Source organism: Pseudomonas sp. 34 E 7 (assembly GCF_900005715.1).
GTDB classification, from domain to species: domain Bacteria; phylum Pseudomonadota; class Gammaproteobacteria; order Pseudomonadales; family Pseudomonadaceae; genus Aquipseudomonas; species Aquipseudomonas orientalis_A.
On sequence record NZ_CVTX01000189.1, the window covers coordinates 1 to 53,878 of the forward strand.

The following is a 53,878-nucleotide window of genomic DNA, read 5'->3' on the forward strand; positions in this document are numbered from 1 at the left end:
AGTGGCCGTTACCGCAGAAACGGATATGTACTCGATCTGATCCAACATCCTGGTCGGCCCAGAGGCCGCCATCGGGGGCAAGCCCCCTCCCACAGTTGATCTTCTTTGTTCACTGGATCAGTGTTCGACAGGCACTGACAGCGTTGGATTACCCAGTGGGTGGGTACGCGCGGCAAAGAATTTCAGTTCCATGCCAGTACCTTCGAACAACTGCGAATACCGCTGCTTCTGCTGGCGAATGAACCCATCGCTGCGCCCCGACACCGAAATGGCCAGGGTGGTGATGTTGGCCTGGCGGATCGCATCCACCAGGTGTTTATCCTGCGGCCCCAGGTCATGGCCGAAGATGCACAGCGTGCCCTGGTGAGTGAGCAACTGCTCATAACAGAACGACAGATAATCCGAACTGCGGATGGTCTTGAGCTTTTCCTCCACCTTGCCCTCACTGACGAACAGTGGCACATCGTCCAGCGTCTTGATCGTGTTGTTGATCGCGAAACTGCTGAGCAACGTGCTGTCGGTGGACGGCAGTTTGCGCGCGGTACCGTCGAGGTTGCGCACCAGGTGCAGGCCGCCGTGCAGGTACAGAATGCGCGTGGCGTCGGTGCGGGTGTCGCGCAGGTCGAAGCTTGAATCGGCGCTGCGGAACAGGTCGTCGATACCCGGCGTGTGCAGGATTGCCCAGTAATTGAGCAGGTCGTAATTGCTGGTAAACACCGTGGTGTAGCGGGCCAGTTCCGCGTTGATGGTCGCCAGGGTCGAAGGCTGCACCAGGCGCCAGGGAATATGCACGGTGTGGATCGTATTGATCAGTGCTTCCTTGATCGCGTAGTAGCGATTGCGTGGCGCCGCCGAGCTGACCGCCAGGGCCTTGTTGACGCGGCTGGTGGTTTTCAGCGCGCCCAGGGCCTGCTCGAAACTGCGGGTCTGCAGCGCATCGAATACGCTGAGTTCGGATTGGCCCAGGGGCTTTTCTTCCACTGTGCGAGCGTTTTCAAACAGCGAGTCGTAGGCAAAGTCTTCCCAAATCGTGCGGCTTGCGCCGTTGCCGATCAGAATCCCATTGAAGTCGATGGCGTCGCGCAGTGCGCTCCAGTCGTCAAGGTGGGCGTCAATATCCTGGAAATCCTTCATTGCGGCGGGTCTACTCGAAATCGGCTGGACGGTGACTTTATCACGAGCCGGCATTGATCCTGGTCAAGATACGGCAAGCGGTACCGGTGGATTCTGTGGGTATAAAACCCCTGAGGATCGACCATGAGCAGCACGTTTTTTATCCCCGCCGTCAATATCATGGGCATCGACTGCCTCGACGAAGCCATGATCGCCATCCGCAATTACGGTTTTCGCAAAGCGTTGATCGTCACGGACCAGGGCCTGTGCAAAGCCGGCGTGGCCAGCATGATCGCCGAGAAACTGGCGTTGCAGGACATCGACTCGGTGGTCTACGACGGCGCCAAGCCCAACCCCAATGTGGAAAACGTCGAGAAGGGCCTGGCGTTGCTGCAACAGAGTGCCTGCGATTTTGTCGTGTCCCTGGGCGGCGGCTCGCCCCATGACTGCGCCAAGGGCATCGCGTTGTGCGCCACCAACGGCGGGCGTATCGGCGACTATGAGGGCGTCGACCAATCGAGCCGGCCGCAACTGCCGCTGGTGGCGATCAACACCACCGCCGGCACGGCCAGTGAGATGACCCGTTTCTGCATCATCACCGACGAAACCCGCCACGTGAAAATGGCCATCGTCGACCGCAATGTCACGCCGTTGCTGTCGGTCAACGACCCGGCCTTGATGGTCGCCATGCCCAAGGGCCTCACCGCCGCCACCGGCATGGATGCGTTGACGCATGCCATTGAGGCCTACGTATCCACCGCCGCCACGCCGATCACCGACGCGTGCGCAATCAAGGCCATCGAATTGATCAGTGCCAACCTGCGCCTGGCGGTACGTGACGGCAGCGACTTGGCCGCGCGGGAGAACATGGCATATGCGCAGTTCCTCGCGGGCATGGCGTTCAACAATGCATCGCTGGGGTTCGTGCATGCCATGGCGCACCAGCTCGGTGGTCTGTACGACCTTCCTCACGGCGTGTGCAATGCGGTGCTGCTGCCCCACGTGCAGAGTTTCAATGCCAGTGTCAGTGCCAAGCGCTTGAGTGACGTGGCCCGCGCGTTGGGTGCCGATATCAAGGGGATTACGCCGGAAGAGGGCGCGCAGGCTGCTATCGTCGCGATTCGCGCCTTGTCCCAGGATGTGGAAATTCCCGCCGGCCTGCGTGAACTCGGCGCCAGGTTGCAGGATATTCCGCTGCTGGCGAGCAATGCGCTCAAGGATGCGTGTGGCCTGACCAACCCACGGCGCGCGGATCAGCGCCAGATCGAGGAGATCTTTCGCAGCGCGTTTTGATAGGGGCGGCTTCGAGCTGCAAGCGGTAAGCTACGGGTTGAACACGTTCAACATGAGCATGAAGCTTGCGGCTTGCCGCTGAGGTCCCCCATGAGAGTTCTGTTATTCGGCGCCACCGGCATGGTCGGCCAGGGCGTGCTGCGCGAGTGCCTGCTGGCGCCCGACGTGCAGGAAGTCGTCGCGGTCGGCCGTACCCCGTTGACCCAGGAGCACGGCAAACTGCATCAGGTGTTGCACGGCGACATGCTGGATTTCCAACCCCTGGAAAACCTGCTGCAGGGCTTTGATGCGTGCTTCTTTTGCCTGGGCGTTTCCTCGGCGGGCATGAATGAAGTCAAGTACACCCACCTCACTTACGACCTGACGTTAGTCGCCGCCAGCACCCTGGCGCGGCTCAATCCGCAGATGACGTTTATCTACGTGTCTGGTGCCGGCACCGACAGCTCCGAGCGGGGCAAGTCAATGTGGGCACGGGTCAAGGGCAAGACCGAGAACGCCTTGCTGCGCTTGCCGTTCAAGGCGGTCTATCTGTTCCGGCCGGGGATCATCCAACCGTTGCACGGCGTGCGTTCGAAGACGCCGTTGTACCAGGCGTTCTACAGCGTGCTCGGGCCGTTGCTCTCGTTTTTGCGTCGGATAAAACCGAGCTGGGTTGTCAGCACCGAGACCGTCGGTCGTGCGATGCTGCAGGCGGTGAGCCATGGCGCGCCGCAACCGGTGGTGGAGCAGCGCGACATCAATCATCTGGCCGCTGAGCGCGGCTGATCAACCCGCCGTCGCCGCTGCCCGCACCGGCGTGGCGCTGAACTGAATCAACACCACCGCGGCCACCAACAACAACGCTCCGAGCGCCCGCGGTGTTGTCATTGGACGCTGCGCCAGGCCGAACAGCCCGAAATGGTCGAGCAGCAACGACGCCAGGATCTGCCCGGCCATGGCCAGGGCGATAAACCCGGATGCGCCCAGCCTGGGCAGCAGCATCAATGCCAGCGAAATGAAGCACACCCCAAATGCGCCGCCTGCCCACATCCACAGCGGCGCCCGGGTGATAAAGGCCAGGCTCGGCAAGGGCAGCCGGAGTGCGATGATCACCGGCAGCAACACAATAATGCTTACCAGCAGGGATGCCAGCGTCGCCCACAACGGGTGGCCGAGCCCGCGCCCCAGGTTGGCGTTTATTGCACTCTGAAACGGCACCACGGCCCCGGCGATTACCGCCAGCAGCAACAAACCCAGCCAATGCAACGTTGTCATTTCCAATCTCCCAGAGGTTTTGCTGGACTCTAGGTTATTCGTCGCGCAAATTTAAATTCCAAATTCTTATGCCGAGCATGCAGCTGATGAATGACTTGCGACGTGTCGATCTCAACCTGTTGGTGATCCTCGACGCTCTGCTCAGCGAGCAACACGTCACCCGCGCCGCCGAACGCCTGCACCTGAGCCAACCGGCGGTCAGCCATGCGCTGGCGCGCCTGCGCGACCTGCTGGGCGACCCGTTGCTGGTGCGTCAGGGTGGCGCATTGATAGCGACCGCCCGTGCGCTGGAGCTGGCCACGCCGTTGGCAGAGGCCCTGGCCCAGGTGCAGGCGCTGCTGGCGCCGAACCGTTTTGACCCGGCGTCGGCCAAGCGCCGGTTTCGCGTGGCGATGTCGGACTACAGCGCGGCGATTTTCCTGCCCGGCTTGGTGCGTCTGTTACGCCATGAAGCGCCGGGCATCGACTTGCAAATCATCCAGACCAGCCGCGAAGGCATGGTCGACGGTGTACTCAATGGCGATCTGGACCTCGCCGCCGGGGTCTTCCCTGACGTGCCGGCCGAACTGCGCACGACGCCCTTGTTCGAGGAGCATTACACCTGCCTGGTCGACCGCGACAGCCTGCCGCAAGGCGGTGTGCTGGACCTGCCTGCCTACTTGTCACGCCCCCATGTCCTGCTGGAAATGCGCGGCAGCGGCACGCCGGAAATCGAGCGTGCGTTGAGCGCGATTCGTGAGCGGCGTCATGTGGCAATCAGCCTGCCGCACTGGGGCGTGGCACCGCAGCTGATTCAGGGCACGGACCTGATCCTGACCGTCTCATCCCGGGGCCTGCTCAATATCGATCACACGCACCTGATAAGCGTACCGCCGCCGTTTCATATTCCATCGTTTGCGTTCGAGCTGGCCTGGCACGCGCGACGAGGCGGGGATGCCGGGTTGCAGTGGCTGAGGGGGCGGGTGCAAGGTGTGCTGCAGGGCTGAGCAGTCGCTACCACGAGGTGGGTGGCTGACGGCGGGTATGAAAAATTCGCATGACCTGTAGTCGCCCGTCACGAATACGGTAAGGAACGATGTAGGGCCATCGCGGCGGCACCCATTCACGCGTCCCCGGGACCCGGCCCTTTTTTCCCAGCGCGGGAAATTGCGCAATGTGTTCGAGCCCGGTCAACATCGCCTGGACGAACTCGGAGGCGGCTTTGGGGTTTTCTTCAGCGATAAAGGCCGCTTCGTCATCAAGGTTTCTGAGGGCTGCCCTCAGCCACTCAACCTGCATTGTTGCGCCATTTATCAGCGACGGCTTTTACCTCGGCAGGTGTCGCGAAATCTCCCGCATCGGCTTCTTCCAGGGCTTTTTGAATCTCTTCGATTTGCCATGCTTCACGTGCCAGGTATTCGCGCAACGCATCAACAGCAAGGAACGATTTGCTGCGACCGGTCGCTTTGGCGAGACTGGCAAGCGTATCGGCGACGTCTTCCGGTATCCGCAGAGACATGACAGACATACAAACCTCGATGTAGTGATATGTAGTGCGCCATACTACAGCGTCATCCGATGGAGCGTTTGTCCCGTTCGTCAGGGCATTGCGGACGATTGCCGGCGTAGGGAATGGCGCAACAAATGAAGTTTTACCCGTAGCCCCGGAACCTGCACAATCGCTGTCTATTTCAACAATTTGCCAGAATTTGCCAGAGCCCCGCCCATGACCCCATCCTTGCTGTTAGCGGTCCTTGCTTCCGGGTTTATCTATGGTATTACGCCCGGCCCTGGCGTGTTGGCCGTGTTCGGCATCGGCGCCGCCCGTGGCCGTCGCGCCGGTGCCGGTTTCCTGGGTGGGCATTTGCTCGGCGACGTGGTGTGGTGCAGCACCGCCCTGGTGGCGATTGTGGGGGCGCGGGAAGTCGGCAGCAGTGCGTTTGATGTACTCGGCGTGCTCAGCGGCCTCTATCTGTTCTGGCTCGGCTGGCGCGCCATCCGCACCCAGCGCCGTAGCGGCGACGCCCCTCAGGGCGCGGCGCGGCATCCGTTCTGGCACGGCATTCTGTTCGGCCTGACCAACCCCAAGGCGTACCCGGTGGCGGTGGCGACCTTCACGGCACTGCTCTCCAGTCGTGCCGAGTTGCTGACGTGGTCGATGCTGCCGTCGCTGATTTTTCTGAGTTTTATCGGCGGCCTGCTGGCCTACGCGATCCTGATCGGTGTGGTCGGTGCCCAGCGTGTGCGTACGGTGTATCAACGTCACGAAATCCTCATCACGAAGCTGTGCGGCGTGATGTTTATCGGGTTCGCCGTCAACGCTCTGGCGCACGCATTGCCAGGCCTGTTTGCAAGCAAACCCGCCTGAATCAGCAACGACCGTTCGTCGCACTGCAAAGTTTTTTCTAAACCTTTGCCGCATGCAAAATTCGAATCCAGGGCAAGGAGCCGTTCCCTTGCCCCTATTTTTGCCCTGGAGGAACCCATCATGAGCCGCATGGCTATCCGGTTACGCACCGCCAGTTTCGCGATGCTGCTGGGCCTCGGCGCCAGCAATGCTTTCGCCCAGTCGCCTGCCCAATTCATCGAGCAGGCTTCAGCCAAAGGCATGGCCGATATCGAAACCAGTCGTATGGCGCACGCCAAGACCTCGTCCCAGGAAATCAAGGATTACACCATTGAGGTAATCAACGAGCGCACCCTGGCCAACCAGCATCTGGCGGCGATCGCCAAAAAGCTCGACCTGCCGGTGGCCCCGCGGGAGAAGATCGTCGACAAGGCTGAAACCCTGATGCCCGAACTCAAGGACGGCGACTCCTTCGACGCCGCCTATATCGCGCAGCAGGTCAAGGAAAACGAAGACGCCATCGCCCTGTTCAAGCAGGAAGGTGCGGCGTCGGATGTGCCTGAGATAAAAGCGTTGGTGGACGAGACGCTGCCCAAGTTGCAGGAGCGCCTGGAAAAAGCCCGGGCCCTGGCATCGACCTACGGCAAGGACCACCAAGGCGACGGTTGAAGTAGCCCCTTGAAATGAAAACGGCGGTTGGATCATCTCCAACCGCCGTTTTTTTATGCCTGGTTCAAATCGGTTTTCGGCGGCGCCGCGTCGTCGGCGGCGGGGCCACAACTGCTGTTGAGGCTCAAGCTGCCGGCTTTGCCGATATCGCGATATCCCTGGCGCAGCTTTTCAAGCTCTTTACGGTCCAGGCCGTCCAGGCTCAACACGGCGTTCTGGGCATCCTTGGACACACGCAACAGCTCGTCGATCTTGATATGCAGAATGTCGTTGTCGCGGTTCTGTGTGTTCTGGATCAGGAACACCATCAGGAACGTGATGATGGTGGTCGAGGTGTTGATGATCAATTGCCAGGTGTCGTTGTAATGAAAGTACGGCCCGCTCAGGCTCCACGCCAGGATCAACGCCACCGCCGCGTAGAACGTTCGGGGGCTGCCGGCCCAGCGCGATAGAGTTTGGGAGACAGCGGAGAATTTCATGACCGTTTTTCCTCAAAAGGGGGGTGATGAAAATACTGACCGCAACGAGTCGCTGAAATTTCTTTTTACAACTTGGCCTTCGGACCAAAGCAGGCATTTTTCTGCCCGGGTTTTAGGAGCGAGCCTACGGCGCTGCGAAGCCATGAGCGCAAGACTGGGTTTTTGACCTGGACAGTCCTTATGTACGTAGAGGCCGCTTGTGACATACCTGCGCTTTATTACTTGACCGAAGATCATTTTTTCGCGGCGACCTGCGCGGTGTACCGTCGACATGCCGCCGGTATCAATACCTATCTTGCCGAGGAAAATCCCACGCCGTGGAATACGTTGTTCATCCGCGTGGGCTGCGCGCCTCTGCGCGAAACGACGCCGGTGATTCTGCAGCTGATCCGCCGTACCGTAATGCCCATACGCATCGTGATGCCTGAGGTCCTGGTCGACGGGTTACGCGAAACGCTCACCGAGCTTGGCTTTGAGCCTGCCGAAAAGAGCTCCACCATGGACCTCCCATTGGCACGCTGTGGGCCATCGTTAAGCGGGGAGGCCGTGCAGATCCGCCTGACGCGTGACTTGAACGAGTGGGCGAGTCCGCTTGGCAGTGCGTTTTCGATATCGCCCGAGACGGTCGCCCATTATCAGGCGCGGCACCAGCGGGCGCTGGACGCCGGTGAAGCCCTTTATCACTTCATCCTGTCCGTCGAGGGGCAGGTGGGCTGTGCGTTGACCTTGTCAGTGTGTGAGGGCCAAGCGAGGCTCAGTGACGTCGGCACGCTTGTCGGCTTTCGTGCCAGAGGCTATGCCACGCGATTGATCCAGTCGGCCCTGCTTCACGCCTCGGGACTTGGGGCGCGCAGGTGTTTTCTCGAGGGGTCGATGATGGCTGTCCCGCTGTATCAAAAATTGGGTTTCCAACGATTATTCGACTGCGTGTCTTTTGTTCGCGGGCCTGTGCCAAGCCCGTGATCAGAACGCCAGTGCTGCCTGGCCGCGATCCTCCAGCGTCAACAGATACTGCTTGGCTTCAAGCCCGCCGGCAAACCCCGTCAGTGCCCCCGAAGCCCCCACGACACGGTGACAGGGCGCAATGATCGAGATGGGGTTACGCCCGTTCGCCGCGCCTACGGCGCGCACCGCGTTCGGGTTGCCGATCTGCCGGGCTATCTGGCTGTAGCTGCGGGTTTCTCCGAAGGGGATGGTCAGCAAAGCCTGCCAGACTTGCTTCTGAAAATCAGTGCCGTAGAAATCCAGTTCCAACTCGAAACGATTGCGCGTACCCGCGAAATACTCCGCCAGCTGCCGCTCTGTTTCCAGGAGTACCGGGCTATCGTTGGCTTCGTGCAGTTCACCCAGGCGCACCCGATTTTCCCTTTCCGTTTCCCAGAGCACGGCACCGAGCTTGCCATTGCGGGCTACCAGGGTGAGTTGGCCGACGGGGGAGGGCATGAATTTGCAGGCGTATGACATGGGACTGATCCTTGAGGCTGTCCGCTGCAACTATCCGCTCAGTGAATCTTGGGAGAAACCGGTTTCTTGCGGTCGGTAGGACGCTGCTTAAATCAATGTCGCTGATACTCGGAAAACGGGTCCGACAATAAATGTAGCTTAGAGCGCCGCGTTCAGTGAAAACGGAATGCGCAATCCACCAACCGGCCCTTCGCGTACCCCGCACATCTCGTCATGCACACTGTGTTGCACCAGCACGCAGGGAAACGCGGGCACCCCTTGCAGCAGGTCGCGCAAATGGGTAGTGGAGCGGATGCGCAGTGGCTGCCCGTCATCGCCCTGCAGCGTTTTTTCATCGCGATCCAGCCGAACCCGTGCCAGATACAAGCCACCTTCCAGCGACAGCAATTGCAGCTCGCGGATCTCGCCGTTCGCGGCCAGCTCGGTCAGCATGTGCACATTCATGAATTGCACCTCATTGGACGCCGACCTGGGCGTGATCGACCGGTTGATCAATGTGTATTGGTACCCAACGCACAATACTTGTACAGAATTTTATATTTGTACAGTTTTCTGGGGCGACGCGAACACAGGCGTTAACGGCCCTTGAACGCCAGGCATAAAAAAACCGGTCACAGGGACCGGTTTTTTATGCTTCCCGTGTCAGCCGTGGCATGACAGGAGAACCTATTTGAGTGGAGCGGGTAGAGGGAATCGAACCCTCAACTAAAGCTTGGGAAGCTTTCGTTTTGCCACTAAACTATACCCGCTCAAAGCGGCTGACTTTGTACCAGATGTTCACCCGGATTTGAAGTTTTTCTTCGAAAAAATCGCACGTTGCACTCGCACCGCCTGCCGATAGGTGGCGCCACTGCAGGAGCCTGCTCCCGCAGTGGGTCTGATGTCAGACCGCAAAGGCGTGTTGCGTCTGACCTGGCTGGTAACGTAAGCGACTCACCGGCCGCTGCCCTTTCAAAAAGCCCACCACCGCGTCCCGGCTGTCCCGGCACGCCGCTTTATGCTCCATATCGAGGAAATGCCCCGTCGCCTGAACCGTGCTGAAGCTGCTGTTTTTCACATGCTGGCCGAACAGCCTGGCATCGCTTGCGCTGGTGTACTCGTCCCATTCGCCGTTCACGAACAGCACGGGAATGTCGATCTGCCTGGCTGCCTTGAGGTAGCACAACCGGTCGCTGTTGAGCACCTGGCTGATGTGGAAGTGCATCTGTCCGTATTCATGTTCGGCCAGGCCGCTCACGTGCTTGTGGTTGAAGCGCTTGAACAGCGACGGCAAGTGCTTGCCCAGGGTGCTGTTGACCAGGTGGCCGACGCGGTCGCGGTCCAGGTTGCCGAGGTAGTCGACGCCGCGCTCCAGATAATCACGCATCGGTGCGTTGATCACCGGGGAGAACGAGCTGATCACGGCCTTTTCGACGCGTTGCGGGCGTTGAGCGAGGGCGAACAGCGTCGCGGCGCCGCCCCAGGAGAACGAGAGCACGTGTTCGGCGGCAAAGCGGTCGATGAGCTCCAGGAGGATCTGGCCTTCGACTTCCTTGGTCAGCATCCGCTCGTGGCGGTTGTGTAGTTTGGAACGGCCGGCATAGGGCTGGTCGTACAACACCACATTGAATTGCGGGTACAGGCTTTTCACGGTCTGGGAGAAAGAGGCCGTGGTGGCCATCGAGCCGTTGACCAGGACTATGGTTTTTTCAGCGGCATCGGCGCGATAGAACTCCGTGTAAACCCGGTATTGACCCTGTATATCCAACACAGCGATTTCTGGCCTCATGTCGTAAGACTCCTGGCAAGCGGGTAGGGCGCGCAAATGACTGTGCACGAGCTTTATGACAGGTAGGCATACGCCTGGAAGCCGAGCGCCCATGTCGGTCCGATTGCTGCGGGACAGCGGTCGTCAGATTAGACGGATTTCCTCGTCAGTCAGCGCCCGATATTCGCCCGGCGCAAGCGCTGCATCCAGTTGCAGCGGCCCCATGCGCTCGCGATGCAGGGCAGTCACTTTGTTATCAAAATGCCCGAACATGCGTTTGACCTGGTGATAGCGGCCTTCGATGATGCTCAAGCGCGCCGTCCTGGGGCCCAGTAACTCCAGTTCGGCGGGTTGAGTGATGAGGTTTTCGAAGGCGAAGTACAGGCCCGCCCTGAAGACCGCTGCATAGTCCGGGCCGATGTCCTGCTCGGTTTCCACCCGATACACCTTGGGTAACTTGGTCGCCGGTTGCGTCAGGCGCCGCGACCACTGGCCGTCATTGGTGAGTACCATCAGCCCGGTGGTGTTGTAGTCCAGACGCCCGGCGATATGCAGCGCGTCCTTGTGCGGTTCATCCAGCAGATCGAGCACCGTGCGGTGTTGCGCATCGCACGTAGCGCTGACGCACCCCTGCGGCTTGTGCAGCATGAAATAACGCGCAGGTTTGCCCGGCTGCAGCACCTCACCGTCCACGCGCACGCTGCTGAACGTGCGCACCTCATGAAGCGGGTCGCTTACCGTGGCACCATCCACCGTTACCCGGCGTTCGGCCAACAGCAGCCGCACTTGTTTGCGATTAAACCGTGGCAGGTTACTGAGGAAGCGATCAAGGCGCATCGTGGCGGCGCAGCTGTTGGTCCACCTGGGCGCAACGCGGGCACAGGCAGGCCTGGTTGCGCAGTTCGTCGGGCAGCGCCTGGAGCACCTCCGGGTCGATGGTGACGCTGTAGCACCAGCAGGCCTGGTCGGCCGTGCGCGGGTCGGCCAGGCTGCAGTCGTTACGGGTACCGCAGGCGGGGCAAAGGGTCGGGGTGGTCATGGGCAGGTCGGGCTGTATCGGGCAAGGTGTGCGTGGCCTTGCACGATACAGCGCCGATGGGCGCCAAGCTACTTACAGCTTGAATTTGCCGACCAGCACACTGAACGAGGTGGCCAGGCGCGACAGGTCCTGGCTGGAAGCGTTGGTCTGATGCGCGCCGGCGGCGGTCTGGGTCGACAGGTCCTGGATGTTGAGCAGGTTGCGATCGACTTCACGCGCCACTTGGGCCTGTTCCTCCGAGGCGGACGCGATGACCAGGTTGCGTTCGTTGATCTTCGCCACACTGGCGGTGATACGTTGCAACGCTTCGCCGGCATTCTGCGCCAGCACCTGGGTGTTGTTGGCCCAGCTCAGGCTCTTGTTCATCGCGGCTACCGCGCCGTCGGCGCCGACTTGCACCTCGCCGATCATTTTTTCGATGTCCACCGTGGACACTTGTGTGCGATGGGCCAGCGCGCGCACTTCATCGGCCACCACAGCAAAGCCACGGCCTTGCTCACCCGCACGGGCCGCCTCGATCGCTGCGTTGAGGGCGAGCAGGTTGGTCTGGTCGGCAATCCCACGAATCACATCGATCACCTTGCCGATTTCGCGGACCTGGCTGGCGAGGCCTTCCACCGACTTCGTCGAATCGTTGATCTCTACCACCATCGAATTCATGCCGGAGACGGCCTGTGCCACTTGCTCACGGCCTTCCTCGGCTTCGGTGGTCGCCTGGCTCGAGGCCTGCGAAGTCGATACGGCGTTGCCGGCCACTTCATCAACGGCTGCAGTCATCTGGTTGACGGCGGTGGCCGCTTGTTGAATTTCATCATTCTGGCGGGTCAGGCCCCGGGTGCTTTCTTCGGTGACCGCGCTCAGTTCTTCAGCGGCCGAGGCCAGCTGGTCGGAGGCGTTGGCGATTTCCAGCAGGGTGTGTTTCAAGCCGCCCTGCATGTCCGACAGCGCCACCAGCAACTGCCCGGCTTCGTCGGTGCGCTCGGTGCTGATGGTCTGGGTCAGGTCACCGTCGGCAATGCGTTGCGCGCTCGCCACCGCTTGAGCGATGGGGCGGGTGATCAGGCGGGTGATCAGCACGCCGACGATAATGGCGATGATGAAGGCCAGGACGATGCCACTGATCATCCAGGTGAGCGCACTGTCACGCAGCGCCTCGGCGGCAATGGCGCCTTCCTTGATCTGGCGGTTGTTGGATTCGACCATCACGCGGATCAGCTCGCGGGCCTGGCGGAACAGTTCATTGTTGGTGGTATTGAGCTCGGTGCGTGCCTGCTCGATCTGGCCTTTGTCGAGCAGACTCAGGATGCGTTCCGAGCTACTGAGGTACGTTGGCCAGATCTGGTCGAAGGTGTCACCCGCCGCCCGCTCGTCATCTTCCAACGGCGTGGCGCGGTAGGTGGTGTACGCCGCCTGGCTGCGTTTGACTTCGTTGGCGATATCCTGGCGCACGCGGTCGCGGTCCTGCTGGGCGACGTCACCGTTACCGGCATCGAGCAAGCGGTACAAACCACGGTTGTGTGCCACCAGCCCATTCAGGGTGGCAGTTGTGTTGCTGACCGACACCAGGTTGTTGGAGAACGTTAATTCCAGCGCTGCGGCGAGCCGCACGACCCCTTTGATACCCAGCAGGCCGACACCGAGGGTAATCACGGAGCAAAGTAAAAATGAGAGCAGCAGCTTGGTAGCAATTTTCATATCTTGAATCCGGCGGTAAGTAACGGGAAGGCGCACACCAAGGCCTCCGTGGCACTGTGCAGTATCACAATGACATCATTGTAAGAGACAAAGTTTCGCCTCTGAATAAAATACTGAATCGATACAGCTAACGTATTCCGGCGTACCGCTGGTGATGTATCAAGTTGTTACTGAAACGCACCAGATTCTGCTTTTGATGTCATACGTTCTGTCATTCAAGTAAATCTGAATGACGCCCTCCAGCGTCGCTGGAGGTGCTCTTCCGCGGTCCAGGAGGCCGCCATGTATCGACGACTGCTGCTCACTGCATTACTCGGCCTGACCCTGTCAGCTTGCGTGCCCTATTACGATGGAGGTACCACTTACTACCGCTCCGAGGTCTACACCGCACCGGCACCCGCCTATTATTACGGCGGTCCTCGTTACTACGGGCGCAGCTACTACACACCCGCGCCACGCTACTATCCGGCTCCCCGTTATTATTCGGCGCCGCGTTATTACCAACCTGCGCCACGTTACTACCCAAGGTCTGCCTATCGGCCGTATCCAAACCAGGGATGGGGAGACAATCGGTGGGGCAACGGTGGGCACGGGCGTGGTGGCGATCACGGCGGTGGGCGCGGAGGTCACCGCTGACAAAAGGTTTTGAACGAAGCGGCGCATGATGCGCCGCTTTTTTTTGCCCGCCGTTTGTCGGTACTGTCAGAATTAACAGCTAGCCTTGAGGCCGCAGATACATTTCACTGGGGGAAAAGCGGTGTGGTAATCGAAGGTGGCGTCTATGCTCAAACACGTGATGTGCATGCTTGTACTGGTCGTCTGTATGGCTGGCCAGGCGCAGGGCAACCAGTTCTGTCCAGACAAGTCGAAGATCCAGACGGGCACGGGTTATTTCCAGTACCAGGCCAGCGGCGTGCTGTGGCAAGGTCCCAAGGTTGAGCCCGGCGAGTTCATACATGCCTTCTCGGGCGCGGTGTTTGCGCCGCAGAAGGGTGATGATCGACGCAGCGGGCTGGTGGAAAAATGTGTGTACACCAATCAGCGCGATGAGCTTGTCGTATTGCGTCCGTGCCTGTCAGACGTGGCCAGCAGCATGTCGTTGGCGGACAGCTTGCATTGGGAGCGCGAAAACACTTCGTTCGACCAACTGGTTTATCTGTGCAAGGAAAATCAACCGGGTAACTGTGCCTTCAACGTTAAGGATAACCGGCGATAAGCTGTCAGTAATCGGAAAGATCTGCCAGAGGATTCCTACCTTCCCATGCCTTGTTGAAGTGCGCCTGCACCACCGCCTCGGGAATTGTATTGATATCCGGCCAATGCCAGCGAGGCGCCTGATCCTTATCGATCAGCCTTGCCCGTACGCCTTCGGCAAATTCCGGATGGCGACAACAATTGAGGCTCAGCGTGTATTCCATCTGGAACACTTGCGCCAGGGACAAATGACGGGCGCGGCGGATCTGCTCCCACACCAGGTGCGCCGTCAACGGGCAGCCTTCACTGAGGGTCTTGCCGGCGCGGGCCAGGAGTGGGTCAGCGTGATCCTTGAGCAGGCTCAACGCGCGCCACGCACTGGCCACGTCACCCACATCCAGCCATTCGTCGATCTGCCCCCGGCGCGGCATCCATTGTGCCTCGGGTAGCTGGTCGACGGCGTCCTGGGCCAGGGCCTTGAGCAAACTGTTGAGCTGCATCGCGGTCTGTTCCTGCCAGTTCAATTGCAACAGGCCATCGAGCAATTCGTCTTGCTGGTCATCGCGCAGGAAACGGTCGGCCAGGCCCAGGTCCAGGGCATCACGGCCATTGATATGGGCACCGGTAAGGCCTAGGAACAAACCCAGCGTGCCGGGCAGGCGCGACAGAAACCAGCTGGCGCCCACGTCCGGGTACAAGCCGATGCTGATTTCCGGCATGGCCAAACGGCTGCTGGGGGTCACAATGCGTACGGACGCACTCTGCAACAGGCCCATCCCGCCGCCCAACACATAACCGTGACCCCAGCAGATCAACGGTTTCGGGTAGGTATGCAGGCGATATTCAGCGGCAAAAAATTGCGCGGCCAGGGTAGGCACGACGCCAGGTTGTTCCCGGCAGGCCATCGCCAGGCTGCGCACTTCGCCGCCTGCGCAGAAGGCCTTGGGGCCGTTGCCGCGCAGCAATACGCAGACGATCGTCGGGTCCTTGGCCCAGGTGTCCAGGCGTTCGTCCAGGGCCAGGATCATCGGCAGGGAGAGGGCGTTGAGCGACTGTTGCGCATCCAGGCTGGCGATGCCGATGCGGGCGCCGTGGTTGCCGGTGAGTTCTTCGAAGTGCAGATTCATCGTGACCTCAATCCAGAAGGTGAAGGGTCAGTATGATCGCTCCGTGGGAAAGTGCCGGGGGTGTGTCAGATCAATTGACAAGCGGGGTCGGCTTTCCTAGGGTTCGCCCATTATTTTTCACTCGATGACCTCATCATGACCGACGGCGACCGCATCAAACTCGAACCCAGTTGGAAACACGCTCTGCGCGAGGAGTTCGACAAGCCCTACATGGGCGCACTGCGCGAGTTTCTGCGCCAGGAACACGCCGCAGGCAAGGAGATCTATCCGCCGGGCCCGCTGATCTTCAATGCACTCAATTCCACGCCGCTGGACAAGGTCAAAGTGGTCATTCTTGGACAGGACCCGTATCACGGTCCCGGCCAGGCCCATGGTTTGTGCTTCTCGGTGCAACCGGGCGTGCCGGCGCCGCCTTCGTTGGTCAATATCTATAAAGAACTCAAGCGTGACCTGAACATTGACATCCCCAACCACGGCTACCTGCAAAGCTGGGCCGACCAGGGCGTGCTGATGCTCAACACCACGCTGACCGTGGAGCGCGCCAACGCCAACGCCCATGCCGGCAAGGGCTGGCAGTTTTTTACCGATCGGGTGATCGAGGTGGTCAGCGAGCATCAGCCGCACCTGGTGTTCCTGTTGTGGGGCGCCCATGCCCAGAGCAAGCAGAAGCTGATCGATGCCACCAAACACCTGGTGCTGACTTCGGTGCACCCGTCGCCGCTGTCGGCGTATCGCGGGTTTCTCGGTTGCGGGCATTTCAGCCGCGCCAACAAGTTTCTTGAGCAAAACGGCGAGGCGCCGATTGAGTGGCGATTGCCGCCTGTTTGACCCGTGCGTTGCTATAGCCTGACCATGCATATCGATTGGTTTTGAATATCAGCGACATACAGATTGCGGCCGTCCGGAGCTACCACAATACCTCGCGGACTGCCGAAACCTGCGATCGTGCCGACCATGCTTTCCAGTCGGGTGTCATAAATGCTGATCTGGTCCCTCTCAGTGATATAGGCCATCTCGCTGAGGGGGTTGAATGCTACGCCCCAGGGCTCGTTGAGGCCGCTGATGTACTTGCTGACTTCAGGAATCAAGGCGTCGCCGATAGTCAAGCGGCCCGCGTCGCGGTGAGTGATGTAAATGCGTGGGTAGCGTGGGCTGTGACCGATCGAAGTAGGATTGCCTGGGGCGATGGCGAGCTGCCTGACGATCGGCTTGTTTTCAAGGTCTACGATGCTCCAGCCCGCTAAATCCGACACAACGTAAACGCGAGTGTCGTCACGCGGCGCCACTATCACTTCCTTGGCGTAACGCACAGGTATTTCGGTTACGCGTTGGTGGTCGCTGGTGTCAATGGTTACCAACTCCGAAGCCCCGTGATCAGCGACATAGAGCCGGGTGCCGGTTGAGTTCAATGCCATGCCATTAACCGTCGTGAACCCCGTGATGCGTGCGATGACGCTGTTACTCACGGTTTCGATAACGGTAATCGGGTTTCCCGATGCGGCGCTGTTGTCACTCACGTAAATGCGCGAACCTGCCGGGTTGATTGCCAGCCATATCGGGGAACCGAGATTTTCTATCGTCTGTAGGACGCTAAGTGGCTGGGTATCTAGAACGGTGAGGGATCCCGATGCTGTGGCGCTTGCCACATAAAGGCGTGTTCCTGCGCGGTTCATTACCAGGCGATTGGGGGAGCCCGGTACTGCAATGGTTTGCACAACTTGTGCATGTGCACGGGCATCGCCAGGGGGGCTTTGAATAAGATCTTCCATCATGTGTACTCCCAGGGGTTCACAGGCTGCAGGCAGCGTGATTATTGATGAGTCCTGCCCGGGAATTCATGCGCTTTATGGTTGAGAATGCCCAGCTGTGAGAAATGACAGTCCAGATGAACGGTCACAAAGCCTGGCAAGCACGACAAGCTGCTTATTCAAGGCTGACGATTCCAGTACCGGAACAACGGCTCCGCCAGGAACAGCACAAACAACAAACGCATCACCTGCATCGCTGTCACCAATGGCACCGACAATTGCAAGGTTTCAGCCGTAAGGCTCATCTCGGCAATGCCGCCGGGCATCATGCCCAGGGTCAGGGAGCGCAGGTCGAGATGGGTCAGGGCGCTCAAGCCCATCGCCGCCAATGTTGCCAGTGCCATGGTCAAGGCGGTGCCTATCAAGGTGCGCGCCATGAACGCCGGCGCACGTCGGAAGAACTGGCGGTTGAAGTGACAGCCCAAACCGCTGCCGATCAACCATTGGCCGATCTGACTGCCGCCATCGGGCAGGCCGATATGCAGATCCCACATCACACTGGCCGTCGCGCTGACCAGCAACGGGCCGAACAGCCAGGGGTTCGGTTGTCGCAAACGCTGCCAGCCCCAGGCCGCCAGCGCACCTATCGGAAACAGCAACGCCAGCCATAGCCAATTGACCGGCGCCGGATGAAGCTGCGGCGCGCCCCCACCCAGCAAGTATTTGAAGATCGCCGGCACACACAGCACCACCACTAATACCCGCAGGCTTTGCCCCGCCGCGACACGGCTCAACACGGCACCGTTGCGTGCGCCGAGGTTGACCATCTCGCCGGACCCGCCTGGCATGCTGGAGAAAAACGCGGTAGCGCGATCTTCGCCACTGCGGCGCATCAGCCACACACTGACCACACTCGACAGGCTGGTGACCAGCGCGCCGAAAAAGATCAGCCCGAAGTGGCTCATCACTTGCTCGATCACCACCGGTGTGAAGTGCAGGCCGATGCCGATGCCCACCACCCATTGGCCGCATTTGCGCCCACCGGGGATTTCCGCCAACTGCCACGGCGTCAGGCAACGCACCAGGATGATCGCCAGCAACGAGCCGACCATGTAGGGCAAAGGCCAGCCGACGAGGCTGGCCAGGTAACCGCCGGCCAGGCCGACCAGCGGTGTGCCCCACCAATGTTTGAAGGTGACCTCAGACATCGGCCACGGCACGACGCTGCAGGGCGCGTTTGCGGTAGATGCGCACCAGCGGGAACATCAGCATCAGTGCGGTCAGTACCCACACGCCAAAGGTGATCGGGCTCGACCAGAGGATTTCCAGTGCGCCGTTGGAGATCGACAGCGCCCGGCGCAGGTTCTGTTCCATCAGGCCGCCGAGGATAAAGCCGAGCAATACCGGCGACAGCGGGAAGTCCAGCTTGCGCAGGATGTAGCCGAAGATGCCGATCCCGACCATCAGGAACAGGTCGAACGTGGTGGCGTGAACCGCGTACACACCGATCGCGGTAATGATGGCTATCACCGGCACCAGCGCCCAGTTCGGCACGGCGAGGATACGGGTGAAAATGCGGATCATCGGGATATTGAGGATCACCAGCATGATGTTGGCGATAAACAACGACGCGATCAGGCCCCAGACAATGTCCGGTTGCTGTTGGAACAGCAGCGGGCCGGGCGTGATGTTGTACAGCGACAGGGCGCCGATCATCACGGCCGTGGTGCCCGAGCCGGGAACGCCCAGGGTCAGCATCGGCACCAGTGCGCCGCAGGCGGAGGCGCCGATCGCGGTTTCCGGAGCGGCCAGGCCACGCATGTCGCCTTGGCCGAATTTGCCGCTGGCACCGGCCAGGCGTTTTTCGGTCATGTAGGCCACGGCGGACGCCAGGGTTGCACCGGCACCCGGCAACACGCCCATGATGAAACCGAGCAAGCCGCAGCGGATGTTAACCACGAACACCGCACCGGCTTCCTTGAGGTTGAACATCATGCGCCCGGTGGCCTTGACCGCTTCCTGGCCACGGTGGGTTTTTTCCAGCAGCAACAGGATCTCGCTGATGGAGAACAGGCCCAGCACCAGCACCACAAACTGAATGCCGTCGGTGAGGTGGATGTTGTCGCCGGTAAAGCGGTACACACCGCTGTTGGCATCGATGCCCACCGCCGAGAGGAACAGGCCGATCAGCGCCGCCACAAAGGTCTTCAGCGGCTTGTCACCGGCCATGCCGCCCAGGCAGACAATCGCGAACACCATCAGTACGAAATATTCCGCCGGACCAAAGGCAATCGCCCATTTGGCCAGCAGCGGTGCGAAGAGCACCATGCCGCAGGTGGCGATAAAGGCTCCGATGAACGAACTCCAGGCCGACAACGACAGCGCCACGCCGGCCAGCCCTTTACGGGCCATCGGGTAGCCGTCGAGGGTGGTCATTACGGTGGAGGCTTCGCCCGGAATATTGAGCAGGATCGAGCTGATGCGACCGCCGTATTCGCAGCCCAGGTACACCGCTGCGAGCAGGATCAATGCCGACTCGGGTGGCAGGCCCAGGGCGAATGCGATGGGGATCAACAGCGCTACGCCGTTGATCGGGCCCAGGCCCGGCAACAGACCGACCACGGTGCCGATCAGCGTGCCGCACAACGCGGTGATCAGGTTGTACGGGCTCAGCGCGACGCCGAAACCCTGGCCCAAATAGCCAAAAGTATCCATATCAGTTCTCCAGAACGTCGAGCAGGCCGAGGGGCAGCGGCACATCCATGGCTTTATCGAACAGCAGGTACAGGCCGATAGCCATGAGGCCAACGATCACCACGCTGGGCATCCAGCGGCCGCCATACAGGCGCGCCATCGGGATGCCGATCAACATGCTGCTGAGGATGAAACCCAGGGATTCGAAGGTGGCGGCGAACACGAGCAACAGCACCACGCAAATGCCTATCTTGATCAGGGTGTCGCGGTCCAGCGCCGGGTCTTCTTCGGTGTGTTTGGTGGGCTGCGGGCGAAACAGCATGTAGATCAGTGCCAGGCTCATCAGCCCGAGCATCAGCAGCGGGTAGGCGCGCGGTCCGACCGGCTCGTAGGAAAACGCCGCCTGATACGGCCAGGCCATCAGGGCGAGGCCGGCGCAGGCCAGCAACAGCACGGCGGCGAAAATGCGTTGTAAGAGCATAGAAAACTCCAAGGCCCCTCTTGCAGGAGCGAGCTTGCTCGCGAAAAACGTCAACGATAACGCGTGCTGTCTGGACGCACGTGGATGTCCTTGGGTTCTTCGCGAGCAAGCTCGCTCCTACAGGGGCATTACACAAAAGAGGGGGCGTTTACTGGATCAGGCCGAACTCTTTGGCCAGCACTTTGTAGTCAGCCACCTGTTTCTTCACGTAGGTGTCCAGCTCCGGGCCGGTCATGGCGAATGGGAACAGCTCGCGCTGGTCACGCAGCTTGGCGAACTCGTCGGAGGCCAGCAGTTTGTCGAACGCCTCTTTCCACCAGGCGTAGTCGGCATCGCTGACTTTTGGCCCGAGGTAGAAACCGCGCACCACAGGCCAGACGATGTCGTAGCCTTGCTCCTTGGCGGTCGGGATGTCTTTCATTTCCGGCTCGTCCAGACGCTGCTCGGAGAACACCGCCAACAGGCGCATGTCACCGCTGAGGATGTGCGGCATGGAGTCGGAGATATCGGTACTGCCCACCTGGATGTGGCCACCGAGCAACGCGGTGGCGATTTCGCCGCCGCCTTCGAGTGCGACGTAACGCAGCTCGCGCGGGTTGATCCCGGCCGCCTTGGCGATCAGTGCGGTTTGCATCCAGTCCTGGCTGCCGACCGTGCCGCCCGAACCTATCACCACGCTGCCTGGATCTTTCTTCAAGGCTTTTACGAGATCGTCGAGAGACTTGTAGGGCGAATCACTTTTCACCGCGATAGCCCCGTAGCTGGTACCCACTGCTGCGAGCCAGCGCACGGCGCTTTCATCGAAACGACCGAACTTGCCCTGGGCCAGGTTCAGCAACGAACCGCTGGACCAGGCCACCAGGGTGCCGGCATCCGCAGGGCGCTGGGCAACCACCGCGTTGTAGGCCACGGCGCCCACGCCGCCTGGCATGTAGGTCACACGCATTGGCTTGCTCAAGAGCTTCTGGTTGACCAGCGCGCTTTGCGCCAGTTTGCAGGTCAGGTCGAAACCACCGCCAGGGGAGGCCGGGGCGATGCATTCAGGGCGCTTGGGTTCATCGGCGGCCAGCAGGTGGCCGGCAAACAGCATGCAGCCGGCGGCGAGGGCGAGCTTACGTAGGGGGAACGTCATGTGTGTCTCCATTTATTGTTCTTATTTGGCGAAAACGCTTCGAGGCGTTTTTCGGGTGCTATCGCTCAATAGCTTGGCAGGCTTAACCTGCCGTCGCCCGATGCTAACCGGCGAAGCTTTCAGTATCCTTTCAACTGCCTTTCACGGTTTTCGGGCTTCACAGGGCAGTCGGCGCCTGTAAACTGCCTCGCAAAGCGTGGCGCCGACCACCCCGAATAAGGTAGAAATCCATGCGCGTCCTCCTGGTTGAAGACCATTTGCAACTTGCCGAAAGTGTCGCCCAGGCGCTCAAGAGCACGGGGTTGACCGTCGACGTACTGCACGATGGCGTGGCCGCGGACCTGGCCCTGAGCAGTGAGGAATACGCCGCGGTGATCCTCGATGTGGGGCTGCCGCGCATGGACGGTTTCGAAGTGCTGGCACGCTTGCGCGCCCGTGGAAAAAACGTGCCGGTGTTGATGCTGACGGCCCGCAGCGATGTAAAGGACCGCGTGCATGGCTTGAACCTGGGCGCTGACGATTATCTGGCCAAACCGTTTGAACTGACGGAACTCGAAGCGCGGGTCAAGGCGTTGCTGCGGCGCAGCGTGTTGGGCGGCGAGCGCCAGCAGGCGTGCGGCGTGCTGGTGTACGACCTCGATACGCGGCGCTTCACGGTCGGTGGTGAATTGATGACCCTGACCTCTCGTGAGCAAGCCGTGCTTGAAGCACTCATTGCCCGGCCTGGTCGGGTGATGAGCAAGGAGCAACTGGCCTCCCAGGTGTTCGGTCTCGACGAAGAAGCCAGCCCCGACGCCATCGAGATCTACGTGCACCGCCTGCGCAAGAAGCTCGATGGCCAGCCCATCGCCATTGTCACCTTCCGTGGTCTCGGCTACCTGCTGGAAGCCCGCGATGCATAAGCCCCGCAGCCTGCGCTGGCGCCTGCTGTGGAACCTGGCGCTGTTGCTGGTGCTGCTGATGCTCGCCAGCGGCATGAGCGCCTATTGGAACGGTCGCGAAGCCGCCGACACCGCCTACGACCGCACGCTGCTGGCCTCGGCGCGCACCATTGCCGCCGGCTTGACCCAGGTGGACGGCACGCTCAGCGCCAATGTGCCTTATGTAGCCCTGGATACCTTCGCCTACGACAGTGCCGGGCGTATTTATTATCAGGTCAACGACATCCACCAGCAGCTGATTTCCGGTTATGAAAACCTGCCCGGGCCGCCACCCGGCACCCCGCGCACCGACGATTACCCGGCCCTGGCGCGGTTCTACGACGCTGTGTATCAGGGCCAGCCGGTGCGCGTGGTGAGCCTGCTCAAGGCTGTCTCCGAGCCGAACATGAACGGCATGGCGGAGGTGCGTGTGGCGGAGACCGACGAAGCCCGTGTCGCCATGGCGCGCAGCCTGATGGCCGACACCTTGTTACGCCTGGGCATGCTTGCCATTGGTGCGCTGCTGCTGGTGTGGTTTGCCGTCAGCGCGGCGTTGCGCCCGCTGGAGCGCCTGCGCACGGCGGTGGAAGAGCGCCAGCCCGACGACCTGCGGCCCTTGCCGCTGGTGGAGGTGCAGGATGAGTTCGGCCCGCTGGTGCGCTCCCTCAATCATTTCACCGAACGCCTGCGCGGCCAGTTCGAACGCCAGGCGCAGTTTATTGCCGACGCCGCCCACGAGTTGCGCACGCCGCTGGCCGCGCTCAAGGCCCGCCTGGAACTCGGCCTGCGCGCCGAAGAACCGGCCACGTGGCGCAGCACCCTGGAAACCGCCGCCCAGGGCACCGACCGTCTCACTCACCTGGCTAATCAGTTGTTGTCCCTGGCCCGCATCGAAAACGGTGCCCGGGCCATTGCCGAAGGCGGAGCGCAGTTGCTCGACCTCAGTCAACTGGCGCGGGAGCTGGGCATGGCCATGGCGCCGCTGGCCCATGCGCGTGGCGTTGCCCTGGCGCTGGAGGCGGACGAACCGGTGTGGCTGCGTGGCGAACCGACGCTGCTCAACGAGTTGCTGAGCAACCTGGTGGACAACGCATTGGCCCACACCCCACCGGGTGGCAACGTGATTTTACGGGTGACGGCGCCGGCGGTGCTGGAAGTCGAGGACGATGGCCCGGGTATCCCGCTGGAGGAGCGGGACCGGGTGTTCGAGCGATTTTATCGACGCAGTCAGCAGGGTATGGGGTCCGGCCTGGGGCTGGCGATTGTCGGCGAGATCTGCCGTGCGCACCTGGCGCAGATCAGTCTGCATGATGGCGCGTCGGCGGGCTTGAAAGTGCGAGTGAGCTTTATTGCCGGCGATCAATAGAACATCGAACGTGCTTCATGCAGCTCAAGGTGCAGTTTCTCGCTGGAGGGGTCGAGCCGCAGTTTTTTCATCGCCGGCACGCTCGCCATGTCGACTTTCGCCAATGGGTGTTCCGTGTTGTGGTGACAGAACAGCACCGCAACCTGCACCAGGTCGATGTAATCGAGCGGGCCGCCGTCGCGTTCCAGGTTCAGGTACTGGCCCGGCAGTTTTGCCAGCATTTCCGGGAAGTCCCAGCCACTGAGCAACTTGTCGCCCAGTATCGGATGGATGCTGTCGATCACGTGGTTTAGGCTGACCGGATCGGACAGCAACTCGTAATGGTCTTCGGCGTAGGTGAGGATCGGCAGCACGCCAATCTGGTGCACCAGGCCTCCCAGGGCCGCCTGGTCCGGCTTGAGCTGGCTGTGCCGGCGACATAAGGCATAGCTGACGCCGGCTACTTCAAGGCTGCGGCGCCACACATCGCGCATTTTCTGTTCCACCACCTCGGAGCGGGCGTGGAAGATCTGTTCCATGACCAGGCCGATGGCCAGGTTGCTGCTGTAATTGGTGCCGAGCCGCGTGATGGCGGTGTGCAAGTCGGTGACTTCCTGAGTCGCCCTCAGCAACGGGCTGTTGACCACTTTGATCAGGCGCGCCGACAGGGCCGTATCACGACCGATCACCTTGCTCAAGTGGCTGATGCTGATCTCCGGGTCTTCGGCGGCCTGACGAATCTTCATGGCCACCTCCGGTAATGTCGGCAGAACCAGGTCATCGTTGTCGATGGCCTTCACCAAAGCCTGTTGGACTTTTTCCGCCAGCTGGTTCATTCATGCTCTCTAGGGTGTCGCAAAAAAAGGTGCAGCGATCAACGCTGGATCTCGCGATCGCGATCCAGCGCGTAGGGCAGGTCGAGCAACTGCAGGCCGGGGCCTTCCAGGCTGCCTAAACGGATGTCGCCATTGTCGGCAGCTTCGGCTTGCAGCACGGCAAGAAGTTCAATTGACTGGTCGGCTTTTGCCGCGATGACCACTTCGCCGATCGAACTGTTATGGCTGGGAGCAAACAGTGCGGTGCCTGGCTCGGGCAATTGGGCTGCAACCATGCTCAGGCGGTACAGGCGGCGCTTGAGTTTGCCGAGGTACTGCATGCGCGCGACGATTTCCTGGCCGGTATAGCAGCCTTTCTTAAAGCTGACCCCGCCCACGGCTTGCAGATTGAGCATCTGCGGGATGAACAGTTCGCGGGTCTGCGGCATCACTTGGCCGACTCCGGCGCGAATCTGGCCCAGCAACCATTCGTTCAGCTCGGCTTGCGGCAGGGTGGCCGCCAATTGGCTGTGCAGGCTCTCGGCGTGTTCGGCGGGTGCCCAGAGTTCAGCGCGGCCTGGCGATACACGGATGGCGATCAGCGTCTCGGTGCGCACCACGCTGTCGGTCTCCACCGGTAACGCCAAACCAAGGGCGGATAGGGCCTGATCGGCATGCGCCAGGCCAAAACGCACCCACGCGGCGCTTTCATCGGTGAGTTTGGATTTGGAGAACACCGCGTATTTTTTCAGGTCCGCCAGTTGCGGTTCGAGCAGTTCGCTGGCCATGGCCAGGAGCACGCCGTCACCTTGTAACAGGATGCGAAAACTGGACTGCATCCGGCCTTTTTGCGTGCAGCGCGCGCCCAGGCTGGCCTGGGTGTCATTCAGGTAATTGAGGTTGCAGGTCAACTGGCCCTGCAGGAACTTGGCAGCGTCAGCACCGCGGACGGCAAGAACGCCTTCGTGGGTCAGGGAGCAGAAGAAAGCAGAGTCGGCCATGGGTCATCGCAGGTTAAAAAGTCATGGGTGCATCATAGAGGGGCGCCCGGCAAATGCATAGTTTCCATGGGGCGCGACCAAAGCCGACTGGTCCGGTGCCGTCGGGCCTGTATACTTGCGCTCTATTTGAGGAGCGCTCCATGGTCGAAGATGTAGAAATCAATCGCCTCTACTGGCACAGCCGTCGTGGCATGCTGGAATTGGACGTGTTGCTGGTGCCTTTCACCAAAGAAGTCTACGCAACGCTCAACCAAGTGGATCGCGACCTTTACGTCCGATTGCTGGAATGCGAGGACCAGGACATGTTCGGCTGGTTCATGGAGCGCGCCGAATCGGAAGATCCGGAGCTGCAGCGCATGGTTCGGATGATCCTGGACCGTGTCCAGCCCAAGTAACCGTTTTGAATGCCGCTGGCAGGCCTCACGGCTGTTGCTGGCGGCGTATCTGCTTGCCCAGTTGCTCGCGCTGGGTGCCTGCCTGGTGGTCGACCTGCCTTTTGCCTCCCTTGGCCTGCTGGTGTGCCTGGCCCACGCCGCGTGGGTGTTGCCGCGACATATCCTGCTGACTCATCGCTCGTCGATTCGCGGCCTGCGCCGCGATGAAGAGGGCTGGCAATTGTTCAGCGCCGAGCGCGGCTGGCACAGCGTGCAACTGCGGCCCGACAGCCTGGCGCTGCCGCTGGTGGTGGTGCTGCGTTATCGCGTGCAGGGTGAGCGGTGGGTGCGCTCCTTTTGTGTGCCTCGCGACTCGCAGAGCGCCGATGTGCACCGGCGCCTGCGCGTACGCTTGAAGTTCAGTCGCCGTAGGTGGCTGGCACCAGAATAGTGTCGCGGGCCTCGGGCAGCATCTGCGGGTAGTCCAGGGTGTAATGCAGGCCCCGGCTTTCCTTGCGCTCCATGGCCGAGCGGATCATCAGCTCGGCGACTTGAGCCAGGTTGCGCAGTTCGATCAGGTCGCGACTGACTTTATAGTTGCTGTAGAACTCGTCGATTTCATCCAGCAGCAAACGCACCCGGTGCTGTGCCCGTTGCAGGCGCTTGTTGGTGCGCACGATCCCCACGTAGTCCCACATGAAGCGGCGCAGCTCGTCCCAGTTGTGCGCGATGATCACGTCCTCGTCCGAATCCGTCACCTGACTGGCATCCCAGCGGGGCAGGGCGGCGGGTACCGGGATGCGCGGCAGTTGTTCAAGGATGTCCGCCGCTGCCGAGCGCGCGTACACGAAGCATTCGAGCAGCGAGTTGCTGGCCATGCGGTTGGCGCCGTGCAGGCCGGTGAAGCTGGTTTCGCCGATGGCGTACAGGCCGGGCACGTCGGTACGGCCATGCTGGTCGACCATCACGCCGCCGCAGGTGTAATGCGCGGCAGGCACCACCGGGATCGGGCCTTTGGTGATGTCGATGTTGAAGGTCAGGCAACGTTCATAGACGGTGGGAAAGTGCGTCTTGATGAAGGCCTCCGGTTTGTGGCTGATGTCCAGGTAGACGCAGTCGATACCCAGGCGCTTCATTTCATGGTCAATGGCGCGGGCGACGATGTCGCGCGGCGCCAGTTCGGCGCGTGGGTCGAAGCGCTGCATGAAGCGTTCGCCATTGGGCAGCTTCAAGTGCGCACCTTCGCCGCGCAAAGCCTCGGTGATCAGGAAGCTCTTGGCCTGGGGGTGATACAGGCACGTGGGATGGAACTGGTTGAATTCCAGGTTCGCCACTCGGCAGCCCGAGCGCCAGGCCATGGCGATGCCGTCGCCGCAGGCCCCGTCAGGGTTGCTGGTATAGAGGTAGACCTTGGCTGCGCCGCCCGAGGCAAGGATGGTGAAGCGCGCGCCATAGGTGTCGACTTCACCGCTGGCGCGGTTCAGCACATAGGCGCCTAGGCAGCGCTCGCCGGCAAGGCCCAGGCGCTTTTCGGTGATCAGGTCGACCGCGACGCGCTGCTCCAGCAATTCGATATTGGGCCGTTGGCGGGCCTGATGGAGCAGCGTCCTGAAGATGGCGGCGCCGGTGGCGTCGGCGGCGTGGATGATGCGGCGGTGGCTGTGGCCGCCTTCACGGGTCAGGTGGAACTCGAATCCACCGTCATCGTTGCCTGCATGCTCATCGCGCGTGAAGGGCACCCCCTGGTCGATCAACCATTGAATGGCTTCGCGGCTATGCTCGACCGTGAAGCGCACCGCGTCTTCATTGCATAGGCCGCCGCCGGCATTGAGGGTGTCTTCGACATGGGATTGGACGGTGTCGGTGTCGTCCAGCACGGCAGCAACACCGCCTTGCGCCCAGAATGTCGAACCGTTGGCCAGGTCGCCCTTGCTCAGGACGGCAATGCGCAGATGGCCGGGGAGGGTCAGCGCCAGGCTCAAGCCGGCGGCACCGCTGCCGATCACCAGGACATCGTGTTGAAACTGTTGGCTCATTGAATGGATTCCGCAAAAAGCGATCCGGAGAGGAGGCGCAAGCAGGACGCCTGGATCGGCGAATCAAAGGGGCACACAGGCCACTAGTATATAGAGGGGTGGAGCGGCACAATAGCCAGGCATTCGTGGCATTGTGAGATTACGGTGCACAGCTTCGGTTTCACAGCCGGTCAGCGAGCGGGAACTTTTTGCATAGGCCCCGACTCAATAGCAGGTTGCCCGAAAGCTGGGAAGACGTTGTGTTTATTGGCCCGTCGGGAGCATTGGACGCGTCAGAAGACCGACGACAAGATTATTCGCGCAGCCGGCGTTGCCTGAGCTGCGTTTTTCGTGTGTGCCAAATCAGTGCGTGCCGGAAACTTGCTTGAAGGGGGAGAACTTTTGCGAAAAGCCCGAGTCTATGTTTGCAAGCCTGATCGTTTAGTTATGCAAGCCTCCTTCGAGTACAACGAGGAGTGTTCATGCTAACCCAGGAAGAGGATCAGCAGCTGGTCGAGCGCGTACAACGCGGCGATAAGCGCGCATTTGATCTGTTGGTGCTGAAGTATCAGCACAAAATTCTCGGGTTGATCGTGCGGTTTGTGCACGACACCCATGAAGCGCAGGACGTTGCACAGGAAGCCTTTATCAAGGCATACCGTGCACTGGGCAATTTTCGCGGTGATAGCGCGTTTTATACGTGGCTGTACCGCATCGCCATCAACACGGCGAAGAACTATCTGGTGTCTCGCGGTCGCCGCCCACCAGACAGTGATGTCAGTTCAGAAGATGCTGAATTCTATGATGGTGATCACGGCCTCAAAGATCTCGAGTCGCCGGAGCGTGCTTTGCTGCGCGACGAGATCGAGGGAACCGTTCATCGAACGATTCAGCAACTGCCAGAAGATTTGCGTACGGCGTTAACTTTACGTGAATTCGATGGTCTGAGTTACGAAGACATTGCGAGCGTCATGCAATGTCCGGTGGGGACTGTAAGGTCACGGATTTTCCGGGCCCGGGAAGCCATCGACAAAGCCTTGCAACCGTTGTTGCAGGAAAACTAAAGACAGCGGCGACAGCCAAGAGAGGAACCGCCATGAGTCGTGATGCCCTGCAGGAATCGCTGTCCGCAGTGATGGATAACGAAGCGGATGAACTGGAACTTCGTCGAGTGCTCAACGCATTTGATGATGCCCAAACCCGTGATACCTGGTCTCGTTACCAAGTCGCTCGGGCGGTGATGCACAAGGATCTTCTAATCCCTCGTCTGGATATTGCTGCGGCCGTTTCTGTCGCGTTGGCCGATGAAGCCGTTCCGGCAAAAGCTGCTCGTGGTCCATGGCGTAGCCTGGGTCGTCTGGCAGTCGCTGCTTCGGTGACCGTCGCCGTACTGGCCGGTGTTCGTCTGTACAACCAGGACGAAATCGCAGGTGCCGAGTTGGCCCAGCAGACTCAGCAGCCGGTTATGGCCGGTCCGCAGGTCAAAGGCCCGGCTGTACTGGCTGGCTACAAGGAAAGCTCTGACACCGCCGGCCCTATGGCTAACGGTGTGCTTCAAGGGCAATCCGGCTGGCAGGATCAGCGCCTACCAGGCTACCTGCGCCAACATGCACAGGAAGCAGCTGGCAAGAACGCTGAAAGTGCCCTGCCATATGCTCGCGCAGCAAGCCTGGAAAACCGCTGAACCGTTAAGGAGCCCTATGCGCGCCATACCGCTCCTTACGCTTTTGCTCAGTAGTTGGTTTGCACTACCCGCCCACGCCGATGAAGCCCAAGACTGGCTGACTCGACTTGGGCGTGCAGAGCGGCAGCAAAGCTTTCAAGGTACGTTCATCTATGAGCGTAACGGCAGTTTTTCTACCCACGACATCTGGCATCTCGTCCAGAACGGTCAGGTCCGGGAGCGTCTGTTGCAGCTCGATGGTTCTGCCCAGGAAGTGGTACGGGTAGAGGGGCATGCACAGTGCGTCAGCGGCACACTTGTGGCCGGCCTGGGCAGTCCCCGTGACGCCGCGTCATATTCGCTGGACCCACAAAAACTCAGTCAATTCTATGATCTGGCCGTAATCGGCAAATCTCGCGTGGCCGGTCGTAATGCGGTTATCGTGTCGATTACTCCGCGTGACCATGACCGCTATGGATTCGAGCTGCACCTGGACCGTGAAACTGCATTGCCCCTCAAGTCGCTGTTGCTCAGTGAGCAAGGGCAACTGCTGGAGCGCTTTCAGTTTGTGCGATTGAACACCTCCGCGCCACCCACTGACCATGATTTGCAGCCCAGCAGCGAATGCACCCCTGTCGCGATTGACCATAGCAATGCCGTGCAAGCGCCTGCCTCGAATGCGTGGCACCTGGATTGGCTGCCAGCTGGCTTTGAGCTGACGCGGAATGCGTCGCGCAAAGACCCTCAGACAAAATCCACCATCGACAGCCTGATGTATGACGATGGGCTTGCACGTTTTTCGGTGTTTCTCGAAACCACCAACGGTGCGAGCGTGTCGCAGACGCGTACTCAGCTTGGGCCTACGGTTGCGGTATCCCGGCATTTGAATACGGTGGACGGCGAGATAATGGTGACGGTGGTGGGGGAAATCCCGATCGGCACCGCCGAGCGCGTCGCATTGTCGGTTCGCGGTGAAAAGACCGCAGCCAAACCGTGAGTCGTTAATCCAGTGTTCATCCTGATCTTTCACTCTGCCCCCATGCCAGGGTGCCTGCCGAGAGCATGAAATGTCTGGATCAGCATTTTCACTTGCAAAAAATCCTTATGTTTTTTATAGGTCAGGGCTTCTCGGCCCTGGCCTTGTTTGTTCGCGGAACAAAAAATGTCGGTCGCGGTTTTCGGCGTTTTTTGAACCCTGTCGCTCAACCCTGCTCGTCGTAACGGGAGCTGTATGTCGATACCACGTTTGAAGTCTTACCTATCCATAGTCGCCACGCTGCTGGTGCTGGGTCAGGCCGTGCCCGCGCAAGCGGTCGAACTGCCTGACTTCACCCAGCTGGTGGAGCAGGCCTCGCCTGCGGTGGTGAACATCAGTACTACGCAGAAATTGCCGGATCGCAAGGTGTCGAACCAGCAGATGCCGGACCTGGAAGGCCTGCCGCCGATGCTGCGCGAATTCTTCGAACGAGGCATGCCGCAACCCCGCGCCCCGCGCGGTGGTGGCGGTGGCCAGCGTGAAGCGCAGTCCCTGGGTTCGGGGTTCATCATTTCGCCTGACGGCTACATCCTGACCAACAACCACGTAATTGCCGATGCCGACGAGATCCTCGTGCGCCTGGCCGATCGCAGTGAGTTGAAAGCCAAGCTGGTCGGCACCGACCCACGTTCGGACGTTGCCTTGCTGAAAATCGAAGGCAAGGACCTACCGGTGCTTAAACTGGGCAAGTCCCAGGACCTGAAAGCGGGCCAGTGGGTCGTGGCAATCGGTTCGCCTTTCGGGTTTGACCACACTGTCACCCAGGGCATCGTCAGCGCCATCGGTCGCAGCCTGCCAAACGAAAACTACGTACCGTTCATCCAGACCGACGTGCCGATCAACCCGGGCAACTCCGGTGGTCCGCTGTTCAATCTGGCGGGCGAAGTGGTAGGGATCAACTCGCAGATCTACACCCGCTCCGGTGGGTTCATGGGGGTTTCTTTCGCGATTCCGATCGACGTGGCCATGGACGTCTCCAATCAGCTGAAGGCCGGTGGCAAAGTCAGCCGCGGTTGGCTGGGTGTGGTGATCCAGGAAGTGAACAAGGACCTCGCAGAGTCGTTCGGTCTCGACAAGCCTGCGGGTGCGCTGGTCGCACAGATCCAGGATGACGGCCCGGCTGCCAAAGGTGGCCTGCAGGTCGGCGACGTTATCCTGAGCATGAACGGCCAGCCGATCATCATGTCGGCCGACTTGCCGCATCTGGTAGGCGCGCTGAAAGCGGGCAGCAAAGCCAAGTTGGAAGTGATTCGGGACGGCAAGCGCCAGAACGTCGAGCTCACTGTTGGCGCAATCCCGGAAGAGGGTGCGACCCTGGATGCCCTGGGTAACGCCAAGCCGGGTGCCGAGCGCAGCAGCAATCGCCTGGGCATTGCCGTGGTTGAGCTGACGCCTGAACAGAAGAAGGCCTTCGACCTCAAGAGCGGTGTGGTAATCAAGGAGGTCCAGGATGGCCCAGCCGCCTTGATCGGCCTGCAGCCGGGCGATGTGATCACCCACCTGAACAACCAGGCAATCGATAACACCAAGGAATTCACCGACATCGCCAAGGCGTTGCCGAAGAATCGTTCGGTGTCGATGCGTGTGTTGCGTCAGGGGCGTGCCAGCTTCATCACCTTCAAGCTGGCCGAGTAGTCGTCCAGCCCAATAAAAAGCCCCGCCATCGACGGATGGCGGGGCTTTTTTGTGCGCCTTTGATTGTTCCCTCGCTCCGCGTGGGAATGCATTCCGTGACGCTCTGCGTCACCATTGCGCAAGTGTCGGATCTTGCGCTGAAACCAGGACGCGGAGCGTCCCGGCTGGCATTCCCACGCAGAGCGTGGGAACGATCAAGCCCCGCCATTGAAGGATGGCGGGGCTTTTTTGTGGGCGATGGGTTTAGCTCATCATCCCTTTCACCAGGCGTTCCTGTTCGATCAACTCACGCTGGCGCGCATCGATTCGCGAGGACAGTGGGAAGTTGTTGCCGGCGCGGCGCTTGGCAAAGTCCAGTTGCTGGATGGCTTGCTGGAAATCGCCCACCAGAGAGAAGTATTCGGCGCGCGCCTGATGCAGGCCAATGATATTGCCCGACAAACCGCGCGTTTCGGCGACCTGATACCACACGTCCGGATCATCCGGGCGGGACTTGAGCAAGCCGTCCAGGGCTTTTTCCGCATCGGCGGTACGGTTTTGTTTGAGCAGCAGATCGACGCGTACCTGGTTCAGTGGATAGTTGCTGGGGTACTGGATCAGCATGCGGTCGGTGCGTTGTTGGGCGTCCGGCATGCGATTGCTGGTGATGTCCAGCTCGATCTGCGCCAGGTTGTAGGTAATGTCGTTGGGCGCCTTGGCCAGCAGCGGCGCCAGGCTTTCCCGTGCTTCCTTGAGCTGGGTGCCCTTGATCTGGGCAATGGCCAGGCCATAACGCGCCACATCGTTTTTCGGGTTCTCGTCCAGCTGTGCCTGGAAACGTTTGGCGGCCAGGCCCGGCGTGTCTTCATACTTCAGTTGCACCCGCGCGCGAATCAACTGATAGCGCAGGCTGTCTTCCTTGCCGCCAGGCTTGGCTTGTTCCGCGCGGTTGCGGGTGTCGGCGATCCGCGATTCGGTGACCGGGTGCGTCAGCAGGAATTCCGGTGGCTTGGCGTCGAAACGGTACTGGCGCATCAGGCGCTCGAACATGGTGGGCATGGAGCGCGGGTCATAGCCGGCTTTCTCCAGGTTGAGGATGCCGATACGGTCGGCTTCCTGTTCATTCTGGCGAGAGAATCGACGCTGCTCCTGGATCGCGGCGGCCTGGGAGCCGGCAATCGCGGCAATGCCCGCATCGCCGGCACCGGCTGCGGCGGCAATGATGCCACCGAGCAGGGCAGCCATCATCGGGATCTGCATGCGCGACTGCGCTTCTACGCCCCGGGCAAAGTGGCGTTGGGACAAGTGCGCCAATTCGTGGGCCAGCACCGATGCGTATTCACCTTCGGTCTGGGCATTGAGGAACAGGCCGCCATTGACCCCAACGATCCCGCCGGGTGCGGCGAAGGCGTTGAGCTGCGGGCTGTTGATCAGGATGAATTCCAGGCGCCGGTCGTTGACCTGGCTGGTTTCCACCAGCTTGTACACGCTGGTTTCGACGTAATCCTTGAGCTGTGGATCATTGAGCTGCGAGACCTGGCCGCGCAGATAGGCCAGCCATGCGCGGCCCAGTTGGTATTCCTGTTGCGGCGAGACAATGGCAGAACTGGCGTCGCCGAGTGACGGCAGCTCATCAGCGAAGGCCGGGGAGGCCAGCAGGCAGGCCAGCGTCAGCAGGGTAGGGCGCAAAAAATTCATGCACAAAGCCTTTCGACAAAGAGCTTACTGTAGCCGGACACTGAGCTTCGGACCAGATATTCTAAGCCGCTCAAATGTTTGCCTGGAGTAACACCATGATCGACGCTGTCGCCTTTGACGCCGAACTCGATGCCAGCGGCCTCAATTGCCCGTTGCCCTTGCTCAAGGCCAAGCTGGAACTCAATCGACTGGCCAGCGGTGCCGTACTCAAGGTCACCGCCACGGACGCCGGTTCCCAGCGGGACTTTCGCACCTTTGCCAGGCTGGCGGGGCATACGCTGGTCCAGGAAGAAGAGGCTGCTGGTGTGTACCGTTACTGGCTGCGCAAGGCCTGATCGCCTTGTAAGCGCCAATCAGGCCTCGTTCAGCGCCTGCGCCGCCGCCAACACCGCGTCTACGTGCCCCGGCACTTTCACGCCGCGCCATTCCTGACGCAGTACACCTTCGCTGTCGATCAGAAAGGTGCTGCGATCCACGCCCAGGTATTCCTTGCCGTAGAGCTTCTTGAGCTTGATTACATCAAACAGCTGGCACACCGCCTCGTCCTTGTCGCTGATCAACTCGAAGGGAAACGCCTGCTTGGCCTTGAAGTTCTCGTGAGACTTCACGCTGTCACGCGACACGCCGAACACCTCGGTGTTGGCGGCCTTGAACGCTGCGTACTGGTCACGAAAGCCCTGGCCTTCGGTGGTGCAGCCCGGCGTGCTGTCCTTGGGGTAGAAGTAGATCACCACTTGCTTGCCCTTGAGGGCTGCGAGGCTGAAGGTCTGGCCGCTTGTGGACTGGGCTTGGAAATCGGCTACAGGTGTGTCGATGGCTACCGGCATGAGTCCTTCCTTACATTGGGTTCTGTGGGCGCCATGGTTCGATCAGCGCGTCAAGGTTCAGGGCATCGGCGAAGTCCAGGAACTGGTCGCGCAACCAACTGATCTGCACGCCGGCCGGCAAGGTCACAGTGAAGGTGGCATTGAGCATGGTGCCGCCGGTTTGCGGCGCCTGATAGGTGTCGCAGGTCAGGTTCTCCAGTTCGACGTTGTTGTCAATGAAGAACTGGCACAGCTCGTTGACGATGTCCGAGCGATAGGCCGAGCTGACATACGCCACATAAGGCAGGGCCTGCGGGCGGTTTTCCAGGGCAGCGCTGCGCACTACATTGACGGTGAAGTCGTGCTTCTTGGCCAGGCCCGGCAGGCCGGTCTCAAGGCGCGCCAGGGCGTCCCAGCTACCAGAAATCTGCAGCACCAGAGCGCTGCACTCGCCATGGCGGGTCAGGCGCGAGGTCACCACGGCGCAGCGGTTCTCATGGCTGGCGCGGCACAGGACGTTGGTCAGCTCCATGGGGTTGGCGCCGAGGGCACTGATAACAAGGAATTGTTCGCGAACTGTGGGGGTGGACATGCAGCCTTCCTAAAGCGATGAGCGGTCGATACCGCCAGGGCGGTACCGATCAAAGGATCAAGGGTAGCGAAAAGCGTCGCCAAGGGCTAGGAGGTGGCGTTTTCATTGCGTGAACGACCTGATTCAGGCGCTGCTTTGGCCCAATGATGGCATTGCCCGTCGTTTAGTTGCGCCATAACGCATCCTCGCACGGTACTTCGCTTGTACAAGCATCTTGGCGCCAGTACCATTACGGCTCTCTTTTTCCGGCAGGAGCGGTTGCATGATTGCGGGCAGTATGGTGGCACTGGTCACACCCATGGATGCACAAGGTCATCTCGACTGGGACAGCCTGGGCAAACTGGTGGACTTCCACCTGCAAGAAGGCACCAACGCCATCGTGGCGGTCGGCACCACCGGTGAGTCGGCCACCCTCGACGTGGAAGAACACATCCAGGTGATCGAGTTCGTGGTCAAGCGGGTTGCGGGCCGTATCGCCGTGATCGCAGGTACCGGCGCCAACTCGACGCGGGAAGCGATCGAATTGACCCGCAATGCCAAGAAGGCCGGCGCAGACGCCTGCCTGCTGGTGACGCCGTACTACAACAAGCCGACCCAGGAAGGCTTGTACCAGCACTTCAAAGCCATCGCCGAAGCCGTCCAGATCCCGCAGATCCTCTATAACGTACCGGCTCGTACCGCGTGCGATATGAAGGCCGAGACCGTGATCCGCCTGTCCACCGTGCCGAACATCATCGGCATCAAGGAAGCCACGGGCGACCTGCAACGCGCCAAGGACATCCTGGCCGGCGTCAGCAGCGACTTCCTGTTGTACTCCGGTGACGACGCCACCGCCGTGGAGCTGATGCTGCTGGGCGGCAAAGGCAACATCAGCGTGACCGCCAACGTCGCCCCGCGTGCCATGAGCGACCTGTGCGCCGCCGCCATTGCCGGTGATGCCGTGACCGCCCGCGCGATTCACGAAAAGCTGATGCCGCTCAACAAGACACTGTTTACCGAATCCAACCCTATTCCCGTGAAATGGGCGCTGACTGAAATGGGCATGATGCCGGACGGTATCCGTCTGCCGCTCACCCGTCTCAGCGAAGCCTTTCACGAACCGCTGCGACAGGCCCTGCGCCAGTCCGGCGTCCTGGTTTAATTGAGGAAGCACTACGCATGAAGCGATTGGCCGGACTTTCCGCACTTGCCTTGATTATCTCCAGCACCAGTGGCTGCGGTTGGGTATGGGGCCCGGAAGGCTACTTCCGTGACCGTGGCAGCGATTACCTGGAAGCGCAAGCAACCAAACCGATGCAACTGCCGCCTGACGTGAACGTCGCCAAGCGTCTCGACCCGCTGCTGCCGATTCCGCGCAATGTCGCCGACGACACCGTCAAGGGCGAATATGTAGTGCCACGTCCGCAGCCGATCACGGCAGTGGCCGATGCGAGCGACTACAGCCTGCAAAAGAGTGGCGACAACCGCTGGATCGTGGCCCAGCGCCCACCTGCCGAAGTCTGGCCGGTGGCGGTGCAGTTCTTCCAGGACAATGGCTTTCGCATCGACGAGCAGCGCCCGCAGACGGGTGAGTTCACCACGGCGTGGCAGCAAGGCCGTGAGTTGTCCGCCAACATGGCCCAGCGCCTGTTGGCTGGCGGTGTAGCCGCCGACAGCGAGGCCCGTGTGCGTGTGCGCATCGAGCCGGGCGTACAGCGCAACACCAGTGAAGTCTATGTGGTCAGCGCCGAGCGCCCTGCCGGCAGCACGGCCAGCGTCGATTTCACGCCGCGCTCGGTCAATACCGGTGTCGACGCCGCGCTGGTCGACGAGATGCTGGCCAGCATGAGCCGCATCTCCGAGAAGGGCGGCTCGGTTTCCCTGCTCGCCGCACGTGATTACGACACGCCCAGCCGCGTCAGCCTCACCGAAGATGGCAGCGGCAACGTGGTGCTGAACCTGGGTGAAGATCTGGACCGTGCCTGGGCCAGCGTAGGTCGCGCACTGGAGCAAGGCCCTTGGCGTGTCGAGGACATCAACCGCAGCCTGGGTCTTTACTACATCAACGTGGCTGAAAAGGCCGAGAAAAAAGACGACGAGCCAGGTTTCTTCGGCAAGTTGTTCGGCAGCCAGCCGACCAAGGAAGAAGTCGAGACCCGCGCCGAGCGTTATCAGGTTCGTTTGAGCAAGGTCGGCGAGAGCGTGCAAGTCACCGTCGAGAAAAACATCAACACTGTCGCGCCAGCTGAAACAGCGCGCAAAGTATTGGGTGTGATTCAGGACAACCTGGGCTGATCCGATGCGTTTTGCTGTTCTCGGTAGCGGTAGCCAAGGGAACGGCACGCTGGTCGCCCATGACGACACATACATATTGGTCGATTGTGGTTTCTCGTTAAGAGAAACCGAGCGGCGCCTGCTGCGCCTGGGGGTTCACCCCGCGCAGCTGAGCGCGATTCTGGTGACCCACGAACATGCCGACCACGTGCATGGCGTGGGTTTGCTGTCTCGACGCTACAATCTTCCGGTGTATTTGAGTCGCGGTACGTTGCGCGGGATGCGCAAACCCATTGAGCCCGCAGGTTTCCTGGCCGGTGGCGAGCAGCTGCAGATCGGTGCCCTGAGCATCAGTGTCGTCGCCGTCGCTCACGACGCGCAGGAGCCGACGCAATATGTATTCAGTGACGGCGAGCGACGCTTCGGCGTACTGACCGACCTGGGTTCCTACTGCGCGAAAGTGCTGGACGGTTACCGCGACCTCGATGCCTTGATAATCGAGTCCAATCACTGCCGAGACCTGCTGGCTCGCGGTCATTACCCCTACTTTCTCAAGCAGCGGGTGGGCGGCGAACTGGGACATTTGAACAACCATCAGGCGGCGTACCTGGTGTATGAGTTGGGCTGGCAAGACCTGCAACACCTGGTCCTGGCCCACCTGAGCAGCAAGAACAACCTGCCGACGCTTGCCCGGCAATGTTTTGTCGACACCCTCGGGTGCGACCCGGACTGGCTGCAACTGGCCGATCAAGATTCAGGGCTCGACTGGCGCCACATCGCCTAGCCCACCTCACTCAAAGCGGAGCCCATCATGGAAAAACGTGAAGAACTCTACCGCGGCAAAGCCAAGTCGGTATACAAGACCGACGACGCCAACCGCCTGATCCTGCTGTTTCGCAACGATACCTCGGCGTTCGACGGCAAGCGCATCGAACAGCTTGATCGCAAGGGCATGGTGAACAACAAGTTCAACGCCTTCATCATGCAGAAACTCGAAGAAGCCGGTGTTCCGACCCAATTCGACAAACTGCTGGGCGATAACGAATGCCTGGTCAAGAAGCTCGACATGATTCCGGTCGAATGCGTTGTGCGCAACTACGCCGCCGGCAGCCTGGTCAAGCGCCTGGGCGTGGAGGAGGGCCTCAAGCTCAACCCTTACACCTTCGAGCTGTTCCTGAAGGACGACGCCAAGGGCGACCCGTTCATCAATGAATCCCACGTCGTGGCGTTTGGTTGGGGCACCGCTGAACAACTGGCACGCATGAAAGAGTTGTCCCTCAAGGTCAACGACGTGCTGAGCAGGCTGTTCGACGACGCCGGCCTCCTGCTGGTGGACTTCAAGCTCGAATTCGGCGTATTCCACGATGGCTCCATCGTCCTGGGCGACGAATTCAGCCCGGACGGCTGCCGCCTGTGGGACAAGGACACCAAGAAGAAGATGGACAAAGACCGCTTCCGCCAGGGCCTCGGTGACGTCATCGAAGCCTATGAAGAAGTCGCCAAGCGCCTCGGCGTACCGCTTTAATCGACGCAAGCATCTGATAGCACGGAAAAAAATCGCCTTTGGGGTTTGCTTCCGTGAAACACACTGTTATGATGCGCGCCGTTGGAGAGATGCCAGAGTGGCCGAATGGGACGGATTCGAAATCCGTTGTACCTTCACCGGTACCTAGGGTTCGAATCCCTATCTCTCCGCCATTACATGAAAAAGCCCCGTAGCTGCATAAGCTACGGGGCTTTTTCGTTTGGGGCGTCTTTTGGGCTATCAACCCACGGTTAGCTCAAGCGCTCATTCGCCTTGCGATAGGCCTGATCGTGCTCCCGCTTATCCACGGCCACCACGACGACGGTAATTTCCTGATCGATCACTTGATAGATCAGTCTGTAGCCGCTACTGCGTAATTTGATCTTGTAGCAGTCAGGGAGTCCATGCAGGCGATTGGCTTCGTTGCGGGGGGTGTTCAGAATCTCCACCAGCTTCTTCTTGAGCTGCTGGCGGAGAGTGTCGCCGAGTTTTTGCCATTCCTTCAATGCGCGTGCATCAAAATCAAGGCTATAGGTCATCCAACGAAACCTTCACTCGCTGGGGAGATGCCAAGCGTTCACGTACCGTGGCCATCAAGGCCTCATCCTCTTGCGTCATCAGCACGGGCTTGAATGGCAGCTGACCACGCTCGGCGACGTACTGCAGCGCCTGACGCATCAGCTCGGAGGGCGTGACGCCGAGCTTCTCCAATTCGAGATAGGCGCGCGCTTTCAGGTCGTCATCAATACGAACGTTGATAGATGCCATGGGAAAAGTCCTCCTGTAATGACGTTGGTCATTACATTGGATGAGGTGCGTCCCTTTGGCAAGTCTGTCTGGACATACGGCAATCGCTTTCATTCTTTGATCCTACTTTTTACCCTTCGGTTTGGCTGGCGGCTTTTTATCCGTTTCCTTGACCGTCTCCCGCGGCCTTTTTTTTGCCTCACCCTCTGTCACGTATTCTCCTGTGACCGCGTCGCGATATCTCGTTGGCATATAAGCTCCCTGGCAAGTACGTCGCCAAACCGGCGACTCTTTTGAGGCTAGCTTAGCGGCCTGGATGCTCAAGTTTCACTGCGGGAATTCTCGTTACCAAGCCTTTCCGAAATAGCTGCTTACGACTTTAAAAACGAGCGTGTAATCACGCTGACTACGTCTTTTCCCGTATCCGTTGAGTGCTCCTGAAGACAGGTCATAAGGCTTACACCTTATTCAGGACCGGACACTGAAACAAAAAAAACCTGCCGAGCTCAATGCTCAGCAGGCTTTTTACATGATCGTTCCCACGCTCTGCGTGGGAATGCCGCCCAGGACGCGGAGCGTCCTGCTTTCAGCGCAAAATCCGGCACCTGCGTAATAGTGACGCGGAGCGTCACGGGATGCATTCCCACGCGGAGCGTGGGAACGATCAATGCTCGGCAGGCTTTTTAGTGTGTTGTCTGGTCAGGCCGGTTGCGCCGCCAGGTGATTGCTGATGTTACGCCCCAGCACCAACACGGTGACGAAGCCTACGCCCACCAACGCTGTGGCCAGGCTCAACAGCACCGAAGTGCCCAGGTGGTCAACGATCTGTCCACCAAAGAACGACCCCAGCGCAATGATCACCTGGAACAGCGCAACGAATAACGGCATGCCACGTTCCACGTCCTGGGGCGCGACCACGAACATCCAGATGCTGGCGCACGCCGGGAAGGCGCCGAAGGCGAAGCCCCACAGCGCGATCAGCATCGTGGCGCCGATCATGCCGGTGGCGAAGTAGGGGAACAGGGCGGTGCTGGTGCCAATCATCAGCGCGACCAGCAGCAGGGTGTGACGCACGCTGCGATTGGCGGCGAAACCGGCAAAAATGTTACCTGCCACACCGGCCACGCCAAACATCAGCAACAGCGAGCCGATCGTCGGCCCGTCGAAGCCTGCGCTGTTCTTGAAGAACGGCGCGACGTAGGTGTAGGCGGCAAAGTGCGCGAGGCCGATCAGCAACACGGCGATCAGTCCGACTCGGGCACGTGGGTTGATAAACAACGCCGGCAAGTCACGCACGAGGATGGCCTTCTCCGGGTAGAGTCGAGGCAACAGGAAGACCTGCGCCAGCAGTACCGGTACGCCCAGCAGCGCGGTGACCAGGAAGGTCATGCGCCAGCCCATCAGGCCACTCAACCAGGTACCGACCGGCACGCCCAGTACGGTGGCCAGGGTCACGCCCATCATGATGATCGAGGTGGCTTTCGCGACGTCCACTCCCCTGGGGGCCAGGCGGCCGCTGAGGGCGATGGCCGTCGCCCAGAAACCACCGATGCTGATGCCCAGCAACACGCGCCCGAACAGCAGCAGGCTGAAGTCGCTGGCCAAAGACACCACCAGGTTGGCGATGATCATGACCAATGTCAGGCCGATCAGCAGGTAGCGGCGATCCATCTTGCCAATGATCACCGACAGCAGCGGCGCCGCGAGGGCGGCCATGATGCCCGGCAGGGTCACCATCAGGCCCGCGTGGCCGGCGCTGATGCCGAGGTCGCTGGCGACGTCGTTGAGCACGCCCACGGGCAGAAACTCGCTGGTCACCAGGGCGAACGCGCCCACGGCGACCGAAAGAATCGCCAACCACTGCTGTTTGACACTCTGTTGATTATGTTCGGGAAGGCCGCGAGGGGCCTGGCTGGCATTTGGCATGGTGTTCAGTTCCGGGGTGAGCGTCGCCTGAAGTCAGGCGAGGGGGAGGGAATTTGGAGCCGATTATAGAAACCAGTTGTAGTAATTGAGCAGGCGCTCGGTTCGATAGTAATCATCAGTGCAATCGATGCCACGCCCAAACGTATCGCTGTGCAGCGTGCGAAGAAATGATCTCTATTCAGTGTGACTGTGAGCGTCAGGGCTCATTACAGTTGATCACAAAGGGGTCGAAGATTTTCTGGCCATCGCGTGCGGCTTGCCGAACATCGAGAAACGTCAGGTCTTCGCTGACGACCTTTTTTGCGCGGCTTATCGACTTTCTTGATGGTGGCCATCGGAGCCTCCGAAGGGAATGTGTTCATGGCGTCCAACTCAAGTGAATAGTGATACCTGATCAAGCTGCAGCTTGGTCGGAGTACGCGCAGAACTGTATGTGTTAGGCATCATACCTTCAAGCTTCTTATAGAAGGGCGCGTCTGTTAACCGCGTCAGACAATTCCTCAAATGCTCGGTCGCGCCTGCTTATCGGAAACTCAAGGGTGCCGACCGCAACATCGTCAACATTCGCCACTTGTCTGCCCATTCAACGGCGCTAAGGCTTTGCTTCCAGGCCCTGGCGAATCCTCTCGAGCAGTTCATCGATATGGAACGGCTTGGTGATCAGGTCCATGCGTTCACCCAGGAAGTTTTGCCGATTCGCTGCATTCTCGGCGTAGCCCGTCATGAACAGGATCGGCAAATCGTTGCGCAGGCCACGGGCGAAGTCCGCCAGTTCGCGGCCGGTCATGTAGGGCAGGCCGACATCGGTGAGCAGCAGATTGATCGTCAGGTCAGTCTCCAAGCAGGCAATTGCTTCGTCACCGTCGGCGGCCAGGCTGCAGCGGTAACCGGCGTCTGCCAGTACTTCGGCGACAAAGCTGCGCACCGAAGGCATGTCTTCGACGATGAGTATGTGTTCCCCGTTGCTCTTGCCCGGTTTTGCCAACGTCTTGGTGGTCACCGAGGCAGGACCTTCCGCGGCCGGAAGCATGATCGTCACTTCAGTGCCCTGGCGGGTGACGCTGCGGATCTGCGCATCGCCGCCGGACTGACGGGCGAAACCGTAGATGGTCGACAGGCCCAGGCCGGTGCCCTGGCCCACTGGCTTGGTGGTGAAGAAGGGATCGAACACCTTGTCGATGACGCTGTGCTCGATGCCCACGCCGTTATCGCGTACCGACAGCGCAATGTAGGGACCGTCTTCCAGCTTGAGGTTGCCGTTGGAGTACGCAGGGTAGGTGGTCACCCAGATGTTGCCGCCTTTGGGCAGCGCATCGCGGGCGTTGATTACCAGGTTCAGCACTGCACTTTCCAACTGGATCGGGTCGACCATCGCCACCGCAGCGTTGTTGGTCAGCTCCAGTTTCAAGGTGATGTGTTCGCCGATGGTGCGCACCAGCAACTCTTCCAGGGAGCGGATATGCGCGTTGATATCGATGGGCCGCGTGTCCAACGGCTGCTGGCGGGCGAAGGCGAGCAAGCGGTTGGTCAGGCCGGCGGCGCTCAGGGCTGAACTGAGTGCGGCGTCCGCATAGCCCAGGACCTTATCGGTGCGCTGGCTTTCGATGCGCTTCTTGATCAGCTCCAGGCTGGTGATGATACCGGTGAGCAGGTTGTTGAAATCGTGGGCGATGCCGCCGGTGAGTTTGCCCAGGGCGTCCATTTTCTGGGCCTGGAGCAGCTGCGCCTCAGTGCGTGCCAGGCGGGTCGCCGCGTTGGCGAGTTCGGCCTGTTGATGACGCTCGCGATGGCGGTATTCAGTCACGTCCTCGACAAATACCAGGCTCAGCTCGGCACGGTCATAGGGCGAGATCTGCCATTCGGTTTCGCGCAGTTGGCCGTCGACTTTCATCTGCAACGTGCCTTTCCAGCGTTCGCCGGCCGCCAGGCGCAGGCACAGCTCCTGGATCACTGCATACTGGTCGCCGGCGAAGCACTCAAGCAGGGCATCGGGGTTGAGGTTGTCGTGAATCAACTGGGCGAACGCGTGGTTGCACTCGTGAACCTTCAGTTGCGCATCCAGCACTGCAATCGGCGCGCTGATATTAAAGAAGATTTCTCGAAAGCGTGCCTCGCTTTGCCTTAACGCGTATTCGGTGTCGCGCACGCGCAAAAGGGTGCGCAGCGTCGCCAGCAGGACCTCGGGGTCGACCGGGTGGATCAGGTAGGCGTCAGCCCCGGCGTTGAGGCCGGTGATGATGTCGCCGGTCTCGATTGACGCCGCCGACACGTGCACCACCGGCAGCAAGGCGGTGTTCGGGTCGGTACGCAAACGGCGCACGATGTCGAAGCCACTCATGTCCGGCAGGTTGACGTCGAGGATCAGCGCATCAATTTTTCCCGTGGCGATCAGGTCCAGCCCCTCCTGGCCCGTGCCGGCTTCGAGCACCAGGTAGTGATGGCGCTCGAGGCGTCGGCGCAGGGCGTAGCGCGTGGCGGCATTGTCGTCGACGATCAGCAGCTGGATGTCACGTTTCATCGACGTTCTCGCTGGCAATGGAGAGAGGGATAACTACAAAGAACAGCGAGCCTACGCCGGGTGTGCTTTCAACACCGACCCTGCCGCCCAGCAACTGGGCAAAACGCTTGCACAGTGACAGGCCCAGGCCGGTGCCGCGCAGACGTTTCTGCAGCGGCGAGTCGATCTGGGAAAAGTCTTCGAACAGGTTGTTGTGCAACTCGGCGGGTATGCCCAGGCCGGTGTCCTGCACCGCAAAACGGATCTCGTGTTCGCTCTCCATGCGCGCCGAGACCCGCACTTCGCCCTGCAGGGTGAATTTCAGGGCGTTGGAAATGAAATTGCGCAGTATTTGCGCGAGTTTTTTGTCATCGGTATAGAGCTTGGGCAGGCCGGAAGGCTTCTCGAAGATCAGGTCGACCGATGATGCGTCCACGATGGGGCGAAACATTCCGCGCAGCGCCGAAAACATGTCGAACATATCGAACCAGGCCGGAGAAATAGTGATGCGCCCGGCCTCGATCTTGGCCAGGTCGAGCAAGTCGTCGACCATCTCGCGCAATTCGCGCGCAGAGCTGGCGATAAACCCGACCTGGGTGTGTTGCTCCGGGCTCAACGGGCCGTCCAGTTCGTCGGCAAGCAGGCTGGTGATACTCAGGATCGAGCCCAGGGGCGTGCGGAACTCATGGCTCATGTACGACAGGAAACGACTCTTGAGGTCTGACGCCTCTCGCAGTTGGTCGGCTTGCATGTCCAGTTCGGCATACAGTGCCAGCACGCCCTGGTTGGTTTCATCCAACTCCGCGCGCAGGGCATCCGCTTCCTGGCGCAGGCGTTGGATTTCAGCGGCGAGCGAGGCAGTGGTTTCAGCCATCGATGGCCTCCAGGGCAATCACGAAGACAGTAACGTCGTCCCTGCCGCGGCAGAAGTCACGGTGCAGGATGGCGGCAATCAGGGCGGGGTGGCGGTGGACGAGCCCCGGATAGTCCGAAAGATTCCAGCGTGATTGCAGGCCGTCGCTGTACAGGATCAGCAACTGATCGGCCACCTGAGCATAGTCGAAGGGTTGGGCCTTGCGAAACTGCACGCCGACGATACCCGGGTGGGAGGCCAGCCCGCGCGGCTTGCCAGGCCCGATCAGGCTGCCGCCGATATTGCCGATGCCGGTAAACCTGAGCGTCTCGGCCACGGCATCGTACTGGGCCACCGCCATTGCGGCGCCACGGGTGCCGTTCATGCCGATGTGCATATCGCTCATCAATACCGTCGAATCCATGAAGGCATTCTGTGCAAACACCTCCTCTCCCGCTCGGGCTGCCTGCTCGGCGTATTCGCCATGGCCAAGCCCGTCGGCCATCATTACGCTGAACCGCCCAGGCTCGATTGCCAGGTGCCAGGCATCACCGCAGTGAGGGTCGTTATGCAGCGAGTGCTGGCTGACGCCATAGCGAATATCGCGGGTCGTTGCGGCACGCGGCATCAGCCTGGCCAGTATCGCTGCGCCACGCTGATCGGCATGGGCATCGAACACCTGCGCCAGGCGCGATATTGCCCCCAGTCCGATGCCCTGGGTGCCCCCGGTGGAGAAACCGTCCACCAGCCCGCTGTCGATATCAAAGCCCTGCCCACGGTCGATGGCGATCATTTCGACGCCGCCGTTGCCGGTGGCGCGCAGGTGCAACTCACCGTGCGTGGCATGTTTGAGGATATTGCTGGCAAGCTCGGTGGCGACCAGCGCTACGCGCCCCGCATCGGTCTCATCGAAGCCCAGCGACTCGGATAAGTGCTGGGCCGTGCGCCGGGCGTGGCCGATCTGGCTGGTATCTTCAATCAACAGCACGTGCGTGAGCGCGCTGGGAATATTCAGGCCCATCGGGTGATCGTCACGCGGGTACCCTTGCCAGGCTCGGTGTCCAGTTCAAACTCGTCCACCAGGCGCTTGGCTCCGGTGAGCCCAAGGCCCAGGCCGCCGCCGGAGGTCCAGCCGTCGGTCATCGCCAGCTTGAGGTCGGGAATGCCCGGCCCTTCGTCGCGAAACGTGAGGCGTACGCCGGGGCGGTGGTCTTTCTCGAGCACTGCCCAGTCCATGTAGCCACCACCGCCATAGACCACAGTGTTACGCGCCAACTCGCTGACCGCCGTGACCAGTTTGGTCAGGTCGATCAAGCGCATGCCGCAGTCCTGAGCCAGTCTGCGTACCAATTGTCGAGCCAGCACAACGTCCTGTTCTATCAGCACAGGGTGTGTGCCGCTGCTGGCTTGGTTCATGAGTGTTCTACCCGGTCGCGCAACAGCTTCATGCCGCGCTCGACGTTGAGTGCGGTCGCGACGCCGGGCAGAGTCATGCCTAACTCCACCAGGGTAATGGCGACCGCAGGCTGCATGCCGACCAGTACGGTTTGTGCATCCATGATCCGGGACAACCCGGAGATGGTGCCGATCATGCGGCCGATGAAGGAGTCGACCATGTCCAGCGCCGAGATATCGATAAGCACGCCGCGCGCCGAGGTGCGGCTGATACGCTCGGACAGGTCGTCCTGCAAGGTCAGCGCGAGTTGGTCGTGCATGTCCACCTGGATGGTCACGAGCAAAAACTCGCCCATCTGCAAAATAGGGATGCGTTCCATGCTTAAACAGCCTTGGTGATATTGACACCCAGGCGTTTGAGCGCCAGAGCCAATGCATCGGCGAGGTTGGCTTTGGTCACCACACCCTGAAGGTCAAGGCCCAGGTGCACGATGGTCTGGGCGATCTGCGGACGCACGCCGCTGATAATGCAATCGGCACCCATCAAGCGGATGGCGGTAACGGTTTTCAACAGATGCTGGGCTACCAGGGTATCCACGGTTGGCACGCCGGTGATGTCGATAATGGCGATCTCCGCGCCGGTGTCGACGATCCGCTGCAGCAGCGATTCCATCACGACCTGGGTGCGTTGCGAATCCAGGGTGCCGATCATTGGCAGGGCGAGTACGCCATCCCACAGCTTGACCACCGGAGTGGAGAGTTCCAGCAGTTCTTCCTGCTGGCGCTTGATCACCGACTCACGGGACTTCTGGAAGGTGCGGATGGTGTGCATGCCCAGTGCATCGAGCAGCTCGGACATTTCCCAGAGTTGTTCGCCCAGTTGCGCCGGTTGTTCGGCGTACTCGCGTTGCAGCAACGCAAACAGGGGGCCCTTGAGGGCGAAAATGAAGCTGGCGGTCTGTTGCGAGTCCTGCCCGGCCAGGGCACGGCTGTGGGACAGCTTTTCCAGGAATACTCGCGTTTGCGCCCAGTTTTCGTGGTTGGTATTTTGCGAACCGCCCTGGTGCAAGGCAGCGCTCAGCAGTTCGAGGAATTCGCGGGTCTGCTGTTTGACATCGTCACCCTTTACGTTACGCGTGGCACCCGAAGCTTCAAGACTGGTGTTCCATTCGTCAAGGAGAGCGTTACGGTTTTCATGCAGCGCCTGGATTGTGTTCGTTTGCAGAGTTGCCACGGGTAACCTCCTTGAGTGCCTTGAATAAGCTGCACGCAATTTATACTAAACCGCAGGATTTAGAAGTATTTCGAGTGCTTTCGTATCGAAGTTGCGCAGGTTTCGCCTATTCCGAACGCATTGGACCCGTGGACATCAACCCTGGCGAAGCTAAAGCAACCCTGCATAGCGTTGCCCTCCATAAAACACGCCTAGGATCGACACTGTTTTGTTCGCGGTGTTTACCGTAAAGGCAATGACGGTGCTGTGTCGGTAATGCGTGATGCGCAAGTCAGCCAGCAGGTCGTCGCGGCGCGTACCACGCAAGGGAAACAGAGAAAAGCTTTCGCAGTGGCTGATGAGCCTGTCGACAAAGCGTGCAGCCACTGCAGCAGAGGCTGCATCGCTGATGAAGTCTTCAAGAGCATCGAGATGAGCCAGGGCTTGCGGTGCGAAAACCACCGAGTAGCTCACGGTTTACCTGGGTTTTTTCGCTGGCGTCTAGCCGCCATGTGTTGGCGAACCTGCTCGGTGGACAAGGCCCGCTCAGGCTCTGCCTCAAGGGCAGCAGCCGCAGGCACCACCTCGTCGCGCAGCCAGTCTTCCATGGCACGGTCGCGCGCCAGCAAGGCCCGCAGGCCGTCGCGAATCACTTCACTTTCGGTGGCATATTCGCCGGAGGCGACTTTAGCTTTGACCAAGGTGGCCATTTCAATTGGCAGTGTAATGCTCATTTGCTGGGTCGAGCGCATCTGGAGGTCCGCCGAGGTTGAGTAGGATTCAATCCTACTGAACCATTGGCGCGATGCAAGGAGCAGCAGATCAATGCCGATGTCCGGCGACTCGTCGTCTGCCCAAAAGTGATAGGTTTGCATGAGGTGTTACCGCTCCCGTTGTGTAGGTCAGGCAGCAAGTATTGACCCGTTTCGGCAAGTGCGTGGCGGCAGGCAGTCGATAACCTGCTGATATGTATAACTTCATATGTGTAACTGGAATATGTCCACAGACCCGCCACGGTCCGCATGGCGTCCTACCCGCTCCCATACGATAATGCCCGCCACATCGTCCATCCTGGCTTGCCTTCCGTGATCATCAACTTCGACCTCAATGACCTCCAAGCCTTCCGCGCCGTGGTAGACAAGGGCAGTTTCCGGGGCGCCGCCGAGGCCATCCGAATCTCGCAACCCGCGCTCAGCCGGCGCATCGAAAAGCTCGAGTCGGCCCTGGATGTAAAGCTGTTCGAACGCACCACGCGGCGGGTCAGCCTGACCATGGTTGGCCGTGCATTCCTGCCTCAGGTCGAACGCATGCTCGACGACCTGGACATCGCCTTGATGGGCATCAGTAACGTCGCGTCCACGCGCATGGGCAATGTCACCATCGCTTGTGTGCCGTCCACCGCGTATTACTTCATGCCCCACGTCATCTCCGAATTCCACAAGCTGTATCCGAAGATTCGCCTGCGGGTGCTGGATGCCAGTGCCGGTGAAGTGTGCAATGCGGTGGAAAGTGGCGAGGCGGATTTTGGCGTGAGTTTCAGCGGCAGCCTGGCCGATGAAGTGGAGTTCGAGCTGTTGCTGCAGGAGCGCTATGTGCTGGCCTGTCGTCGTGACCATCCGTTGGCCGCGCGTGAAAGCGTGACCTGGACCGAAGCCTACGAGCATGACTACATCACCGTGGACAAAACCTCGGGCAACCGCTTCCTGCTGGACCAGGCCCTGCGCGGTGTGCGGGTGAAAAAGCCGAGTATCTGCGAGACCCACCACGTGACCACGATGATCGGGCTGGTGGAGGCGGGGCTGGGGGTGGCGATGGTGCCGTCGATTGCGATGCCGGCGTGTGAGCACCCGATTCTGGTGAGTGTGCCGCTGGTGGAACCGCAGGTGATGCGCAATGTGGGCTTGATCAAGCGCCGCGGGCGGACATTGCCGCCGGCGGCGCTGGAGTTGGAGCGGTTGGTGCGGGAGATGCCGTTTCGGTCAGCGTGACACCGAGTCCAGGCCGGTGGATCGCACCACCGGTTGTGCCTCGGGTGATGCCATGAACTGCAGCAATGCCTTGGCCTCTTCCGGGTGTTCGGCGTTGACCGGGATACCCGCCGCAAAACGCGTAACGGACTGCACGTCTTCCGGGATCTTGCCGACAAACGTCACGCCCTTGACCGGCAACAATTCCGCCACCTGCTGCAAGCCGACTTCGTAGTCACCCTTGGCCACCTGTTCGCCCACCGGTACGCGTTCGATCATGGTGCCCTTGGCCGGCATGCCGAGCTTCTTGAACAGTTCCTTCTCGACATACACGCCGCTGGCGCTGTCCGAATAGGCAACGGATTTGGCCTTGCTCAGCACGGCCTTGAGCTCGGCGTCAGTATTGATCGCAGGTTTTGCCGCGCCTTCTTTCACCACCAACCCGATCCGTGAGTCGGCCAGTTCCACGCGGGACGCGGGGTCGACCTTGCCTTGTTTGATCAGCTCATCCAGGGCGTAGCCGACCATGATCACTACATCAGCGTGTTCGCCACGGGCCAGGCGGTTGGGAATCGCTTCCGGCGCCTTGCCCATGGACGGTCCCAGGACCGTGTCCAGGGTGTCACCGCTTTGCTTGGCGTATTGCGGGCCGAGCAGTTTATAGGCGGCCGTGAAGCCGCCGGAGGTCATCACTTTGAGTTCTTCAGCCTGGGCTGACAGCGCCAGAGCGGCGAGGACCAGGGCTGTGAGGGTGTTGAACAGCGGCTTCATTGCGCAGCCCCCTGCATGACCTGGCCACGGGTGTTGGCGCGGCGATACAGCGCCAGGGTGGAACACAGGGCGCACAGTGCAGCGAACATCATCCAGTAGGCGGGCGAAGCCTTGTCTGCGGTGATGTGGATGAACCAGGTCGAGATGGCGGGAGTGAAGCCGCCGAAGACGGCGGTTGCCAGGCTGTAGGCCAGGGAGAACCCTGCCACGCGCACTTCCACCGGCATGATTTCAGTCAGCGCGGGGATCATTGCGCCGTTGTACAGGCCGTAGAGGAAGGAGAACCACAGCAGGGTTTCCAGCATGTGCGCAAAGCTTGGTGCGTTGACCACGTAGGACAGCGCTGGATAAGCCGTGAGAACGGTCAGCACAGTCATGGCGAGCAGTACCGGCTTGCGGCCAAAACGGTCGCTCAGGATGCCGCCGATCGGTAGCCAGAAGAAGTTCGACACCGCCACCAGCAACGTCACCAGCAGCGCGTCGGAGGTGCTCAATTGCAGCACGGTCTTGCCGAAGGTCGGTGCGTACACGGTAATCAGGTAGAACGCGGTGGTGGTCATGGCCACCATCAGCATGCCGCCAATCACCACGGTCCAGTTTTTCACCAGGGTGGCCATCACTTCACGCATGGTCGGGCGGTGCTTGCGCTTGGCGAACTCTTCGGTTTCCTGCAGGTTACGCCGAAGCACGAAGATAAACGGAATGATCACGCAACCGACGGCGAACGGAATGCGCCAGCCCCAGTCTGCAACCACCGCCGGCTCCATCCACACGTTCAAGCCATAGCCCAGCGCGGCGGCAACCACGATGGAGATCTGCTGGCTGCCCGACTGCCAGCTGGTGTAGAAACCCTTGCGGCCCGGTGTGGCCATCTCGGACAGGTACACCGACACACCACCCAGCTCCGCACCGGCCGAGAAACCTTGCAGCAGACGACCCAGCAGCACCAGCAACGGTGCCCACAGGCCAATGGTGTGATAACCGGGCACCAGCACGATCAACAATGTGCCGCTGGCCATGATCGACAGCGTCACGATCAAGCCTTTGCGGCGGCCCACGTCATCGATATAGGCACCCAGAATGATCGCGCCCAAGGGCCGCATCAGGAAACCTGCGCCGAACACGGCAAAGGTCATCATTAATGATGCGAATTCATTGGCGGCAGGGAAGAAGGCGGCAGCGATGTAGGTGGCATAGAACCCGAACAGGAAAAAATCGAACTGTTCAAGGAAGTTGCCCGAAGTAACGCGCAGTACGGCGCCTACTTTCGAAGGGGCAGCCGCAGGCCGGGAAGGGCTAGTCATGGTTTTGTGTCTCCAGCGTTCTTTTTAAAGTGCTTGTTTCGCTTAAGACTTGGGATAGTGGCTGACACATTTAGAAATGATAAGTGACAAATTTGGATAGATTGATGCGCGCGGGCTATCAATGCAAAGGATCGTCTGGAGGGTTGGTCCTGTTCTGCGATACGCCCCCCCATAGAAACCGATGCATCGACCGACATAGACGCCGCCCCGTTGCCTTTCTAAACTGCGGCTTGTCGTGGGGAAGGGGCAGGCGCCGATGAATCGCAATGAATTACGCAAGGCCGATATCAACCTGATGGTGGTCTTCGAAGCGCTGATGCTCGAGCGCAACGTGACGCGGGTGGCGGAGAAGCTGTTTCTCGGCCAGCCGACCATCAGTTCGGCCCTGAACCGTCTGCGTACCTTATTCAATGACCCGTTGTTCATTCGCGTCGGCCACCGCATGGAGCCCACTGCGCGCGCCGAGCAAATCATCCAGCACTTGTCGCCGGCCCTGGATTCGCTGTCGTCGGCCTTGAGCCTGACCCACGATTTCGACCCCTCCATCAGCACCATGACCTTTCGTATCGGCTTGTCCGATGACGTCGAGTTTGGCCTGTTGCCGCCGTTGCTGCGAGCGCTGCGCCAGGAAGCGCCGCAGGTGGTGTTCGTGGTGCAGCATGTGGATTACTGGCGCATTCCCGACCTGCTGGCCTCCGGTGATATCACTGTCGGCATCACCCAGACCCGCGGCCTGCCGGCGAATGCCAAGCGCAAGCTGTTGCGGCATATCCGGCCGTGCCTGTTGCGCGCCGATGCATCCGACACACCGCTGACCCTCGATGAATATTGCGCACGGCCCCATGTGCTGGTGTCCCACACCGCCAACGTGGCCGGGTTTGCCGATGAGTGGCTGGCCGAAATCGGTCGCAAGCGGCACGTGGTGCTGTCGGTGCCGCAATACAGTTCGCTGCCGGCATTGCTTGCCGGCACTGACATGATCGCCAGCCTGCCGGACTACGCGGCCCAGGCCATGGCCGCCGGCGGGAACCTGTTCTGCGAGGCGTTTCCGTTTGAAACGCCGACCCTGGACTTGTCGATGGTCTGGCTCAGCCACGTCGACACCGACCCGGCGGAGCGCTGGATGCGCTCACGGCTGGAGGCGTTCATGAGTGATCGGGGGCTTGCGCTCCCGGTGTAACGTGCAGGAAAGAAGCAGCGGCAAGCTGCAAGCGGCAAGCTGCAAGCTGCAAGCGCCAAGTCAAGGCGACCGCACCGCTTACTGCTTTTTTAGCTCGCCGCTTTCAGCTTGCCGCTTGCCGCTTCATCCTCACACACCTTGACCACCTGCTCGCGAAACCAGGTATTGGCGCTGTCCTGTTCGCTGGCCTGGTTCCATTGCATGTCCAGGGTGAAGCCCGGCAAACCCTGCGGGGCTTCGCAACACCCGTACGCCGAGGTCGGCGCCAGCAGCTTTTGCACGCGGCGTGGCAGGGTGACGATGAAGTCGGTGCCGCTGATCATCTTCAACGCCGCGCTGTAGCTGTTGGCCCGCGCGATCACCTGGCGTTTGTGCGCCTGGCGCGCCAGCCAGCCGTCGATCATGTTGGTGGCGGAGGTCCACGGCGTGGGAAACACATGGCGTCGCTCGACGAAGGCTTGCAGGCTGAACGTCGCTTCCCGCGGCGCCGAGCGTTTGTCGAAGACGCACACCAGGTCGTCTTCGAGCAGCATTTGGCGCTTGAAGTCTTTATGGACGCGGTGAAAGTTCGGGCCGAAGCCGATCACCAGGTCCAGGCGGCCTTCGCGCAAATCGTCGGCGGGAATGTCGGCTTCCAGCTTTTGCACATTGACGATCACCGGCAGGTCGGCACGGTCGAAGTTTTTCAGCAGGCGCGGCAGGATCAGGTGTTCGAAGTATTCCGGGGCGCACACATTGAAAGTCACGGCCTCGCGGGTCGGGTCGAAGGCCTGGCCTCCGGCGTGGCACAGGTTGATGCTTTCGAGGATTTTCTGTACGTGGCCGTACATCGTGGTGGCCTTGTACGTCGGACGCATGCCCGCTCGCGTGTTGATAAACAACTCGTCTTCGAAACTGGTGCGCAGTTTCTTCA

General features: G+C 60.5%; 61 protein-coding genes, 2 tRNA genes and 1 pseudogene (1 of these 64 cut by a window edge). 25 read left to right on the top strand and 39 right to left on the bottom strand.

Annotated elements, in window-relative coordinates; genetic code table 11:
- Positions 1-117: 117 nt before the first annotated feature.
- Positions 118-1,134, bottom strand: coding sequence for a DUF4917 family protein (locus BFP96_RS26705; RefSeq protein ID WP_065893446.1), 1,017 nt, complete (start codon positions 1,132-1,134; stop codon positions 118-120).
- A 123-nt stretch (positions 1,135-1,257) separates the two neighbouring features.
- Between BFP96_RS26705 and yiaY the strand changes: the two genes are divergently transcribed.
- Positions 1,258-2,406 carry an L-threonine dehydrogenase gene (yiaY, locus tag BFP96_RS26710; RefSeq protein ID WP_065886202.1) on the top strand — a complete coding sequence of 383 codons (1,149 nt, stop codon included), beginning with the start codon at positions 1,258-1,260 and terminating at the stop codon, positions 2,404-2,406.
- A gap of 90 nt (positions 2,407-2,496) precedes the next feature.
- A complete protein-coding gene (locus tag BFP96_RS26715; protein WP_065893447.1) occupies positions 2,497-3,171 on the top strand; it encodes an NAD(P)H-binding protein in 675 nt (224 codons plus the stop codon).
- Here BFP96_RS26715 and BFP96_RS26720 read toward each other — a convergent pair whose 3' ends face one another.
- Complete coding sequence (locus BFP96_RS26720) at positions 3,172-3,660, bottom strand: DMT family transporter (RefSeq protein WP_065893448.1); 489 nt, start codon at positions 3,658-3,660, stop codon at positions 3,172-3,174.
- Positions 3,661-3,728: 68 nt separating this feature from the next.
- Here BFP96_RS26720 and BFP96_RS26725 point away from each other — a divergent pair, with 68 nt between their 5' ends.
- Positions 3,729-4,646, top strand: coding sequence for a LysR family transcriptional regulator (locus BFP96_RS26725; protein ID WP_065937354.1), 918 nt, complete (start codon positions 3,729-3,731; stop codon positions 4,644-4,646).
- Between the two features lie 7 nt (positions 4,647-4,653).
- On the opposite strand, the gene BFP96_RS26730 is transcribed toward BFP96_RS26725, so the two are convergent.
- Together BFP96_RS26730 and BFP96_RS26735 are read right to left on the bottom strand one after the other, a co-directional pair.
- Positions 4,654-4,938, bottom strand: coding sequence for a type II toxin-antitoxin system RelE/ParE family toxin (locus tag BFP96_RS26730; protein ID WP_065937355.1), 285 nt, complete (start codon positions 4,936-4,938; stop codon positions 4,654-4,656).
- Positions 4,928-5,167, bottom strand: a complete 240-nt coding sequence (locus BFP96_RS26735) for a CopG family ribbon-helix-helix protein (protein ID WP_065893451.1) — start codon at positions 5,165-5,167, stop codon at positions 4,928-4,930. Before BFP96_RS26735 ends, BFP96_RS26730 begins: the two co-directional genes overlap by 11 nt.
- A gap of 198 nt (positions 5,168-5,365) precedes the next feature.
- Between BFP96_RS26735 and BFP96_RS26740 the strand changes: the two genes are divergently transcribed.
- Both BFP96_RS26740 and BFP96_RS26745 read left to right on the top strand, forming a co-directional pair.
- Positions 5,366-6,007 carry a LysE family translocator gene (locus BFP96_RS26740; protein WP_065893452.1) on the top strand — a complete coding sequence of 214 codons (642 nt, stop codon included), beginning with the start codon at positions 5,366-5,368 and terminating at the stop codon, positions 6,005-6,007.
- A 120-nt stretch (positions 6,008-6,127) separates the two neighbouring features.
- Positions 6,128-6,655, top strand: coding sequence for a DUF4142 domain-containing protein (locus BFP96_RS26745; protein ID WP_065886208.1), 528 nt, complete (start codon positions 6,128-6,130; stop codon positions 6,653-6,655).
- 53 nt (positions 6,656-6,708) lie between these two features.
- On the opposite strand, the gene BFP96_RS26750 is transcribed toward BFP96_RS26745, so the two are convergent.
- Positions 6,709-7,134: a low affinity iron permease family protein gene (locus BFP96_RS26750; protein ID WP_065937356.1), complete on the bottom strand. Its 426-nt coding sequence runs from the start codon at positions 7,132-7,134 to the stop codon at positions 6,709-6,711.
- Between the two features lie 180 nt (positions 7,135-7,314).
- Here BFP96_RS26750 and BFP96_RS26755 point away from each other — a divergent pair, with 180 nt between their 5' ends.
- A complete protein-coding gene (locus BFP96_RS26755; protein WP_065937357.1) occupies positions 7,315-8,097 on the top strand; it encodes a GNAT family N-acetyltransferase in 783 nt (260 codons plus the stop codon).
- Here BFP96_RS26755 and BFP96_RS26760 read toward each other — a convergent pair whose 3' ends face one another.
- The 8 genes and pseudogenes from BFP96_RS26760 to BFP96_RS31905 all read right to left on the bottom strand — a co-directional run.
- Entirely contained in the window at positions 8,098-8,598 is a 501-nt protein-coding gene (locus tag BFP96_RS26760; RefSeq protein WP_065893456.1) for a methylated-DNA--[protein]-cysteine S-methyltransferase, read from the bottom strand. It abuts the gene before it with no gap.
- Positions 8,599-8,736: 138 nt separating this feature from the next.
- Positions 8,737-9,042, bottom strand: a complete 306-nt coding sequence (locus BFP96_RS26765) for a DUF6482 family protein (protein ID WP_065893457.1) — start codon at positions 9,040-9,042, stop codon at positions 8,737-8,739.
- A 231-nt stretch (positions 9,043-9,273) separates the two neighbouring features.
- Positions 9,274-9,347 (bottom strand) — tRNA-Gly (locus BFP96_RS26770).
- Positions 9,348-9,481: 134 nt separating this feature from the next.
- Entirely contained in the window at positions 9,482-10,366 is an 885-nt protein-coding gene (locus BFP96_RS26775; protein WP_065937358.1) for an alpha/beta fold hydrolase, read from the bottom strand.
- A 123-nt stretch (positions 10,367-10,489) separates the two neighbouring features.
- The gene (locus tag BFP96_RS26780; RefSeq protein WP_065937359.1) at positions 10,490-11,182 is read right to left on the bottom strand and encodes a pseudouridine synthase; all 693 of its coding nucleotides are present in this window, start codon (positions 11,180-11,182) and stop codon (positions 10,490-10,492) included.
- Positions 11,172-11,384, bottom strand: coding sequence for a cysteine-rich CWC family protein (locus BFP96_RS26785; protein ID WP_065937360.1), 213 nt, complete (start codon positions 11,382-11,384; stop codon positions 11,172-11,174). The genes BFP96_RS26780 and BFP96_RS26785 overlap by 11 nt, the downstream gene beginning before the upstream one ends.
- Positions 11,385-11,456: 72 nt before the next feature.
- Complete coding sequence (locus tag BFP96_RS31900) at positions 11,457-12,320, bottom strand: methyl-accepting chemotaxis protein (RefSeq protein ID WP_370671218.1); 864 nt, start codon at positions 12,318-12,320, stop codon at positions 11,457-11,459.
- A pseudogene (locus BFP96_RS31905) lies at positions 12,315-13,079 on the bottom strand (MCP four helix bundle domain-containing protein); the annotation flags it as partial. The pseudogene BFP96_RS31905 and the gene BFP96_RS31900, both read right to left, overlap by 6 nt.
- Positions 13,080-13,361: 282 nt before the next feature.
- Between BFP96_RS31905 and BFP96_RS31490 the strand changes: the two are divergent.
- Positions 13,362-13,715 carry a hypothetical protein gene (locus BFP96_RS31490; RefSeq protein WP_082632001.1) on the top strand — a complete coding sequence of 118 codons (354 nt, stop codon included), beginning with the start codon at positions 13,362-13,364 and terminating at the stop codon, positions 13,713-13,715.
- Between the two features lie 145 nt (positions 13,716-13,860).
- Positions 13,861-14,295, top strand: coding sequence for a DUF3757 domain-containing protein (locus tag BFP96_RS26795; protein ID WP_065893461.1), 435 nt, complete (start codon positions 13,861-13,863; stop codon positions 14,293-14,295).
- A 4-nt stretch (positions 14,296-14,299) separates the two neighbouring features.
- Here the strand turns inward: BFP96_RS26795 and BFP96_RS26800 are convergent, their stop codons facing one another.
- Positions 14,300-15,400, bottom strand: a complete 1,101-nt coding sequence (locus BFP96_RS26800; RefSeq protein ID WP_065937362.1) for an enoyl-CoA hydratase/isomerase family protein — start codon at positions 15,398-15,400, stop codon at positions 14,300-14,302.
- A gap of 135 nt (positions 15,401-15,535) precedes the next feature.
- Between BFP96_RS26800 and ung the strand changes: the two genes are divergently transcribed.
- On the top strand, positions 15,536-16,228 hold the full coding sequence (gene ung, locus BFP96_RS26805) for a uracil-DNA glycosylase (protein ID WP_065893463.1): 693 nt from the start codon (positions 15,536-15,538) through the stop codon (positions 16,226-16,228).
- A gap of 11 nt (positions 16,229-16,239) precedes the next feature.
- On the opposite strand, the gene BFP96_RS26810 is transcribed toward ung, so the two are convergent.
- The 5 genes from BFP96_RS26810 to BFP96_RS26830 form a co-directional block, all read right to left on the bottom strand.
- Entirely contained in the window at positions 16,240-17,172 is a 933-nt protein-coding gene (locus BFP96_RS26810) for a YncE family protein (RefSeq protein WP_128875681.1), read from the bottom strand.
- 155 nt (positions 17,173-17,327) lie between these two features.
- Positions 17,328-18,356: an AbrB family transcriptional regulator gene (locus BFP96_RS26815; protein ID WP_065937363.1), complete on the bottom strand. Its 1,029-nt coding sequence runs from the start codon at positions 18,354-18,356 to the stop codon at positions 17,328-17,330.
- Positions 18,349-19,863 (bottom strand): tripartite tricarboxylate transporter permease, encoded by a 1,515-nt coding sequence (locus tag BFP96_RS26820; protein ID WP_065886225.1) that lies wholly within the window; start codon positions 19,861-19,863, stop codon positions 18,349-18,351. The genes BFP96_RS26815 and BFP96_RS26820 overlap by 8 nt, the downstream gene beginning before the upstream one ends.
- Position 19,864: 1 nt before the next feature.
- A complete protein-coding gene (locus BFP96_RS26825; protein WP_065893465.1) occupies positions 19,865-20,323 on the bottom strand; it encodes a tripartite tricarboxylate transporter TctB family protein in 459 nt (152 codons plus the stop codon).
- 148 nt (positions 20,324-20,471) lie between these two features.
- Positions 20,472-21,455 (bottom strand): Bug family tripartite tricarboxylate transporter substrate binding protein, encoded by a 984-nt coding sequence (locus BFP96_RS26830; RefSeq protein WP_065897738.1) that lies wholly within the window; start codon positions 21,453-21,455, stop codon positions 20,472-20,474.
- Between the two features lie 230 nt (positions 21,456-21,685).
- Here BFP96_RS26830 and BFP96_RS26835 point away from each other — a divergent pair, with 230 nt between their 5' ends.
- Positions 21,686-22,357: a response regulator gene (locus tag BFP96_RS26835; RefSeq protein WP_057723066.1), complete on the top strand. Its 672-nt coding sequence runs from the start codon at positions 21,686-21,688 to the stop codon at positions 22,355-22,357.
- On the top strand, positions 22,350-23,741 hold the full coding sequence (locus tag BFP96_RS26840) for a sensor histidine kinase (protein ID WP_065897736.1): 1,392 nt from the start codon (positions 22,350-22,352) through the stop codon (positions 23,739-23,741). Before BFP96_RS26835 ends, BFP96_RS26840 begins: the two co-directional genes overlap by 8 nt.
- Here BFP96_RS26840 and BFP96_RS26845 read toward each other — a convergent pair.
- Both BFP96_RS26845 and BFP96_RS26850 read right to left on the bottom strand, forming a co-directional pair.
- Positions 23,735-24,556 carry an HDOD domain-containing protein gene (locus tag BFP96_RS26845; RefSeq protein WP_065893468.1) on the bottom strand — a complete coding sequence of 274 codons (822 nt, stop codon included), beginning with the start codon at positions 24,554-24,556 and terminating at the stop codon, positions 23,735-23,737. The genes BFP96_RS26840 and BFP96_RS26845 overlap by 7 nt on opposite strands.
- Before the next feature lie 38 nt (positions 24,557-24,594).
- The gene (locus BFP96_RS26850) at positions 24,595-25,536 is read right to left on the bottom strand and encodes a CAF17-like 4Fe-4S cluster assembly/insertion protein YgfZ (RefSeq protein WP_065937364.1); all 942 of its coding nucleotides are present in this window, start codon (positions 25,534-25,536) and stop codon (positions 24,595-24,597) included.
- A gap of 140 nt (positions 25,537-25,676) precedes the next feature.
- Here BFP96_RS26850 and BFP96_RS26855 point away from each other — a divergent pair, with 140 nt between their 5' ends.
- Together BFP96_RS26855 and BFP96_RS26860 are read left to right on the top strand one after the other, a co-directional pair.
- Positions 25,677-25,931 (top strand): FAD assembly factor SdhE, encoded by a 255-nt coding sequence (locus tag BFP96_RS26855; RefSeq protein ID WP_003189444.1) that lies wholly within the window; start codon positions 25,677-25,679, stop codon positions 25,929-25,931.
- Complete coding sequence (locus BFP96_RS26860) at positions 25,915-26,361, top strand: protein YgfX (protein ID WP_065937365.1); 447 nt, start codon at positions 25,915-25,917, stop codon at positions 26,359-26,361. Before BFP96_RS26855 ends, BFP96_RS26860 begins: the two co-directional genes overlap by 17 nt.
- On the opposite strand, the gene nadB is transcribed toward BFP96_RS26860, so the two are convergent.
- Positions 26,330-27,946 (bottom strand): L-aspartate oxidase, encoded by a 1,617-nt coding sequence (gene nadB / locus BFP96_RS26865; RefSeq protein ID WP_065937366.1) that lies wholly within the window; start codon positions 27,944-27,946, stop codon positions 26,330-26,332. The two genes, BFP96_RS26860 and nadB, sit on opposite strands and share 32 nt — an antisense overlap.
- 461 nt (positions 27,947-28,407) lie before the next feature.
- On the opposite strand from nadB, the gene rpoE reads away from it, so the two are divergent.
- The 4 genes from rpoE to BFP96_RS26885 all read left to right on the top strand — a co-directional run bounded on the left by rpoE (position 28,408) and on the right by BFP96_RS26885 (position 32,259).
- Positions 28,408-28,989, top strand: a complete 582-nt coding sequence (gene rpoE / locus BFP96_RS26870; protein WP_003172477.1) for an RNA polymerase sigma factor RpoE — start codon at positions 28,408-28,410, stop codon at positions 28,987-28,989.
- Positions 28,990-29,021: 32 nt separating this feature from the next.
- Positions 29,022-29,609 (top strand): sigma-E factor negative regulatory protein, encoded by a 588-nt coding sequence (locus tag BFP96_RS26875; RefSeq protein ID WP_065937367.1) that lies wholly within the window; start codon positions 29,022-29,024, stop codon positions 29,607-29,609.
- Between the two features lie 16 nt (positions 29,610-29,625).
- Positions 29,626-30,585, top strand: coding sequence for a MucB/RseB C-terminal domain-containing protein (locus tag BFP96_RS26880; protein ID WP_065893472.1), 960 nt, complete (start codon positions 29,626-29,628; stop codon positions 30,583-30,585).
- 234 nt (positions 30,586-30,819) lie between these two features.
- Positions 30,820-32,259: a DegQ family serine endoprotease gene (locus tag BFP96_RS26885; RefSeq protein ID WP_065886235.1), complete on the top strand. Its 1,440-nt coding sequence runs from the start codon at positions 30,820-30,822 to the stop codon at positions 32,257-32,259.
- 243 nt (positions 32,260-32,502) lie between these two features.
- On the opposite strand, the gene BFP96_RS26890 is transcribed toward BFP96_RS26885, so the two are convergent.
- A complete protein-coding gene (locus BFP96_RS26890) occupies positions 32,503-33,936 on the bottom strand; it encodes a M48 family metalloprotease (protein ID WP_065937368.1) in 1,434 nt (477 codons plus the stop codon).
- 95 nt (positions 33,937-34,031) lie between these two features.
- Here BFP96_RS26890 and BFP96_RS26895 point away from each other — a divergent pair, with 95 nt between their 5' ends.
- The gene (locus BFP96_RS26895) at positions 34,032-34,271 is read left to right on the top strand and encodes a sulfurtransferase TusA family protein (protein WP_065886237.1); all 240 of its coding nucleotides are present in this window, start codon (positions 34,032-34,034) and stop codon (positions 34,269-34,271) included.
- 18 nt (positions 34,272-34,289) lie between these two features.
- Here BFP96_RS26895 and BFP96_RS26900 read toward each other — a convergent pair whose 3' ends face one another.
- Complete coding sequence (locus tag BFP96_RS26900; protein WP_065893474.1) at positions 34,290-34,763, bottom strand: peroxiredoxin; 474 nt, start codon at positions 34,761-34,763, stop codon at positions 34,290-34,292.
- A 10-nt stretch (positions 34,764-34,773) separates the two neighbouring features.
- Complete coding sequence (locus BFP96_RS26905; protein ID WP_065937369.1) at positions 34,774-35,334, bottom strand: glycine cleavage system protein R; 561 nt, start codon at positions 35,332-35,334, stop codon at positions 34,774-34,776.
- 262 nt (positions 35,335-35,596) lie between these two features.
- Here BFP96_RS26905 and dapA point away from each other — a divergent pair, with 262 nt between their 5' ends.
- The 5 genes from dapA to BFP96_RS26930 all read left to right on the top strand — a co-directional run bounded on the left by dapA (position 35,597) and on the right by BFP96_RS26930 (position 39,285).
- Positions 35,597-36,475 carry a 4-hydroxy-tetrahydrodipicolinate synthase gene (gene dapA / locus BFP96_RS26910; protein WP_065886239.1) on the top strand — a complete coding sequence of 293 codons (879 nt, stop codon included), beginning with the start codon at positions 35,597-35,599 and terminating at the stop codon, positions 36,473-36,475.
- A gap of 17 nt (positions 36,476-36,492) precedes the next feature.
- The gene (bamC, locus tag BFP96_RS26915; protein WP_065886240.1) at positions 36,493-37,608 is read left to right on the top strand and encodes an outer membrane protein assembly factor BamC; all 1,116 of its coding nucleotides are present in this window, start codon (positions 36,493-36,495) and stop codon (positions 37,606-37,608) included.
- A gap of 4 nt (positions 37,609-37,612) precedes the next feature.
- Positions 37,613-38,371 (top strand): MBL fold metallo-hydrolase, encoded by a 759-nt coding sequence (locus tag BFP96_RS26920; RefSeq protein WP_065897731.1) that lies wholly within the window; start codon positions 37,613-37,615, stop codon positions 38,369-38,371.
- Positions 38,372-38,398: 27 nt separating this feature from the next.
- A complete protein-coding gene (purC, locus tag BFP96_RS26925; protein WP_065937370.1) occupies positions 38,399-39,112 on the top strand; it encodes a phosphoribosylaminoimidazolesuccinocarboxamide synthase in 714 nt (237 codons plus the stop codon).
- Positions 39,113-39,195: 83 nt separating this feature from the next.
- Positions 39,196-39,285 (top strand) — tRNA-Ser (locus BFP96_RS26930).
- Positions 39,286-39,363: 78 nt separating this feature from the next.
- On the opposite strand, the gene BFP96_RS26935 is transcribed toward BFP96_RS26930, so the two are convergent.
- The 11 genes from BFP96_RS26935 to BFP96_RS26985 form a co-directional block, all read right to left on the bottom strand.
- On the bottom strand, positions 39,364-39,651 hold the full coding sequence (locus tag BFP96_RS26935) for a type II toxin-antitoxin system RelE family toxin (RefSeq protein ID WP_065937371.1): 288 nt from the start codon (positions 39,649-39,651) through the stop codon (positions 39,364-39,366).
- Positions 39,641-39,880, bottom strand: a complete 240-nt coding sequence (locus BFP96_RS26940) for a type II toxin-antitoxin system RelB/DinJ family antitoxin (protein ID WP_065886281.1) — start codon at positions 39,878-39,880, stop codon at positions 39,641-39,643. The genes BFP96_RS26935 and BFP96_RS26940 overlap by 11 nt, the downstream gene beginning before the upstream one ends.
- 678 nt (positions 39,881-40,558) lie before the next feature.
- Positions 40,559-41,785: an MFS transporter gene (locus BFP96_RS26945; RefSeq protein ID WP_065937372.1), complete on the bottom strand. Its 1,227-nt coding sequence runs from the start codon at positions 41,783-41,785 to the stop codon at positions 40,559-40,561.
- 592 nt (positions 41,786-42,377) lie between these two features.
- Complete coding sequence (locus BFP96_RS26950) at positions 42,378-44,303, bottom strand: response regulator (RefSeq protein ID WP_065893491.1); 1,926 nt, start codon at positions 44,301-44,303, stop codon at positions 42,378-42,380.
- Positions 44,293-45,156, bottom strand: coding sequence for a sensor histidine kinase (locus BFP96_RS26955; RefSeq protein ID WP_065886284.1), 864 nt, complete (start codon positions 45,154-45,156; stop codon positions 44,293-44,295). Before BFP96_RS26955 ends, BFP96_RS26950 begins: the two co-directional genes overlap by 11 nt.
- Positions 45,149-46,156, bottom strand: coding sequence for an ATP-binding protein (locus BFP96_RS26960; protein ID WP_083216699.1), 1,008 nt, complete (start codon positions 46,154-46,156; stop codon positions 45,149-45,151). The genes BFP96_RS26955 and BFP96_RS26960 overlap by 8 nt, the downstream gene beginning before the upstream one ends.
- Positions 46,147-46,551, bottom strand: coding sequence for an anti-sigma regulatory factor (locus tag BFP96_RS26965; RefSeq protein WP_065886285.1), 405 nt, complete (start codon positions 46,549-46,551; stop codon positions 46,147-46,149). The genes BFP96_RS26960 and BFP96_RS26965 overlap by 10 nt, the downstream gene beginning before the upstream one ends.
- Positions 46,548-46,910, bottom strand: a complete 363-nt coding sequence (locus BFP96_RS26970; RefSeq protein WP_017254285.1) for an STAS domain-containing protein — start codon at positions 46,908-46,910, stop codon at positions 46,548-46,550. The genes BFP96_RS26965 and BFP96_RS26970 overlap by 4 nt, the downstream gene beginning before the upstream one ends.
- 2 nt (positions 46,911-46,912) lie before the next feature.
- A complete protein-coding gene (locus BFP96_RS26975; RefSeq protein ID WP_065886286.1) occupies positions 46,913-47,764 on the bottom strand; it encodes an STAS domain-containing protein in 852 nt (283 codons plus the stop codon).
- 150 nt (positions 47,765-47,914) lie between these two features.
- Positions 47,915-48,217, bottom strand: a complete 303-nt coding sequence (locus tag BFP96_RS26980; protein ID WP_065897716.1) for a type II toxin-antitoxin system RelE/ParE family toxin — start codon at positions 48,215-48,217, stop codon at positions 47,915-47,917.
- Positions 48,214-48,495: a type II toxin-antitoxin system ParD family antitoxin gene (locus BFP96_RS26985; RefSeq protein ID WP_065897751.1), complete on the bottom strand. Its 282-nt coding sequence runs from the start codon at positions 48,493-48,495 to the stop codon at positions 48,214-48,216. The genes BFP96_RS26980 and BFP96_RS26985 overlap by 4 nt, the downstream gene beginning before the upstream one ends.
- A gap of 333 nt (positions 48,496-48,828) precedes the next feature.
- Here BFP96_RS26985 and BFP96_RS26990 point away from each other — a divergent pair, with 333 nt between their 5' ends.
- Positions 48,829-49,731, top strand: coding sequence for a LysR family transcriptional regulator (locus BFP96_RS26990; RefSeq protein ID WP_065886461.1), 903 nt, complete (start codon positions 48,829-48,831; stop codon positions 49,729-49,731).
- Here BFP96_RS26990 and BFP96_RS26995 read toward each other — a convergent pair.
- A complete protein-coding gene (locus BFP96_RS26995) occupies positions 49,723-50,481 on the bottom strand; it encodes a substrate-binding domain-containing protein (protein WP_065886287.1) in 759 nt (252 codons plus the stop codon). The two genes, BFP96_RS26990 and BFP96_RS26995, sit on opposite strands and share 9 nt — an antisense overlap.
- Positions 50,478-51,785 (bottom strand): MFS transporter, encoded by a 1,308-nt coding sequence (locus tag BFP96_RS27000; protein ID WP_065893492.1) that lies wholly within the window; start codon positions 51,783-51,785, stop codon positions 50,478-50,480. The genes BFP96_RS26995 and BFP96_RS27000 overlap by 4 nt, the downstream gene beginning before the upstream one ends.
- A gap of 256 nt (positions 51,786-52,041) precedes the next feature.
- Between BFP96_RS27000 and BFP96_RS27005 the strand changes: the two genes are divergently transcribed.
- Complete coding sequence (locus BFP96_RS27005; protein WP_065893493.1) at positions 52,042-52,965, top strand: LysR substrate-binding domain-containing protein; 924 nt, start codon at positions 52,042-52,044, stop codon at positions 52,963-52,965.
- Positions 52,966-53,054: 89 nt separating this feature from the next.
- Here BFP96_RS27005 and BFP96_RS27010 read toward each other — a convergent pair whose 3' ends face one another.
- Positions 53,055-53,878 carry the 3' portion of a LysR family transcriptional regulator gene (locus BFP96_RS27010; RefSeq protein WP_065886290.1) on the bottom strand. 133 nt of this gene lie beyond the right edge of the window, so 824 of the gene's 957 nt are visible here — the last part of the coding sequence; its start codon lies beyond the right edge, outside the window — the gene reads right to left on this strand; the stop codon is at positions 53,055-53,057.

Bases quoted from the DNA above. Each gene is read 5' to 3' on its own strand.
- BFP96_RS26705 (WP_065893446.1), bottom strand. From the start codon at position 1,134: ATGAAGGATTTCCAGGATATTGACGCCCACCTTGACGACTGGAGCGCA.
- yiaY (WP_065886202.1), top strand. From the start codon at position 1,258: ATGAGCAGCACGTTTTTTATCCCCGCCGTCAATATCATGGGCATCGAC.
- BFP96_RS26715 (WP_065893447.1), top strand. From the start codon at position 2,497: ATGAGAGTTCTGTTATTCGGCGCCACCGGCATGGTCGGCCAGGGCGTG.
- BFP96_RS26720 (WP_065893448.1), bottom strand. From the start codon at position 3,660: ATGACAACGTTGCATTGGCTGGGTTTGTTGCTGCTGGCGGTAATCGCC.
- BFP96_RS26725 (WP_065937354.1), top strand. From the start codon at position 3,729: ATGCCGAGCATGCAGCTGATGAATGACTTGCGACGTGTCGATCTCAAC.
- BFP96_RS26730 (WP_065937355.1), bottom strand. From the start codon at position 4,938: ATGCAGGTTGAGTGGCTGAGGGCAGCCCTCAGAAACCTTGATGACGAA.
- BFP96_RS26735 (WP_065893451.1), bottom strand. From the start codon at position 5,167: ATGTCTGTCATGTCTCTGCGGATACCGGAAGACGTCGCCGATACGCTT.
- BFP96_RS26740 (WP_065893452.1), top strand. From the start codon at position 5,366: ATGACCCCATCCTTGCTGTTAGCGGTCCTTGCTTCCGGGTTTATCTAT.
- BFP96_RS26745 (WP_065886208.1), top strand. From the start codon at position 6,128: ATGAGCCGCATGGCTATCCGGTTACGCACCGCCAGTTTCGCGATGCTG.
- BFP96_RS26750 (WP_065937356.1), bottom strand. From the start codon at position 7,134: ATGAAATTCTCCGCTGTCTCCCAAACTCTATCGCGCTGGGCCGGCAGC.
- BFP96_RS26755 (WP_065937357.1), top strand. From the start codon at position 7,315: ATGTACGTAGAGGCCGCTTGTGACATACCTGCGCTTTATTACTTGACC.
- BFP96_RS26760 (WP_065893456.1), bottom strand. From the start codon at position 8,598: ATGTCATACGCCTGCAAATTCATGCCCTCCCCCGTCGGCCAACTCACC.
- BFP96_RS26765 (WP_065893457.1), bottom strand. From the start codon at position 9,042: ATGAATGTGCACATGCTGACCGAGCTGGCCGCGAACGGCGAGATCCGC.
- BFP96_RS26775 (WP_065937358.1), bottom strand. From the start codon at position 10,366: ATGAGGCCAGAAATCGCTGTGTTGGATATACAGGGTCAATACCGGGTT.
- BFP96_RS26780 (WP_065937359.1), bottom strand. From the start codon at position 11,182: ATGCGCCTTGATCGCTTCCTCAGTAACCTGCCACGGTTTAATCGCAAA.
- BFP96_RS26785 (WP_065937360.1), bottom strand. From the start codon at position 11,384: ATGACCACCCCGACCCTTTGCCCCGCCTGCGGTACCCGTAACGACTGC.
- BFP96_RS31900 (WP_370671218.1), bottom strand. From the start codon at position 12,320: ATGCAGGGCGGCTTGAAACACACCCTGCTGGAAATCGCCAACGCCTCC.
- BFP96_RS31490 (WP_082632001.1), top strand. From the start codon at position 13,362: ATGTATCGACGACTGCTGCTCACTGCATTACTCGGCCTGACCCTGTCA.
- BFP96_RS26795 (WP_065893461.1), top strand. From the start codon at position 13,861: ATGCTCAAACACGTGATGTGCATGCTTGTACTGGTCGTCTGTATGGCT.
- BFP96_RS26800 (WP_065937362.1), bottom strand. From the start codon at position 15,400: ATGAATCTGCACTTCGAAGAACTCACCGGCAACCACGGCGCCCGCATC.
- ung (WP_065893463.1), top strand. From the start codon at position 15,536: ATGACCGACGGCGACCGCATCAAACTCGAACCCAGTTGGAAACACGCT.
- BFP96_RS26810 (WP_128875681.1), bottom strand. From the start codon at position 17,172: ATGATGGAAGATCTTATTCAAAGCCCCCCTGGCGATGCCCGTGCACAT.
- BFP96_RS26815 (WP_065937363.1), bottom strand. From the start codon at position 18,356: ATGTCTGAGGTCACCTTCAAACATTGGTGGGGCACACCGCTGGTCGGC.
- BFP96_RS26820 (WP_065886225.1), bottom strand. From the start codon at position 19,863: ATGGATACTTTTGGCTATTTGGGCCAGGGTTTCGGCGTCGCGCTGAGC.
- BFP96_RS26825 (WP_065893465.1), bottom strand. From the start codon at position 20,323: ATGCTCTTACAACGCATTTTCGCCGCCGTGCTGTTGCTGGCCTGCGCC.
- BFP96_RS26830 (WP_065897738.1), bottom strand. From the start codon at position 21,455: ATGACGTTCCCCCTACGTAAGCTCGCCCTCGCCGCCGGCTGCATGCTG.
- BFP96_RS26835 (WP_057723066.1), top strand. From the start codon at position 21,686: ATGCGCGTCCTCCTGGTTGAAGACCATTTGCAACTTGCCGAAAGTGTC.
- BFP96_RS26840 (WP_065897736.1), top strand. From the start codon at position 22,350: ATGCATAAGCCCCGCAGCCTGCGCTGGCGCCTGCTGTGGAACCTGGCG.
- BFP96_RS26845 (WP_065893468.1), bottom strand. From the start codon at position 24,556: ATGAACCAGCTGGCGGAAAAAGTCCAACAGGCTTTGGTGAAGGCCATC.
- BFP96_RS26850 (WP_065937364.1), bottom strand. From the start codon at position 25,536: ATGGCCGACTCTGCTTTCTTCTGCTCCCTGACCCACGAAGGCGTTCTT.
- BFP96_RS26855 (WP_003189444.1), top strand. From the start codon at position 25,677: ATGGTCGAAGATGTAGAAATCAATCGCCTCTACTGGCACAGCCGTCGT.
- nadB (WP_065937366.1), bottom strand. From the start codon at position 27,946: ATGAGCCAACAGTTTCAACACGATGTCCTGGTGATCGGCAGCGGTGCC.
- rpoE (WP_003172477.1), top strand. From the start codon at position 28,408: ATGCTAACCCAGGAAGAGGATCAGCAGCTGGTCGAGCGCGTACAACGC.
- BFP96_RS26875 (WP_065937367.1), top strand. From the start codon at position 29,022: ATGAGTCGTGATGCCCTGCAGGAATCGCTGTCCGCAGTGATGGATAAC.
- BFP96_RS26880 (WP_065893472.1), top strand. From the start codon at position 29,626: ATGCGCGCCATACCGCTCCTTACGCTTTTGCTCAGTAGTTGGTTTGCA.
- BFP96_RS26885 (WP_065886235.1), top strand. From the start codon at position 30,820: ATGTCGATACCACGTTTGAAGTCTTACCTATCCATAGTCGCCACGCTG.
- BFP96_RS26890 (WP_065937368.1), bottom strand. From the start codon at position 33,936: ATGAATTTTTTGCGCCCTACCCTGCTGACGCTGGCCTGCCTGCTGGCC.
- BFP96_RS26895 (WP_065886237.1), top strand. From the start codon at position 34,032: ATGATCGACGCTGTCGCCTTTGACGCCGAACTCGATGCCAGCGGCCTC.
- BFP96_RS26900 (WP_065893474.1), bottom strand. From the start codon at position 34,763: ATGCCGGTAGCCATCGACACACCTGTAGCCGATTTCCAAGCCCAGTCC.
- BFP96_RS26905 (WP_065937369.1), bottom strand. From the start codon at position 35,334: ATGTCCACCCCCACAGTTCGCGAACAATTCCTTGTTATCAGTGCCCTC.
- dapA (WP_065886239.1), top strand. From the start codon at position 35,597: ATGATTGCGGGCAGTATGGTGGCACTGGTCACACCCATGGATGCACAA.
- bamC (WP_065886240.1), top strand. From the start codon at position 36,493: ATGAAGCGATTGGCCGGACTTTCCGCACTTGCCTTGATTATCTCCAGC.
- BFP96_RS26920 (WP_065897731.1), top strand. From the start codon at position 37,613: ATGCGTTTTGCTGTTCTCGGTAGCGGTAGCCAAGGGAACGGCACGCTG.
- purC (WP_065937370.1), top strand. From the start codon at position 38,399: ATGGAAAAACGTGAAGAACTCTACCGCGGCAAAGCCAAGTCGGTATAC.
- BFP96_RS26935 (WP_065937371.1), bottom strand. From the start codon at position 39,651: ATGACCTATAGCCTTGATTTTGATGCACGCGCATTGAAGGAATGGCAA.
- BFP96_RS26940 (WP_065886281.1), bottom strand. From the start codon at position 39,880: ATGGCATCTATCAACGTTCGTATTGATGACGACCTGAAAGCGCGCGCC.
- BFP96_RS26945 (WP_065937372.1), bottom strand. From the start codon at position 41,785: ATGCCAAATGCCAGCCAGGCCCCTCGCGGCCTTCCCGAACATAATCAA.
- BFP96_RS26950 (WP_065893491.1), bottom strand. From the start codon at position 44,303: ATGAAACGTGACATCCAGCTGCTGATCGTCGACGACAATGCCGCCACG.
- BFP96_RS26955 (WP_065886284.1), bottom strand. From the start codon at position 45,156: ATGGCTGAAACCACTGCCTCGCTCGCCGCTGAAATCCAACGCCTGCGC.
- BFP96_RS26960 (WP_083216699.1), bottom strand. From the start codon at position 46,156: ATGGGCCTGAATATTCCCAGCGCGCTCACGCACGTGCTGTTGATTGAA.
- BFP96_RS26965 (WP_065886285.1), bottom strand. From the start codon at position 46,551: ATGAACCAAGCCAGCAGCGGCACACACCCTGTGCTGATAGAACAGGAC.
- BFP96_RS26970 (WP_017254285.1), bottom strand. From the start codon at position 46,910: ATGGAACGCATCCCTATTTTGCAGATGGGCGAGTTTTTGCTCGTGACC.
- BFP96_RS26985 (WP_065897751.1), bottom strand. From the start codon at position 48,495: ATGCGCTCGACCCAGCAAATGAGCATTACACTGCCAATTGAAATGGCC.
- BFP96_RS26995 (WP_065886287.1), bottom strand. From the start codon at position 50,481: ATGAAGCCGCTGTTCAACACCCTCACAGCCCTGGTCCTCGCCGCTCTG.
- BFP96_RS27000 (WP_065893492.1), bottom strand. From the start codon at position 51,785: ATGACTAGCCCTTCCCGGCCTGCGGCTGCCCCTTCGAAAGTAGGCGCC.
- BFP96_RS27005 (WP_065893493.1), top strand. From the start codon at position 52,042: ATGAATCGCAATGAATTACGCAAGGCCGATATCAACCTGATGGTGGTC.